Genomic DNA, 49316 nt, shown 5'->3' on the forward strand with positions numbered 1-49316 from the left:
AGTTTCCCCCGTTCCGGTCCCCGGTCTTCTTTCCCGCCATCCGTCCTCCCCGCTTTCCTGCGTAACATTCACAATTAAAGTATCTTCCTCAATTAAATTCCAAGTTTTTCAATAACCTTATAACATATCCATAAACTGCTTTGCTGCCTGTGAGATTGGAAGATTTTCATTAAAGGCCACGACCATCTGGCGGCCGGGTAGTTTTTCCTCTAGTTTTACGACAAATAAATCTTTATCATTATCTGGAATACAAAAATCCGGGACAAAGGCAATTCCAAGTCCAATTCGGGCCAGATCGATCAGAAGATCGTTGCTGCTGAGTTCAATCTCAGGAACCAGATCCAATTGATATTTCTGGAACATGTGATGGAGGAATTCGCTGGTTGTGCTTTTCCGGTCCAGCATTAAGATGGGATAAGTCTGAAGTTCCCTTAAACTCACCTTTTTGCCGTGAAGGGGGAAATAATCCTTATGGGCGACAAATACATCGCAGAATTCGTTTATGATCCTCGTATTTAAGTTATTGGAAAGGGCGGAATTGGGAAAATTTGTGATGATGAAATCAACCTGGCCGTTTTCCAATAGTCTTGCACACTCGATTGAAGTCTGGTTCATGACTTTTATATGGACATTGGGGTACATTTTGTGAAATTGATTCAAGTGGGGGATCAGATAATAGCGGCATATGGTGTCGCTGGCACCAATTCTGAGCTGGCCGCCGTTTAAGGTATTGGCTTCCAGAAGCTGATTTTCCCCCTTTTTAATCAGGTTCATGGCAGGCTCAATATGCTTTAAAAGAATTTCCCCTTCCGGTGTCAGCTGAACCCGCTTGGTGCTTCGGATAAACAAGGTTTGATTCAGCTTTTTTTCCAGCACTTTTATGGACTGGCTGACTGCTGATTGGGAAATAAAAAGCTGTTTTGATGCTTCGGAAAAGCTTAAAGTGACGGCAACATGATAGAAAACTTTATATAATTCATAATTAATATCCATTATTAGTCCTCCTTATAAGAACAACGTCATTTTATCAGAAAAATGATGAATTGTAAATACCTAATAAAATAATCAGAAACTCTATGGCTGAATAGTTACAGTTACGGCCCCTGCTGACGTGTCCGGCCAGTCCGCTGTAATCTGGAATATTTTGTAATATTTATTCTTAGGTATTTGTATTTCCTACATTATCGCATAGTTTGCTTAAATTCGGTTCGATCAGTTTACTGCATCCCGGCCACCCGGCAGGAGGTTATCAGTCAAAAGGCAATTGGGATAAACATTAAAAGCTGTATTATCTATGTTTCAGGATAAACAAGGCTGCAGTAGCGGCTCTGCTGATGATAAAGGTATTTACTATTTTATCCCCCATATGATAAAATACTATCTGAATAAAGATGGGATCTATTATATCAGTAACGGCTGATGACAAAAGATGCCTGTCGCGCTCAGGTGAGACTTTGGGCAGGCGGTAAATGGACGGCGTATGGAACTGAGTGAATTATGCTATAAACTGACTGATAAATGACGGATATGAACGAAGAAGTTCTTCCAAGAACACAATTTTGGAGACTGTGCATTGGTTAAGGGCTGCTTTCATGGATTGGCAGTTAAATAATTGGATAGGCATATTGACAGATGGTCAGATTGTCGGGTCAGCAGGTCGTCGGATTGGCAAATCAGAGGATCCGACAATTAAATGTTCAGTGAAAACAGCAGAAAATATAGGTAAAGGTGGAAGATGCCATGGTTAAAACAGTAGTTTCGGTAGGGCTTCCGGTGGATGAAAGGCTGGAAGTCAAAAAGAATTCCCTGATGCCGGATACTTTGACGGGACAGGAAAAGAGGATATGTATTGTAACGGGAATCCATGGTGATGAATTGGAAGGGCAGTATGTGTGCTATGAGCTGATCCGAAGAATTAATGAAAATATAGGCTGCTTAAAGGGTATTGTAGATATATTTCCGGCGCTGAATCCTCTGGGGATTGATTCTGTCACCAGAGGAATTCCTATGTTCGACCTGGATATGAACCGGATTTTTCTGGGCAGTGAAAGCGGATCGGTTCCGGAGCATATAGCCGTGAAAATTGTTGAAGACATTGCGGGGGCGGATCTGTGCATTGACATTCATGCCAGCAATATTTTCCTGAGGGAGATTCCCCAGGTGAGAATGAGCGAAGGAACGGCGGAGAAGCTGCTTCCCTATGCAAAACTGCTGAATATTGATTATGTATGGGTTCATGCGGCGGCAACTGTGTTGGAGGCGACGCTGGCTCACAGCTTAAATACCCTGGGGGTTCCCACCCTGGTGGTGGAAATGGGCGTGGGAATGAGGATTACGGGAGATTACTGCCGCCAATTGACGGATGGAATTTTCTGTGTGATGAAAGAGCTGGGAATCTGGGATGGTGAGGTGATCCGGCCGAAAACGCCCATCATTTCCACTGACGGGCAGGTGGGCTTTGTCAATGCGAATGAACCGGGGATATTCATTCCCCATGTGGAACATTGGGATAACATCAAAGCCGGAGAGGAGATCGGCGTCATTTTAAATCCTCTGCAGGGCACTGTGATGGAAACGCTTTATGCGCCCTTTGACGGGATGGTGTTTACGCTCAGGGAATATCCGGTGGTTAACGCCGGGTCTTTGATCGCCCGTGTTTTAGGAGGTGATTACAGATGAGAAAGGAAATTATTTACAGTTTAAAAGGATCTTATCGTAATGACCTGAATGTTTATGGGTATCATTTTGGTAAGGGAGAGCCGTCCGCCTGTGTGGTGGGGGCAATCCGGGGAAATGAGATACAACAGCTTTATGTCTGTTCCCAGCTTGTTAAGGCGTTAAAAGAGCTGGAGGAAAAGGGGGCGATTGTATCCAATAATGAGATTTTAGTGATTCCTTCGGTAAACCATTCTTCCATGAACATTGGAAAACGGTTCTGGACCGTGGATAATACTGATATCAACCGGATGTTTCCGGGAAATGACCGGGGAGAAACAACTCAGAGAATTGCAGCGGGCGTGTTTGAGGTGGTGCAGAAATACAGTTACGGCATTCAGTTTACCAGTTTTTACATGAAAGGGGATTTTATCCCCCATGTCAGGATGATGGAGACGGGATTTCAGAGCCCCAGCCTGGCAAATCTGTTCGGGCTTCCCTATGTGGTGATCCGGAAACCGAGGCCCTATGATACGGCAACGTTAAATTATAACTGGCAGATTTGGGATACCAGCGCATTTTCCCTCTATACCAGCGCCACGGATTACATTGACGAGACTTCCGCCAGACAGGCTGTGGCCTCTGTGCTGCGTTTTTTGACGCGCATGGGGATTTTGAGGTATACCAGCCACAGCGGATATATCGCCAGCGTGATCCGGGAAGATGATTTGATGAACGTGCAGACAGATATGGCGGGAATATACAAAAGGCTGGCGGAACCGGGACAGGAGGTGCACCGGGGAGATGTGCTGGCGGAAATTTTGGACCCTTATGAGGGGGAGATTCTGAGCAGGATTCTGTCCCCAACGGACGGCATTGTATTTTTCGCCCATAATGCGCCTCTGGTGATGGAGGGCGCAGTGATCTTTAAAATAATCAGACGCCTTCATGAATAGAGGGACCTTCATGAATCGAGGGAGAAAGAGAGGAACAATGGAACACGATTTTTATCAAATGTATCTGGAAGAACTGGAGCAGATTGCTCCCTGCACGAAACAGGAGGAACTGCTCCTTTTAGAACAGCTCAGTCAGGGACGGGAGGATGCAAAGGCCCGTTTGATTGAGGGAAATTTAAAACAGGCTTTGGAATATGCAAAAGAGTATGAAAATAAGGGCTTGTCCATGGGGGATCTGGTTCAGGAGGCCAATATGGCCTTAACTCTGGCGGTTGGCGGCTTTACGGCGGGAGATTTTCAGGATTATCTGGAGAGGGAGATTAAAAAGGCGGTTGAGGCTGCCATAGAAGAACAGCTTGCGGAGGCCCGGACGGAGGAAGAGATTGCGGCCAGGGTCAATGTGCTTCAGAAGGTTTCCCAGGTCATGGCGGAAGAACTGGGACGGGAAGCAACTGTGGAAGAACTGGCGGCCAGGATGAAGATGACTGGGGAGGAGATCAAAGAAATTATGAAGATCACTCTGGATGCGGTCAATGTGATGCAGGCCGGAAGGGAACTGGAGGAGGATCAGGAATAGGATCAGGAATAAGATCAGGAATAGGACCAGAATGCGGACTAGAAATAGGGGATTTTGCCATTTTCATTTCTGGCAAAACTGAATATCAAGTTGCGTTTGCCATGTATCTAAGATATAATAGATGCATGGCAATTTTAGTTACGGAAGAGTAAAAAGGAGATGTAAAAAGAAAAATATGATACGGAGGTAGTGACATGAAGGGGAATGTTATAGTAGGCCAGTCAGGAGGTCCCACAGCGGTAATAAACTCCAGTCTGGCCGGTGTTTATAAGACAGCCATAGACCGGGGCGCGCCAAAAGTATATGGGATGCTGTTTGGAATCCAGGGGTTTTTAGATGAGCAGTATATTGATTTATCCGAACATATTAAGAATGAACTGGATATTGAGATATTGAAGCGCACACCGTCGGCATTTCTTGGAACATGCCGTTTCAAGCTTCCGGCAATTCATGAAAATCAGGAGATTTACGTGAAGATTTTTGAAATATTGAACCGGCTGGATGTGGAATGCTTCATTTATATCGGCGGCAATGATTCCATGGATACGATTAAAAAACTGTCCGATTACGCAATTTTAACCGGACAAACCCAGAAGTTTGTAGGCGTGCCTAAGACCATAGACAATGACCTGGCCCTTACCGATCATACGCCGGGATATGGAAGCGCGGCTAAGTATATCGCCACCTCGACGAAAGAAGTGATTCGTGACGGTCTGGGATTTTCTTATAAGAAAAAACTGGTGACCATTATTGAGATCATGGGCCGGAATGCCGGCTGGCTTACAGGCGCTTCCGCCCTTTCAGCAGGAGAAGACTGCGACGGGCCGGATCTGATCTACCTGCCGGAAATTCCATTTGATATGGATAAGTTTATGGATAAAGTGAAGGGGCTTTTGGAACAGCAGGATACCGTTGTTGTGGCTGTATCCGAGGGGATACGGCTGGCGGACGGCCGTTATGTCAGCGAACTTTCGGGAAATGCGGACTATGTGGACGCTTTCGGCCACAAACAGCTCACCGGTTCCGCCCATTATCTGGCTAATGTAATCAGCGCTGAGATCGGCTGCAAAACCAGGGCCGTGGAATTCAGCACTCTGCAGAGAAGCGCTTCTCATCTGGCATCCCGGGTGGATATCAATGAAGCTTATATGGTAGGCGGCGCAGCCGTTAAGGCAGCGGATGAAGGGGATACGGGACGCATGGTGGTAATCGACCGCGTTTCGGATGATCCGTACCAGAGCGCCACCGGAGTCTATGATGTACATAAGATCGCAAACGGGGAAAAACTGGTCCCCAGATCCTGGATCAATGAAGAAGGAACCTACGTGACGGAAGAATTTATCGACTATGTAAGGCCTCTGATCCAGGGGGATTACCCGTCGGTTATGGTTGGCGGCATACCGCGCCACCTTTATCATACAAAAAAGAAATAACAGAACAATAACTGCTGAAAACCTCCAGGGAATGCTGGCAAAGGCATGGTTCGGGGAAGAATAAAATTCAGGAGGTAGTAGTTATGAACGAAATCAGAGGAAATGTAATTGTAGGACAATCAGGCGGGCCCACGGCGGTGATCAATTCCAGCCTTGCAGGCGTTTATAAGACGGCCAGGGACAGGGGGGCGAAAAAGGTCTTCGGCATGCTTCACGGAATCCAGGGGCTTTTAGAGGAACGGGTGATCGATCTGTCTGCCCATATCACCAGCGATCTGGATATTGACCTGCTGAAACGGACGCCTTCCGCCTATCTTGGCTCCTGCCGGTATAAACTGCCGGAGATCAAGGATGATACGGCGATTTATGATAAGATTTTTGCTATTTTAGATAAACTGGAGATCGAATATTTCTTCTATATCGGAGGGAATGACTCCATGGACACGATTAAAAAGCTGTCCGATTATTCCATTTTAAATGGGAGCAGAATCCGTTTTATGGGCGTGCCCAAGACCATTGACAATGATTTGGCGGCAACCGACCATACGCCGGGATTCGGAAGCGCGGCTAAGTATATCGCTTCCATCACCAAAGAGGTGATTCGCGACGGGCTTGTATATGACCAGCAGAATGTAACCCTGCTGGAGATTATGGGGAGAAATGCCGGCTGGCTCACAGGAGCGGCGGCTTTGGCTAAGGGAGAAGACTGTGAAGGGCCTGATCTGATTTTCCTCCCTGAAGTGGTGTTTGACGTGGATCAGTTCATGAAGAAGATTTCCGATCTGCATAAGGTGAAAAAATCCGTTGTAGTGGCCATTTCAGAAGGCGTGAAACTGGCGGACGGCCGATATGTCTGTGAAATGAGAGAAGGGATCGACTATGTGGACGCTTTTGGACACAGGCAGCTTACGGGAACAGCCAGGTATCTGTCCGAGAAGATTTCCCGGGAAGTGGGCTGCAAAACCAGGGCCATTGAATTTAACTCCCTTCAGAGATGTGCGTCCCATATCGTTTCCAGAGTGGATATCACAGAAGCGTTCCAGGTGGGCGGAGCTGCTGTAAAGGCGGCATTTGAGGGGGAAACCGGAAAGATGATCATTCTCAAGAGAGTTTCCGATGATCCGTATATCTGTGTGACGGATATTTATGATGTTCACAAGGTGGCCAATGTGGAGAAGAAGGTACCGGATGAGTGGATCAATGAAACAGGCGATTATGTGACGCCGGAATTTGTCAATTATGTGCGTCCCCTGATCCAGGCGGAGCTGACGCCGATGATGGTGGATGGGCTGCCGAGACATTTGTATTATACGGATAAAGAAAAATAGAATATATTAATCAAACTAATCAATGCCATAAGATATATTAATTTCTCTTATTTATATATCTTATGGTATTATTATATTCAGGTAAATTTGTTAAAGCGTCATAGACGAAGGAGGATACAATGAGCGTTAAACGAGTGTATGTGGAGAAAAAACAGGATTTTGCCGTTAAAGCAGGAGAACTGAGAGAAGAGATAGGCAGCTATCTCGGCATTGATACAGTGACCGGCGTGCGTGTGTTAATCCGTTATGATATTGAGAATTTATCGGAAGAGATCTATAAGCAGTCACTGGTGACGGTTTTTTCAGAGCCTCCGGTGGACTTTGTATACGAGGAGGAGTTTCCAAAAGAGGAAGGGGATCTGGTATTCTCCGTGGAATATCTTCCGGGACAGTTTGACCAGAGAGCAGATTCAGCCGAACAGTGTGTAAAACTGTTAAAAGAGGATGAAGAGCCGGTGATCCGCTCCGCGTCCACCTATGTGATTTCAGGCGTTTTATCAGAAGATCAGATTCAGGCGATTAAATCCTTCTGCATCAACCCTGTGGATTCCAGGGAAACCGATGAACAGAAGCCGGAGACCCTGGTAACTGTATTCGAGACACCGGAAGATGTGATCATCTTTGACGGTTTTTCAGATTTTGCAGAGGACCGGTTAAAGGAACTCTATGATTCTCTGAACCTGGCAATGACATTTAAGGATTTCCTCCATATTCAGAATTATTATAAAACAGAAGAGAAGAGGGATCCGTCCATGACGGAAATCCGTGTGCTGGATACCTATTGGTCCGACCATTGCCGCCATACCACCTTCCAGACCGAATTAAAGGATGTGACATTTACGGACGGCGATTATAGAAAACCCATCGAGGATACCTATAATCAGTATTTGGCAGACCGTGAAGTTGTGCTGAAAGGCAAGAGCGGCAAATTTGTCTGCCTGATGGATCTGGCTCTTATGGCTATGAAAAAACTCCGCATGGAAGGGAAATTAGAGGATTTGGAAGTTTCTGATGAAATCAATGCCTGCAGCATCGTGGTGCCGGTAGAGATTGACGGTGTGGAGGAAGAGTGGCTGGTTAACTTTAAAAATGAAACTCACAACCATCCTACGGAAATTGAACCTTTCGGCGGCGCGGCCACCTGCCTTGGAGGCGCAATCCGCGATCCCCTTTCCGGGCGTACCTACGTCTATCAGGCAATGCGTGTGACCGGTGCGGCAGATCCGACCAAATCCCTGGCTGAGACCCTTCACGGCAAGCTGCCTCAGAGAAAGATCGTTACAGGAGCGGCCAGCGGTTACAGCTCCTACGGCAATCAGATCGGCCTTGCTACCGGCTATGTGAAGGAAATCTATCATCCCAACTATGTGGCTAAGAGAATGGAGATCGGCGCAGTGATGGGCGCGGCTCCCAGAAAAAATGTTATCCGTGAAACATCCGATCCGGGCGATATCATCATCCTGCTGGGCGGACGCACAGGGCGGGACGGCTGCGGCGGCGCCACAGGATCTTCCAAAGTCCATACGGAGGCGTCCATTGAAACCTGCGGCGCGGAGGTTCAGAAAGGTAATGCTCCTACGGAACGCAAGATCCAGAGATTATTCCGCCGGGCGGAAGTGAGCAGGATCATTAAAAAATGCAACGATTTCGGAGCGGGCGGCGTTTCCGTAGCCATCGGAGAGCTGGCGGACGGGCTTCAGATCGATCTGGACAAGGTTCCGAAAAAATATGCGGGACTGGACGGTACGGAAATCGCCATTTCCGAATCCCAGGAGAGAATGGCAGTTGTCATCGATCCAAAAGATGTGGATCAGTTCCTGGACTATGCAAAAGAGGAAAATCTGGAAGCAATTCCGGTTGCTGTTGTGACGGAGGAACCAAGGCTTGTGATGAACTGGAGAGGCCGGACAATCGTGGATATCAGCCGCGCATTTCTGGATACCAACGGAGCTCATCAGGAGGCCAAAGTGGTGCTGGAAGTTCCGTCGAAAGAGGGCAGCCTGTTTGAACGTAAAGAAACCGGGGATGTGAAGGAAACCTGGTTAAACCTGTTAAAGGGGTTAAATGTCTGCTCTCAAAAAGGGCTTGTGGAGATGTTTGACGGTTCCATCGGCGCCGGCAGCGTATTCATGCCTTATGGAGGCAGATACCAGCTCACGGAAACACAGTCCATGGTGGCAAAGCTTCCGGTACTGGAAGGCAAAACGGACACGGTGACCATGATGAGCTATGGGTTCGATCCTTACCTGTCCAGCTGGAGCCCCTATCACGGCGCTATCTATGCTGTGGTTTCTTCTGTTGCCAAGATTGTGGCGGCAGGCGGAGATTATAAAAAGATCCGCTTCACATTCCAGGAATATTTCCGCAGGATGACAGAAGATCCGGCCCGCTGGAGCCAGCCGTTTGCGGCGCTTTTAGGCGCTTATAATGCGCAGATCGGATTTGGCCTTCCGTCTATCGGAGGCAAGGACAGCATGTCGGGTACATTTAATGATATCGACGTTCCGCCTACACTGGTATCTTTCGCGGTGGATATTGCCAGCCATAAACATATCATCACCCCGGAATTTAAGAAGGCCGGAAGCAAAATCGTGGTATTTAGCATTGAAAAAGACCAGTATGACCTGCCGGTATACGGACAGATCATGGACGGATACGAGAAGCTGTTTGAAGATATTAAGGCAGGCAGGATCATTTCCGCTTATGCTGTGGAAGGGCACGGCATGGCAGAGGCTGTCAGCAAGATGGCATTCGGCAACAAGATGGGCGTTAAGATTGAGCACAATGTGGATCCGAGGGATTTCTTCGCAGCAGGATGGGGCAATATCGTATGTGAAGTTCCGGACGGCAAAGTGGGAGAACTGTCCATTTCCTATACTGTGATCGGTGAAGTGACCGATAAGGGCGTATTTGAATACGGCAGCACAGCGATCACCATGGACGAGGCGCTGAAGGCATGGACGGAGACGCTGGAGGATGTATTCCCAACAGAATCAGGCGTTAAGCAGACGCCGGTTTCAGAAGGCCTGTACGATGCAAAAGAGATCTATGTGTGCAAAAATAAGACCGCCAAGCCTAACGTATTCATACCGGTATTCCCGGGAACCAACTGTGAATATGACAGCGCCAGGGCATTTGAGCGGGCAGGGGCCAATGTGGCGGCAAAAGTGTTTAAAAACCTGAGCGCCCAGGATATCCGCGATTCCGTCGAAGTTTACAGGAAAGAGATCGCAAAAGCCCAGATCGTCATGTTCCCGGGCGGATTTTCCGCTGGTGACGAGCCGGAAGGTTCCGCGAAATTCTTTGCCGCAGTATTCCGCAACGCTGTGATCAAAGAGGAAATTGAAAAGCTGTTAAATGACAGGGACGGCCTGATGCTGGGCATTTGCAACGGATTCCAGGCGCTGATCAAACTGGGTCTGGTTCCAGAAGGAAAGATTGTGGAACAGCATAAGGATTCACCTACGCTGGCTATGAACACCATTGGCCGCCATATTTCCAAGATGGTATATACAAAAGTGGTTTCCAACCGATCTCCATGGCTTTCCGGAGCGGAGCTGGGCGGAGTGTACTGCAATCCGGCTTCCCACGGAGAGGGACGGTTTGTCGCCAATGAACAATGGCTGAAAACACTGTTTGAAAACGGCCAGGTAGCCACCCAGTATGTGGATGATTTGGGAAATGCCACCATGGACGAGTTCTGGAATCCAAACGGTTCCTATATGGCCATCGAAGGCATTACCAGCCCGGACGGCCGCATTCTCGGCAAGATGGCCCACTCAGAGAGAAGAGGGGAAGCGGTCGCCATGAATATATACGGGGAGCAGGATATGAAGATCTTTGAATCAGGTGTGAAGTATTTTAAATAATTGACGCCAAAAGCTTCAGACAGCTCTGGCGTTTCAGATGACCACACCATCCTTAACTGTGATGATCCGGCTGCAGCCTCCGGCCGCTTCAGGCGAATGGGTTACCATGATGATGGTCTGGCCGCAGCTTTGGTTGATTTCATGCAGCAGGTTCATGATTTCAGCTCCGGTGCTGCTGTCCAGATTTCCGGTAGGTTCGTCGGCAAAGAGGATTTCAGGGCTGCCAAACAGGGCGCGGGCGATCGCTACGCGCTGCTGCTGGCCGCCGGATAATTCCCGGGGCGTATGCCTGCGCCGGTCCCACAGGCCGGTGATCTCTAAAATGTGATCGAGCCGGCCTTTGCAGTCTGCAGCCTTTTTCCCATCCAGAAGCAGAGGGAGCATGATGTTTTCCTCTGCATTCAGGTTGGGAATGAGATTGTAAAACTGAAACACAAATCCGATTTTCTGCCGCCTGATGCGGCTTATTTTTTCATCCTTAAATCCGGAGATATCGGCGCCGTCCATAAGAACCCGTCCGCTGGTGGGAGCGTCCAGACCGCCCAGGATATAGAGCAGAGTGCTTTTTCCGGAGCCGGACGGCCCCATGACGGATACGAATTCCCCCTGAAAAACCTGCAATGATATGTCTTTGAGCACATTTACGGTTGTGCCTCCAATGCTGAAATCTTTTACAATATGTTGTCCCTCAACGGCAATTCTGCCGGCCGGCTGTTTCATCGGACAGACCTCCTTTTTCCTTATTCAAATTTGATTTCTTCCACCAGCTTCATACGGCGGCTTTTTATGACCGGAACGACAGATCCGGCCAAGGTTATGAGTATGCCCATCCCTCCGGCAGACCAGAATACAGCGGTATCCAGTTCCGGAACAATGGAGATTTTCGGCCCCGCCACAAGGAAAATCGTCCTGATTTCAAGATAGGATACGATGACTGCTATTGCGGCTCCGGCCAGGCCGGATGAAAAAACTTCGATCAGTGTGATTTTCACGTGCTGGCGGTTGGAAAGGCCGAAGGTTTTATACATGGCGGTGGTGCGCCGTTTTTGGATATAGCTGACCAGCAGGTTGTTGACCGTACCGGCTGCCGCCAAAAGGAGAATGAAATAGGTCATGCTGTGCATGGGCTGTAAAAAAGCTTCAACGACAGACAGGGCGTCTGTATTAAACTCCTCAACGGTCCGGCTCCAGTTGGGTGTCCGGCCAAACAGGCTGCGGATCTGAACCATGACGGCTTCGGGATCATCGGCGGTATAGGCGAGAAATTGGTAGTCCGAAGCGTTGAAGTCAGATACGGCAAAAGTGGAAGAGATCACTGCCTCCACATCGTCAGCACGGGATTTGAAGCTGCCGGCTACCAGATAATCATTTCCTGTGACGCCGTTTGAAAGGAACAGGGTATCTCCGGCAGAAAATCCTGTCCGTTCCATACAGCTTTCGCTTAACAAGAGGGTTCTCTGCCTGTCAAAGACAGCGACAATTTCTTCTTTCTTATCATTTTCCGTATAATGAAGGGCCATCATGGAGCTGAACCAGTCCAAACTGCCGGTTGCTTCCAAGCGGCTGAATACCGCTCCTTCTGCCTGGATTTGATTTTCATAAACATGGAGAGGGAGCACTTTGTTTACGCCCTCCATCCTTTTTACCTGTTCCACAAATTCCGGTTCCATGGGGCCGTCTGCGAATCCTTCCAGTTCTGCGCCCTTAAACACATCCCCCACATATGAGGTCACAAAGTCACTTGTCACAGTAATTGCGATTACGGCGGAAATGCTGATGAAGAGAAGGGTGATATTCTGCTGCACCGTTTTATTGTTTCTCATATTCCGGGCCGCAAGCCGCCCTTCATTGCCAAAAATGATCCCATAAATATGTTCCAGGCCGATGGAAAGCAGATCGGTTAGCAGGGGTACGGCCAGGACGGCAGCGGTAATCAGCCCTAACAGGGAAAATCCCCCTGCCGGATAGAGCATATTTTTGGAAACGGCCTTTGGAAGTATGGCCGCTGCAATAAACAGGGCGGCGCCGCATCCTGACAGGAAGGGGCGGGGAACCTGTTTTTCTTCCACAGTGCCGAGAACCACTTCTTTGACCGGAAGACGGCTGGCACGGTATATGGGAAACCATGCGGAGAAGAGAGAAACGGCTATTGCGGAGGTGATTGAAAAAATGATGATGAAGGGGGAAATGACAACCGGAATTTCAATCCCTTGTGACAGGGAATTCCCCATATCCTTTAATACCAGGTTTAAAATCAAAGAACCTGCCGGAATGCCGGACAGCCCGCCTGTAATGCCGTAAACCAGGCTCTCCAGCAGAAGAATGCGCGTCACGGTCTTCTGTGTGGCTCCGATACTCCGAAATGTGCCGATTGCCGGCAGACGTTCCAGGGTGATCACTTTATAACTGCTGTAGATGATGAAGACGCTCATGGTGAGGGCAAAAAAGCTGATCAGGAAAAAGGGCATGGATTTCTGCCGGGCATCTGCGGCGATCTTTTTTTCATCCGCAACCGGGGTTATTTTGAACGTTTCAGAGGACAGAGCGGCGGACAGTTCGCTTTTTAATTGTTCAGCGGATATGCCTGGGGCCGGCTTCACTAAAAGTTTGCTGTATCCTTCTTTTCCGCCTAAAACCGCTGACAGGGTGGGGAAAGGGAGAAGGGCGGTTGCGCCGCGTGTATGACGGAGGAAAACCGTGTCGTAAGCGGCGATTCCGGCCACCTCTAAAGAAACGGGGGTACCGCCAATCGTCAGAGTGACCGTATCGCCCTGATTAATGCCGTATTTTGAGGTAAAACGGTCCGGAAGAATCACCTGGCTGCCGGAAAAATCAGCGATTGGGTCTCCATCTGCCAGGCGGGGAGGATTGATCTGGTTGAGCTGGTCTAAGGGGGAGGCAATCAAATCAATGGTTTCGTAATAACCGTTTTCGTGGTAGAGGGCGGAGCCCTCCAGGATACCGGCTGCGAAGCAGGAAGAGGGCAGGTCTGTGAGAATGCCGGCATCGATTCTGCCGTCCGCAGCGGTTATGGAAAGGGCAGCAGTGCCCGCCATTCCCCGCGCCATTTTCCGCTGCGCGCTTTCATAGGATGCGCCGATGGATAAGGAGACGAAAATAAGGGTTGAAGAGAGCAGGACGGACAAGAACATGACGGCAGTCCGTGTTTTCCGCTCTATGATGGTTGTAAAAATGTATTTGAGTATTATTTTCAAACGTACACCTGCTTTCTGGCCTGGATTGAGCGCCGGAATTGGAATAAAAAAAGGCTGCCGGCTGTCACTATGGTCATGATAGCCGGTCAACCTTAATCTGATTTTCAGATAACCTTAATTAACCTTAATTTGTGGTAATTCCACCAGAAATTCGGTTCCAACTGAGAGGGCGCTGGAAACGGAGATTGAGCCGTGGTGGAGTTCCACGATATTTTTTGCGATTGCCAGACCTAATCCGGTGCCTTTTGGCATTTGTCCGGAGCAGGTTCCACGGTAGTAGCGGTCGAAGAGATGTTTTACTGTTTCCTCCGTCATGCCTTTTCCATCGTCAGACACGCAGATTTTTAAAGAGGCGCCGGACGATATGATCCGCAGAGTGACCTCTGTATTTTCCCCGCCGTGTACGAAAGAATTGAAGATCAGGTTTCGAAATGCACGGGTCATCAGGGTTCGGTCAAATACATATGAAATTGTATCCGCTGCGCAGTTAAAATGAATGGTGCGGCCCTCATATTCGGGAGTGTTCAGGATATCGATTACCAGTTCTTTCAGGAAACGGACCATGTTCTGTTCCTCCAGGTTTAAAGGCAGGATCCCGTTTTTTAATTGATAGACCAGCTTCAGGTCGTCAATGAGCGATTCCATATACAAGGCATTTTTCAGTATGATATTGGCATAACGCCGGGATTGTTCCTCCTCTTTCACATCGGAGACTGAAAGGAGTTCCGCATAACCTTTGATTGGGGAAAGAGGGGTTTTCAGATCATGGGTCATGTTGGCAATCCATTCCTCCCTCAGCCTTTCCGTCTGGGCTTTCAACTGGTCCCCGGCCCTGATTTCCTCATCCAGCGTGTTCAGGCTGTCATACAGGTCGTGAAACGGCCCGTGATCTTCAACGGGATAATAAGAGCGCAGCGGGATTTCCTGGATTGAAGCGGAAATACGCTTTATGGCCCCTGCCGTCCAGAAACCGTAAACAACACCTGAGATCAGTACGGTTGTGAATAAGACGGCCAAAACCGGCAGGATGAGATTCTTTCCGCCTGTGAACCTTTGGCCATTGAGATACATGGTGACTTTCGTGACATTTACAGGGAAATATAAAAGAACGGCATAATCCTTTCCGCTGTCGGAAATAATTTCCGCCAGGGCCGTTGTACTGCCGTATTTAGCGCTGCCTGTCTGCAGGAGCTGGATTAATTCCACGGCAGAGTATTCCGCTGGAACCTGTTCCGGCTTTTGGTAACTGAAAACTTCATGGCCGGAAGCGGTTAAAATCTGTATGCCAACCTTATTTTCTTTTAATAAATCCAATCCCTTCTGTTTGACCTGAGGCGAAGAGCCTGAAAAAGTGATCTGTTTTTTAAAATCTTCTGCAAATACTTTGGGCCAGTCGCTCCGCGCGGTTGAGCCATCCGGTTTTTGCACGGTAATCGACAAAAAGAACAGGGCGGCTGCCAGTAAAATGGTGCCGAGAAGGGAGAGGAAGAATATCAGGTAAATATGAAAGATGGCGCGGTATCCTGAATGTTTCATTTAATCAGCCCTCTTTTTAAGCTTGTAGCCCAATCCTTTCACCGTGATAAGCTGCCGGGGAGTGGACGGGTCATCTTCGATTTTTTCCCGCAGATGCCGGATATGAACCATGATGGTGTTGTCGCAGATGCCGCTGTATTCCCCCCATACCTGTTCGTAGATCCGCTCTTTGCTGATGATTTTATCTGCGTTTACCATGAGGTAGGTGAGCAGAAGATATTCCCGTCCGGTCAGGCTGAGTTCCTGTCCGTTTTTATAAGCGCGGCAGCTCTCTTTATCGATTGACAGAGGGCCGGCGGTTAAACGGGTTTCCGCATTGGGTGACCGGGATGTTTGATATTGCTGGCGGCGGAGCTGGGCCTTTACGCGGAATACTACTTCACGGGGGCTGAATGGTTTGCTAATGTAATCGTCACCGCCGCAGGATAGGCCGAGGATCTTATCTATATCATCATTTTTGGATGACAGGAAGAGGATGGAGCAGTAAGAAAACTCACGGATCTGCCTGCAGACCTCTAATCCGTCCATATCAGGCAGCATGATGTCCAAAATGATGACATCGGGGCTAAATTCCCTGCAGATGTTTACCGCGTCCATTCCAGTTAAGGCTTTTTGTATGGATCGGAAGCCCTCCTTTTGAAGTATCTCCTGCATCAGGTCCAGGATATCTGTTTCGTCGTCCACCAATAGGATTTTATATTCTGAGTTCATCATATAAGTTCTTTCTTCCGGCCGTTTCAATGGGGCTGCCCGGTTTGGCATGGCCGGATCACATTCTGTTTACAATGCCGGAAATTGAACCGGCAGCATGGTTTCCGTCAGTTTGTAAAAATTCTGACAGATAAATTATAATTCGGCGGTTAGGACAATACAAGAGGAAATCAAAATTTAAGGAGAGACACAAATCATTACTTTAATGGTAATTTTTTGAAAAATAGCATAATTTCACAAAATAGTACTATAAACGCTTTGAAAAAGCTTGTAATTTCAGCCTTAAAAAAAGTAACATTTCACAAAATGTTCCTAATTGCTAACTCAAAATCAATATGATACCATGAGTTCAGGATAATCAACTGCGTGATAAGGCAGGGGAAGGCGCCAACAGCCTTAACAGCGGGATGGTTATCAGACTTATTAGCTGTTATGTGGCAGAAGGAGAAGAAAGTATGAGAAAGTCAATTAAGCAGATTATAGCTGGCGTCATGGTATCGGCAGTGGCAGTTACATCATTGGCAGGATGCGGATCCTCTGAGAAGGAAGCGGCATCGACTACAGCGAAACAAACAGCAGCAGAGGCGAAAGAAGAACCGGTTCAGATGGAATGGCTGGTTGGTGAGACTTCAGCGGAGGTTGATGACAATGCGGAAGTTGTTAAAATGATAGAAGAGCGTTTCAATATTGATCTGAAGACATGGTATGTGGATTCCAACAAGTTCCAGGAAAACCTGAATGTGCGCTTTGCAGGCGGCGAGATGCCGGATGTGCTGGTGGTAAATGATTTATCCCTGCTTCCTACCTATGTAGACGGCGGCATACTGGGTGAACTTCCAATCGAATTAATCCGCGAAAAGGCGCCCCATTATGCGGCAGTGGCGGATGAACACGATGACGGGACTTTATGGAGCACCATGATTTATAAGGGAAAAAACTATGGAGTAACGAACCCGATGGATGCGGTTCCGATGGCCATGTTCTGGAGAAAGGACTGGCTGGACCATTTGGGGCTTCAAGTCCCAGAAACGCTGGATGACTATGAGAAAGTTCTGACCGCTTTTGTAGAGGAAGACCCGGATGGAAATGGAAAGAAAGATACGGCGGGAATGGCAGAACGGGCCTTCGGCGCAGTATTCGGCGCCTATGGGCTTCGCTGTGTAACCGGAGGCAGCCCCGGCTTCAAAGTGGAGGAGATGCAGTTGGGAGAGGACAATGTTCCGTTCTTCCCATATATTCATCCGGATGCGAAAAAAGCGCTGGCTAAATTACATGAATGGTATGAAAAAGGCATTTTGGACAAAGAATTTATAACAGGTGAAAATCATGGCGGTTATACATGGCTGTCCCATTCCTTTATGAACGGAAAGATCGGTTTGACTTCCGCCCAGCCTTCTCATTATCTGCAGGCCAGCACGGATACATCCGATGAAAGCAACTGGAGCGTGTGTATGAAGGAATTAAAAAGCCTGAATCCTGACGCCGATATCGTGATCGGCCCGGCGCCTGTGGGACCGGATGGAAAATCAGGTACGGAGGGATGGAATCTGACAGGGCGCTTAACCTGCTTAACCACAAAGGGCGCGTCCGACCCTCGTAAAGTGGATGCGTTTTTAGCTATGCTGGACGCTTATTATGCGGATATGGATTATGTCATGTTGGTGAACTACGGACTGGAAGGAAAGCATTATGAGATGTCTGACCACGGCCCGATCCGTCTGATGAACGGCACGGAACTGAGAAAAGAAGGGGTTTTACAGGTTGGGTTCGGCAGTACGGTGACTGTGGCGGAGAACATTACGCCTCAGAAAACAAAATTCGGTCATGATGTAACCGGAAACGGATACTATCGGTTCAATGCTCCGCCGGTAGAGGAATTTTCAAATGTGATCGCAACGCTGGATACCTTGACGGAACAGGCTTATTTTGAGATAATTACCGGCGTAAAGCCGATTGACTACTTTGAAACGTTTGTAGAAGAGTTTAAGGCCGCCGGCGGAGAGGCTGCCGAGAAGGCTGTGCAGAAGGCTTATGCTGAGAAAGTTGCGGCCGTTAAAAAATAAATATGAATGCAGATTTTTATTTAGGTGAGGAAGTTACGCCGTGAATCCTGAGAATGGAGACGGACGGGGGCGGAGGCCTGCTTGGATGGCTGGCACCGGACCAAGCGGAATCCGTTGGCGGTGAAAACCGGCTTCCAACCGTAAGTGAAACTAAGGCTCCAGGGACGGAAAAAGACGGTCCGATGCCCATTCACGGTAAACTCTTTATGGGACTTTACCGTTCAGTGGGCATCTCAGAAACTGATTTGGTTTTCAGTTTCTGCCCGTCTTTTTCCATCCCTGGAGCCTAAGTTTTACTAACGGTTTCCAGACGGCTTTCACCGCCAACGGATTCCGCTTGGTCCGGTGCCAGCCATCCAAGAAGGCCTCCGCCCCCGTCCGTCCCCATTCCCAGGATTCACAGCTGGTGTTCTCTAGCTCAAGTAATTAAAAACAATTTAACATCAACCCTCAAGGCATTTTCGAAAATGCCCTGACGCTTGATGTTAAATTTTCTTATAATTTGCAAAATTGTTCTAATTACCAGAGCCAGCAAAAACCAGCATGGAAGCGGAGCGGACGGATGGCGGAGAGCCTGGGCGGGGGCCGGAACGGTGGTGCCAAACGATACAGGGTTCGTGTGGAAACCGTTTAGTGGAACTTAGGCTCCCAGCATGGCAAAAGGCGGGCAGAAACTGAAAACCGAATCAGTTTCTGAGATGCCCCTGAACGGTAAAGTCATGAGGAGTTTACCGTGAATGGGCATCGGACCGCCTTTTGCCATGCTGGGAGCCTTAGTTCCACTTAACGGTTGGAATCAGATCCCTGTATCGTTTGGCACCACCGTTCCGGCCCCCGCCCAGGCTCTCCGCCATCCGTCCGCTCCGCTTCCATGCGTAACGTTCACCAATCCCCTCCCACAATTAACCCCCAATTTTCTCCACAAATTGTAGTTGCATGACACTATATCTTGTGGTATTATTTAATAACAATAACTAATATTGATATAAAAGATGCAGGATGGTAATGGAAAAATGGAAATTGTTAAGAGAAATGGCCAGACAGAACCTTACATGCCGGAAAAGATCCGGCGCGTGATCTGTCTGGCATTTGCCAGCGTGAAGCAGGAATATACAGAGGAAGAACTGGAGCGGATTACATCTGCGGCTGAGGCAAAAGTCGAGGCTCTGACGGAAAAAGGGGTTCCTCTCCAAGTGGAGACAATTCAGGACCAGGTGGAGAAAACCCTGATCGAGATGAACTATTATGAAGCTGTGAAAAGTTTTATCTTATACCGCAATGAGCGGAACAAAGAGAGGGAAGTCCGTCAGAAGCTGATGGGCTATTTTCCGGACATGGAAGAGCTCAATACGATTTTTAAGGAGATTCAGAAAGAATTTTCAGATCTCACCTATCATCTGGAGCATCTTTTGACCAAGCTCTGCGCCTTCCATAAAGAGGGGATGACCAGCAGAGAAAATCTGGAAATTTTAATACAGGCGTCTGTGGAACTGACCACTCAGGAAGCTCCGGCCTGGGAGATGATCGCCGCCAGATTTTTGATGTTTCAATTCAATATGAATCTGAAACCTCATCTGGAACGCTGGCAGATCAGGAGTCTGTATGATAAAATCGCCTATCTAACAGGGGAAGGCCTTTATGGAAGCTATATCCTGGAGAACTATACAAAACAGGAAATCGATGTATATGAAGGATATTTAAATGAAGAGAATAATAAACTGTTCAACTATTCAGGCCTGGAACTGCTGCTGGGCAGATATGTGATCCGGGATCATGCCAATGTGCCGTTGGAAACGCCTCAGGAGATGTTTTTGGGAATCGCCATGCATCTGGCTATGAAGGAAAAGACGGGAAGGGATCAATGGGTACGGCGTTTTTACCACATGCTGGCCTCTTTGAAGGTGACCATGGCGACTCCCACCCTTTCCAATGCCAGAAAGCCCTACCATCAGCTTTCCTCCTGTTTTATCGATACGGTGCCGGACAGCCTGGACGGAATTTACCGCAGCATTGATAACTTTGCCAAAGTCAGCAAGTTCGGCGGAGGAATGGGGCTGTATTTCGGCAAAGTCAGGGCTGCGGGAAGCGCGATCCGGGGCTTTAAAGGGGCGGCCGGCGGGGTGATCCGCTGGATTAAACTGGCGAATGACACGGCTGTGGCCGTAGACCAGCTGGGCGTGCGCCAGGGGGCCGTGGCCGTTTATCTGGATGTCTGGCATAAAGACCTGCCTGAATTTCTGGCCCTCAGAACCAATAACGGAGATGACAGGATGAAGGCCCACGATGTGTTTCCGGCGGTCTGCTATCCGGATTATTTTTGGAAACAGGCCAGGGATCATATCGAGGAAAACTGGTATCTGATGTGCCCCCATGAGATTGAAAGCGTGAAAGGATATGCGCTGGAGGAATGTTACGGGGAAGAGTGGGAGCGGAAATACCTGGATTGTGTGGCGGATCACAGGATTCACAAACGGGTGATTCCCATCAAAGATATCATCCGGCTGGTCATAAAAAGCGCGGTGGAAACGGGAACTCCTTTTACATTTAACAGGGACCTTGTAAACCGGGCGAATCCCAATAAACATATGGGGATGATATACTGCAGCAATCTCTGCACGGAAATTGCCCAGAATATGAGCCCCATCAGCTCTGTGGAGCAGCGTGTGGAAGAGATAGAGGGTGAAAAGGTGGTGGTAACCGTCACAAAGCCCGGAGATTTTGTGGTCTGCAATCTGGCCAGCCTGTCTCTGGGAAGAATCGATGTGACGGATGAATGGGAGATATCAGAGATCACCCACAGCGCGGTGCGGGCGCTTGACAATGTAATCGACCTGAATTTCTTCCCGGTTCCTTATGCAGAAGTGACCAACAGAAAATACCGTCCAATCGGCCTGGGAGTCAGCGGATACCATCACATGCTGGCTAAAAACCGCATATCCTGGGAATCGGACGAACATTTGAAATTTGTGGATAAGGTATTTGAAACCATCAGCTATTCCGCCATATCGGCCAGTTGTGAAATTGCCAGAGAAAAGGGCAGATACGACCTGTTTGAGGGAAGCGCCTGGCAGACCGGAGCGTATTTTGAAGACCGGGGATATACGGATGAGAAATGGGGAGTTTTGCGAAAACAGATTCTTCAATGGGGAATGAGAAACGGATATCTGATGGCAGTCGCTCCTACCAGCAGTACCAGCATCATTGCCGGGACCACTGCCGGCCTGGATCCTATCATGAAACGTTATTTCCTGGAAGAAAAGAAAAATGGCCTCATGCCCAGAGTGGCTCCGGACTTGTCTCCATCCACATTCTGGAAATACAAAAATGCCCATTATATCAATCAGGAATGGTCCGTCCGCGCAGGAGGCGTCCGCCAGCGCCATATTGACCAGGCCCAGAGTATGAACTTATATATTACCAATGAATACACATTCCGTCAGGTGTTGAACCTCTATATTCTGGCCTGGGAATGCGGGGTGAAAACCATCTATTATATCAGGTCCAAGAGCCTGGAAGTGGAGGAATGCGAAGTATGCTCGAGTTAAAGAAAAAGCCGCTGTTTAATCCCGACGGGGACATCGACGTGCGCAGCAGGAGGATGATCAACGGCAATACCACCAACTTAAATGATTTTAACAATATGAAATACGGCTGGGTCAGCGACTGGTACCGCCAGGCCATGAACAATTTCTGGGTGCCGGAAGAGATCAATCTGGGAACGGATGTAAAAGATTATCCCGGGCTCAGGGACGAGGAACGGCGGGCATTTGATAAAATCCTGTCCTTTCTGGTCTTCTTAGACAGCATTCAGACGGCCAATCTGCCTGCCATCGGGGAATATGTGACCGCTAATGAGATCAACCTCTGCCTGTCCATCCAGACCTTCCAGGAGGCGGTTCACAGCCAGAGCTACAGTTATATGCTGGATACCATCTGTGAGCCGCAGAAGAGGATGGAAGTGCTGTATCAGTGGAAAAATGATCCCTATCTGCTGGAACGGAATACATTTATCGGAAATCTGTATAATGAATTCCAAAAGGATAAAAGCCCTGTTTCCTTTATGAAGACCGTGGTGGCAAACTACATTCTGGAAGGCATTTATTTCTACAGCGGGTTTATGTTCTTCTATAATCTGGGGCGGAATCATAAGATGCCGGGGTCGGCACAGGAAATCCGGTATATCAACCGGGACGAGAATACCCATTTGTGGCTGTTTCGCAGCATGATCCTGGAACTGAAAAATGAGGAGCCGGAGCTGTTTACAAAAGAGTTGACGGATAGTTACCGCGGGATGATAAAGCAGGGATGCGAGCAGGAGATAAGCTGGGGCCATTATGCCATCGGGGACGGTGTCCCAGGGCTCAACAAGCAGATGATTACGGACTATATTCAGTATTTGGGCAATTTGAGGTGCCAAAACCTTGGATTTGATCCGATTTATGAAGGGCATGAAGAAGAACCTGCCTCCATGAGCTGGGTGAGCCAATACAGCAATGCCAATATGATAAAAACAGATTTTTTTGAGGCCAGAAGTACGGCTTATGCCAAAAGCAGCGCTCTGGTGGATGATCTGTAAGAACGTGTATAAGAGGAAAGCGTTCCTGACGGATAAATAACTCCTGTGCCAGATTTGACGGCTATGAAAATGCAATGTATATTTCATATAATGCGGCGGTAAGGAATAGTGCCGTTTCAGCGGCCCGCCGCAGGCGGAGAATCCCGCGAGCGGGATTCTTTCTTTGAGAGGGTACCATTTTATAAATGATTTTTTGATGGGGCAGATGATAAGGCTTTATAAAAAGGTGAAATAAAACAGGACGATTATGCCCAGTAAGATGCGGTACCAGCCGAAGACTTTGAAGTTGTGTTTTTGGATGTATGCCATCAGGAATTTTATGACCAGGATGGATACTGCATAGGCGACCGCCATGCCCAGGGCCAGGGTCAGGAGTTCGGCGCTGGTAAAGGCGAGGCCGAATTTGACCAGTTTGATGAAGCTCAGTCCGAACATGACCGGTACGGCCAGGAAAAAGGTGAACTCCGCGGCTGCGGTTCTGGAAACCCCGATTAAAAGGGCGCCGATAATTGTAGCTCCCGACCGGGAAGTCCCCGGAATGATGGACAGCACCTGAAACAGGCCGATCAGCAGGGCGGTCCGGTAAGTGATGCCGGACAGGGAGTTTACAGAGGCAGTCCGGTTTTGATTCCAGTTCTCGATCAGGATGAAGGCAGCGCCGTAAAAAATCAGGGCGGCCGAAATGACGGCCGGGGTATGAAGATGGGCTTCGATATAACTGTCAAATAGAATGGTAACGGCGGCTCCCGGGATACAGGCAGCGGCGACTTTAAACCAAAGGGAAAAAATCTCCTCATTTATGATGGGCTGGTTTTTATCCCGGAATTGAAAGGGAAACATTTTATCCCAAAACAGCGCCACAACTGCCAGAATCGCACCCAACTGGATGAATACGAAAAACATTTCCTTGAAGGAGGCGCTCATGTTTAAGTGAATGAATTCGTCCACTAAAAGCATGTGTCCGGTACTGCTGATGGGCAGCCATTCGGTAACTCCTTCTACAATTCCAAGAAATATCACTTTCAGTGCTTCTGCAAAATCTAATGTCATAATGAAATCCCCCTTTTAGCTATCAGTTTATGCGGCGTCCGGGGGGATTATTTACCTGAAATCCTAATATTTCACATCAATCTTATATTCTTTCAGCCAGTAATTCACCTGGAGTATATAGGCAAGCATCTGCGGGCCTGCCATCAACTGGCCATACCAGGGTTTTCCGTAATCCGACGGGGAATTTAAAAATTCCTGGATTTTCCGTTTGCTTAAAAACTGCATGACAGGTGAAGTTCCATCGTGCATCATTTCTTTTATTCTGCGTACCAGAAGGGCTTCGTAATTGCGGTCGTAGGTTTTCGGATAAGGCGATTTTTTGCGGAACAGGATTTCGTCCGGCAGAAGGCCCCTTCCCGATTCCCGGAGCAGATATTTGACTACGCCGTCCCTGGTCTTCATATCCCACGGCACATTCCAGATATATTCGATGATCCGGTGGTCTGCAAATGGCACTCTGGCTTCCAGGCCGGAGTACATGCTGGCGCGGTCCATGCGGGTGAGCAGAGTCTGCATGAACCATTTCAGATTCAGATAGGAAATCTCACGCCTCCGGGCCTCTTCTGGGGTGTCATCCGCGCATAAAGGCGTTTCAGCTTTGGATTTGGCATAGGCGGCCGCCACGTAATCATCCATCCGGAGATAATCGAGAAAATCGTCATTTAACAGGGCTTTTCGGGCATTTAAATCCATGGTCCATGGAAATGTATCCGCTTCAAAACATTCCTTTTTATGGAACCAGGGATAGCCGCCGAAGATTTCGTCCGCGCATTCTCCGGTCAGAGCTACTTTGTTGTAGTTTTTTACGAGAGAGCAGAAGTAGAGCATGGAGGAATCCACATCGGCCATGGAAGGCAGGTCATGGGCTTTCACGGAATCATATAAGAGATCGGCCTGGGTTTCGCTTTGGCATTCCAGGTATTTGTGATTGGAGCCCAGAAATGCCACCATTTTATCCACGTAGGGCCGGTCCTGGGACGGCTGGAAGGAGCTGGCTTTGAAATTCTTGTCATTATCTGTAAAATCAAAGGAAAAGGTGTTAAGCTGTCTGCCCTGCTTTTTCAGCTCTTTGGCGCAGATGGCGGATACCAGGCTGGAATCCACGCCGCCGGACAGGAACGTACAGATGGGCACATCAGAAACCATCTGCCTCTTTACTGCGTCATAAACCAGGGAACCGGTTTTTTCGATTGTGGTATCAAGGCTGTCTTCGTGGGGATGGCTGCTTAACTGCCAATAGCGGGTCAGATGGCTGCCCTCAGGGGTGCAGAGAAGATAATATCCGGGCAGCAGCTCATCAATGCCTTGAAAGACGCCGCAGCCATAGGTTTTGGCAGGCCCGATGCTGAATATCTCATTGAGCCCGTTTGAATCAATGACAGGCTTTATGTCAGGGTGGGCGAACAGCCCTTTCAGCTCCGAAGCGAATATGGTTTCCTCACCTCTTTGGGCATAGAAAAGCGGTTTTACGCCGCTCCGGTCCCTGAACAGATACAAGGACTGGTGAACCGGATCTGTGACCGCAAATGCGAATATGCCGTTCATCCGTTTCACAAAGTTAGGCCCGTATTCGATGAAACCGGTTATGACCACTTCCGTATCGCTGGAAGTGGTGAAATGCCATCCTTTTTCCATGAGATCGTGTTTCAGTTCCGCCATATTATACAATTCACCGTTGTATACAATGCCGTAGAGATAGTCCCCGGCCCGCTTAAATATGGGCTGGTGGCCAGTGGTAAGGTCAATGACGGAAAGCCTGGCGTGGCTCAGGCCGAAGTGGGAAGTCAGGCTGGTCCCGCTGTCGTCCGGCCCTCTGTGCCTCTGGACCTTGTTCATATTTTCGAGTATCGTCCTGTAGTATTCCGGGTGTTTATCATAATCGGTATGTGGGTGGTAAAAACCTCCGATTCCACACATATAATACCTCCGTTCCCGCCGTGATGCGGCGTCGTGCTTCCCGTAAGCTTATAAGCCGCGGGAATTTTTATAATAAGAAACAGGCAGTTAAAAACGTACAGGCAAAGCCAATCATGACCGGCAGCAGGTTTTTCCGCGCCAGATCCAGAGGATTGACATTACAAATGGCAGCTACCGGGATCAGGCCCCATGGAACGATGGTCCCGCCGCCCACGAAGATGGCCGTAATCTGTCCGAGGGCCGCTAAAACAGGAACGGATACGTTCATGGCAGAACCAAAGGTATGGGCCAGGGCGCCGGTAAGAGGCAGGCCGGAAAAGCCGGAGCCGTCAAGTCCTGTAAGACCGCCTACAATCATTTGTATGAAGGCAGTCATATATTTATTTAACGGAGCGTTGTTGGCAAGCCATATGGCCCAGTCGTTCATGATTCCGCTTTTGAACTCTCCGCCCATAATCGTGGTGATCCCTTCTCCGCCCAGGAAGAAAAAGGCTCCGATGATGATGACAGGCGCAAAGATGCGGATTGCGAAGAGGAAACCGTCCGTAACATAGCCGGTAACTTTTTCCAGTGCCTGTTTCCGGAATGCTAAAATGGCTCCGGCGCACATCAGGAGAACAGCGGTTCCCGACACGATGCTGGTTGCGTCTCCCCCCTTTAAGTCCAGGATCAGCATGAAAATGATATCGGCAATAAATGCGGCGGGCGTGAGGACCGCTAAAATAACAGCCGCTTTTGTGGGAGCCGTATCCCGTTTTACTTCATTTTCCGACAGGGCCATCACATCAGGGCGCTGGCTCATGGAATTTCTGTTGAGAAAAAAAGCAGAAGCCACAGTAGCGGCTCCCATAACCAGAAAAAGCGGCCTTCCTTCAGAAAGGATGCTGCCGGTGGTGATGCCTGCGGCGCCGGCGGAAATGGCCGGAGCCCCTTGTATAACAAAATCATAGCTGAGGGCGATTCCGTGTCCGAACAGATTCATGGCCATAGCTGCGGCCAGCGGTTTCAACCCGGCTTTTACAGCGAAGGGCAGCATGATTGCCCCTACCAGCGCAACGGATGGGGAAGGCCATAAAAACAGGGAAAACAAAAGCATGGTGATTCCCAGAATCCACCAGGTGACAGAGGGCGAACTCATGATTTTAGACATGGGCCGCATCAGGAGATAGTCGCTCCCTAAATCGGCCAGGCATTTGGACAGGGCGGTAACCAGCGCGATGGTGGCGATGATTTCCATGAATTGAATCGCTGCATAGAGAATAGAATTGAATATCACCTGAATGGCTCCTGTAATGGTTCCAAGACCTGTGAGCCCTAATAAAAATAAAAACGCGATACAGACTAACGGGGTATCTTTACGGCAGATCATAACTGCTAATATGACAATAACGCCAATGAGATAAATATAGTGCAGCGGGGTAAGCACAGTTGCGGTTTCAAGCATGGCGGTCACTCCTGTATTGGAAAGAATATAGTTTATATATATGACATGGTTTGGATTTTGTTTGTAAAAATAATGGTATTTTTTGTGGAAAATGGCTATAATGTTGCATATATCACAGAAAAAAAGCCGCGGTTATGGTAGAATTCTATTAAGAAAATGGGAAGCAAAAGAAAGGGGAATGCAGAATGTATGCGAGTTTTGATGATTCATTAATTACGGGGAATGATATGATAGATTCCCAGCATAAAGAGCTGATCGGAAGGATCAACAACCTGCTGGTTAAGGCGGAGAATAAGCCGGATAAGGTGGATTCCGTTAAGATGCTGGATCATCTGGCGGAGTACACGGAATTTCATTTTGGAGAAGAGGAGAAGCTTCAAAAGGAAATCGGCTATCCGGGTATGGCGGAGCACTTAAAAAAGCATGAAGAGCTGCGCCGTTCAGTACAGGAACTCTATGAGATGCTGGAAGAACAGGAGGGCCCTACGGACGCGTTTGTAGAGCAGGTGAATAAGAAGGTCTTGGAGTGGCTGTACAGCCATATCCAGGGATTTGACCGTTCCGTAGCGGAGTATAAATATATGCGGGACAATAATGACCGGTTATAAGGAAGAGGGGGGAGTGCCGACGGTGTCGGCGCTCCTTTTTACGGTCTGAAAATCCGCATTTTCAAACGATGGAAGGGCTTATTTTCAGAAAAATAAAATCAGTTAATTTATTAGTTTTATTGAAAATGACTATACAAAGGAATATAATATAATTAGAAGTAAAAATATTCTCATTTTAATGGTAGTAAGAGGAGGGGGATTCCATGAATGTTATGTATGTTGTAGCAACTGGTTCATTTGCCGCTCTGATCTACGCTGCCTGCATGTTCATCCGGGTGAAACATCAGCCGGAAGGCAACGCTGAGATGATTAAAATCTCCACTGCGGTGAGAAAGGGGGCCGGCGCCTATTTAAGACGGCAGTATCTGGGAGTGGGCATATTCTTTGCCGTCGTGTTTGTGATACTGCTCTGCATGGCTGCCGGCGGTTTTTTAAGCTTTTTTACACCCTTTGCCTTTCTGACAGGAGGTTTTTTCTCAGGCCTGTCTGGCTTTATCGGAATGAAAACCGCGACTATGGCTAACTGCCGGACGGCTGAAGGCGCCTCTCACAGCTTGAACCAAGGGCTTAAAGCGGCATTTTCAGCCGGTTCTGTTATGGGGTTTACCGTGGTTGGTTTGGGGCTTTTGGATCTGACCATCTGGTATTTTATATTGGATACGGTTTTCCGCTCACTGCCGGAGGCGGAGCGGATCGGGCAGATTACGGCGAATATGCTTACCTTTGGTATGGGAGCCTCCAGCATGGCATTGTTTGCCCGTGTGGGAGGCGGTATTTTTACCAAGGCGGCGGATGTGGGCGCCGACCTGGTTGGAAAAGTGGAAGCCGGCATTCCGGAAGACGATCCGCGGAACCCGGCAGTGATCGCGGATAACGTGGGAGACAACGTCGGGGATGTGGCTGGAATGGGGGCCGATCTTTACGAATCTTATGTGGGCTCCATCGTTTCCACCTCCGCTCTTGCGGTGGCGGCCGGATTTGGAATGAAAGGGGTTGCGGTTCCCATGCTTTTGGCTGCCTTTGGCGTAGCCGCCTCCATGGCCGGAACTCTGTTTGTTAAGACAGATGAGAATGGGACCCAGAAAAGCCTTTTAAAAACCCTGCGCCTTGGAACCCATATCAGCGCGGTCCTGATTGTGATCGGCGCTTATGCCATCATCCATTACCTTCTTCCCGGATACCGGGGAATTTATATCGCGGTGCTGTCGGGGCTGGCAGCAGGAGTTGCAATCGGGGAAGTGACGGAATATTTCACATCCGCTTCTTATAAACCTACAAAGAAATTGGCCGCCTCCAGTGAAACCGGGGCGGGCACTGTGATCATCAGCGGACTGTCCCTGGGAATGCTTTCTACCGTAATCCCTGTCATCATCGTGAGCGCGTCGGTGCTGGTCAGCTATTATTGTTCAGGCGGGGCGGAGAATTTCAACATCGGCCTTTACGGCGTGGGCGTGTCGGCGGTAGGCATGCTGTCCACTCTGGGAATCACCCTGGCCACCGACGCATATGGTCCGGTTGCGGACAATGCCGGAGGGATAGCGGAGATGGCCCATATGCCGCCGGAGGTGAGAAACAGAACGGATGCCCTCGATTCCCTGGGCAATACGACAGCGGCTACGGGGAAGGGGTTTGCCATCGGTTCGGCGGCTCTGACCGCCCTGGCATTAATCGCATCCTACATCGATAAAGTAAAACAGCTCAGTCCGGGAATTGACCTGGATCTGTCCATAACCAATCCCACTGTGTTAATCGGCCTGTTCATCGGCGGCATGCTGCCGTTTTTGTTTGCCTCCCTCACCATGGAGGCGGTGGGAAAAGCGGCCCAGTCCATTGTTCTGGAAGTGCGCCGCCAGTTTAAGGAGATCACAGGGCTGCTGGAAGGAAAGGCGGAACCTGATTATGCCTCCTGTGTGGATATGTGTACCAAATCGGCCCAGAAACTGATGCTGGCCCCGGCGCTGGTGGCGGTGATTGTGCCGGTTGCCGTTGGACTGCTTTTGGGAGTCAATGGCGTGGCCGGGCTTCTGGCCGGCAATACGGTGACCGGATTTGTGCTGGCTGTCATGATGGCCAACGCAGGCGGGGCCTGGGATAACGCGAAGAAATACATTGAGAGCGGAGAATATGGAGGAAAGGGCAGTGAAGAGCATAAAGCGGCGGTAGTGGGAGATACGGTAGGGGATCCGTTTAAGGATACGTCAGGACCGTCCATTAATATACTGATAAAGCTGACTTCTATGGTATCCATTGTGTTTGCGGGGCTGGTTGTGGCGGTGCACCTGCTGTAAAGCCAAGCGTGTAAAGTCAAGCGTGAAGGCATTTTCGAAAATGCCTTCACGCTTGATGTAAAATTAACTGAATATAAGGACAAATGCGAGGACAACATGTACAAAATTAAATTAAATGACCTGAATTTAAACCAAATAATGAATTCCGGCCAATGCTTTCGAATGAAAATAAAAACAGACCAGAAATCAGAAACAGACCAGAAAACAGAAACACCGGTTAAATCCATTTACACCATCACAGCCGCCAACCATTATGTAGAGATTACGCAAAATGAAGACCATTTTACTTTCTCCTGCCGCCGTGATGAATTTGAAACCATCTGGCATCCGTATCTGGATCTGCAGACTGACTATGGTAAAATAAAAGCCGGAATAGATAAAAAGGATGAATATCTCCTGAGAGCCGTGGAATATGGCTGGGGAATCCGTATTCTGCGGCAGGATCTGTGGGAGATGATCATCACTTTTTTAATTTCCCAGAATAACAACGTCTCCAGGATCAGAAACAGCGTGGAAATCCTGAGCAGCCAACTGGGGAAACGCTGTAGTACAGACAGCGGCGGCGTATATAATGCATTCCCCCGGCCAGAGGAGATTTTGGAAGCGGGAATGGAACGCTTGGGGAATATGGGCCTTGGATACCGGGATAAATACATCCTGAAAATGGCGGAGAGCGTGGTAAAAGGGGATTTAAATCTGGATGCCCTCAAGGCGGCGGGGTATGAAGACGCCCATCAGATGCTGACCGCCCAATATGGAATCGGGAAGAAGGTGGCCGACTGCATCTGCCTGTTCGGCCTGCACCATGTGGATGCATTTCCGGTAGATACCCACATAAAAAAGATTCTGAACCGTTTTTATCCCGGCGGATTTCCGTATGAGAATTACCGGGGCGTTTTAGGCATAATTCAGCAGTATATGTTTTATTATGATTTAGAAGGGAAAATGTGATATACTGGTAGCTGAAAGGAGTTGCCTATGCGCCTGGCGGATTTACATATTAAGAATTTTAACACCATACGGGATATGAAGATAACGGAAATTGAAGACGCGCTGATTCTGGTAGGCAAGAACAATACCGGAAAGACGGCAGTGTTAAATGCGGTGCGCGCTTTGTCCGGAGATTATGAGATCACCATTGATGATTTTAATGAAAAACTGCAGAATATAGAGATTAAAGCCCGTCTGGAGATCCTGGAAGAGGATCTTATGATGCTTCATAAAAATGGAGTGGTGAGCCAATATAAGCGTTATGACGCCTGGAAAAGGGATTTTCAGAAGAAACTGCCCTCTTTCCACGATCATATGCTGGAGTTTAAATATGTGGTGAACCAACAGGGCACCATTCGGTACTACGATGGGTTTGAAAAGAATAACCGCTATGTGGCGGAGGTATTTCCAAAGATCTATTTTATCGACACCCAGAGAGAGGTGAGCCAGCTTCAGGAAGCTCTTTTGATGTTCCAGGAAGATGAGCTTTTAAAGCAGATGCGTTCCAACCGCTGCATGTTTACGCCTAATAAAAAATGCAGCCATTGTTTCCAATGCATTGGTCTGATCAACCAGAAAAAGCCGGAAGAGCTCAATGCCTTTGAGACGGCCAGGCTTTTGGAATATAAATTATATCAGCTCAACCTGGACGATTTTGCCCGGCGGGTCAACAGAAATTTCCATAAAAACGGGGGATTTGAAGAAATCCAGTATCTGATTGACTGCGATATTGACCGTTTTTTCAAGGTACAGGCGATTTCATTCAACCGGGAACGGATATCGGCCGGGACGGTGGATAATATGAGCAAGGGCATGAAAAGCATCTATATGCTGTCCCTGTTGGAGACTTATATTGAAGAAGGCAACCGGACGCCCAGCATCATCATGGTGGAAGATCCGGAGATTTTCCTCCACCCCCAGCTTCAGAAGATTTCCGGAGAGGTTTTGTACCGGTTATCCAAGTTAAACCAGGTGATATTCACCACCTATTCCCCCAATTTCCTGTTTAATTTCAACAGCAGGCAGATCAGGCAGGTGGTTTTGGATCAGGAGTACTATGCGGTTGTGAAGGAAAAAAGCAGTATTGACGCCATATTGGATGACTTGGGCTATGCGGCCAATGATTTTATGAACGTCAGCTTTGTATTTATTGTGGAGGGGAAACAGGATAAAAGCCGCCTTCCTCTCTTGCTGGAAAAATATTATTCCGAACTCTATGATGAAGAGGGGCATTTGGCCCGGGTATCCATCATAACCACCAACAGCTGTACCAATATAAAAACCTATGCCAATTTGAAATACATGAACCAGGTGTCTTTCCGGGACCAGTTTTTGATGATACGGGACGGAGACGGCCAGGACCCGGAGGTATTGGCAAAACAGCTTTGCAAATATTACGACGACCGCAGTTTGGAGGATGTGGATAAACTTCCGAAAGTGACCAGAAGAAATGTTTTAATACTGAAATACTACTCATTTGAAAACTATTTCCTGAACCCTGCTGTTATGGCAAAACTTGGGATTGTAAAGGATGAGGAGGAATTCTACCGGATTTTATTCGATAAATGGAAGGAATATCTGCACCGGATGAAAAGCGGCCGGCATCTGATCCAGGTTTTGGGGAAAGACCTGGAGAATCCGGATGATCTGAAAAATCATATGGAGGAGTTTTTGATCTATATGCGGGGCCATAATCTGTATGACATTTTTTACGGCCCCTATAAGGACAGAGAAAATGAAATCCTGAAGCAGTATATCGATCTGGCTCCCCGGGAAGATTTTGCGGATATTCTGGACGCGGTTGACCGCTTTGTATATTTTGATAACAGGAAGAAGAACCAGGCCATATGAACATAACGCAGGAGGACAGGGATTTATTTCATAATTCCTGTGATAAAATTATAGAGAAAGAACGGGAACGGCATGGAATCGGCACATTGGGGGAAAAGACGGTCCATGCAGTGCTCAAACATTACCTGGATCCCCGGGAAGAGTACCATGAGCAGAGGTGCTGCGGGTTCGTTGCTGATATTCTGGCTGAAGGGGAGATCACTGAGATTCAGACCAGAAGTTTTGACCGGCTGAGAAGAAAGCTGGACGCGTTTTTAGATACGTATGAAGTGACCATAGTCTATCCGATCCCATCCCTTAAATGGGTGATCTGGATTGATGAAGAGACTGGGGAGGTGACGGACCGGAGGAAGTCCCCAAAAAAGGGCTCTTATTACCATGTTTTTTACGAATTATATAAGATCAAACAGTATTTAAGCCATCCACGCCTCCATCTGAGGCTGATGCTGATCAGCATGGAGGAATACCGTCTGTTAAATGGCTGGAGCAGGGATAAAAAGCGGGGATCCAGCCGGTATGACCGGATTCCCGTGGACTTGGAAGATGAGCTGTATATCGCCTCTGTGCCGGATTACCGCTATTTTCTGCCGGAATCCCTGCCGCATGAGTTTACGTCCGCTGAATATGCCAAATCGGCAAAACTGACCCTGCGCCAGGCCCAGACGGCCTTAAATGTGCTGACCTGCTTAGAGACTGTGGAAAGGGCCGGGAAGAGGGGGCGCAGCATCCTGTACCGGGCCAATGACAGGGCCGTGTGACGGCCCGGCCGCGGCGAAAAGCCGGTTTTGGCAGGCGCGGGCATCCAGCCCCTTGACGCAGGCAAATTTAATGGGCTGGATCCATAACAGTTCAGAACTGTCTGAACTGCTGCAGTATGAAAAAGCGGTATAGAAGAATCTTCTGAGAGGTATTGACATTATTTGATTCTTACAGTATTATTTTCGATAAAACGGTTCTTTATTAGCCGGAACGCTTACTGTGAGGAGAAAGAAGCCATGAAAAAAGTTGTGAAATTCGGCGGCAGTTCATTAGCCAGTGCAAGACAGTTTAAAAAAGTAGGGGATATTATCCGTTCTGATAAAAGCAGAAGATATGTGATTCCATCCGCACCGGGGAAGAGGAATGATAAGGACGAGAAGGTAACAGATATGCTTTACCGCTGTTACGATGCGGCGGCTTCAGGCGGAAGTTATAAGAAAATATTGGAAAAAATCAAATCCCGCTATCAGGAGATCATTGACGGGCTGGATCTGAATTTGAATCTGGATCATGAATTTGAAACGATTGAGGAGAATTTTATCGCGAAAGCAGGCAGGGATTACGCGGCTTCACGAGGCGAATATTTAAACGGCATCGTTATGGCAAACTACCTCGGATACGAGTTTGTGGATGCGGCAGAAGTTGTTTTCTTCGACGAACACGGAAACTTCCTGGCAGATGAAACCAATAAGGAGCTGTCGGAGAGGCTGGAACACATGGATCATGCGGTCATTCCTGGATTTTACGGTTCTGTTTTCCATGACGGAACGGTTAAAACCTTTTCAAGAGGCGGCTCCGACGTGACCGGCTCCATTGTGGCAAAGGCCATCCATGCGGATATGTATGAAAACTGGACGGATGTGTCCGGTTTCCTGGTAGCCGATCCGAGGATCATTAAAGATCCTGAGGTGATCGAAACGATTACATACAGAGAACTGCGGGAGCTTGCATATATGGGCGCCAGCGTTCTGCATGAAGACGCCATTTTCCCGGTGAGAAAAGAGGGCATTCCGATCAACATCCGCAATACCAATAAGCCGGAAGATAAGGGAACCCTGATTGTGGAAAGCACCTGCCGGAAACCGCGTTATACCATAACGGGAATCGCGGGCAAGAAGGGATTTTGTTCCATTAATATTGAAAAAGCGATGATGAATGCGGAAGTGGGATTTGGAAGGAAGGTGCTGGAGGTATTTGAACGGTACGGCATCTCCTTTGAGCACATGCCGTCAGGCATTGACACCATGACAATTTTCGTTCATCAGGATGAATTTGTAGAATTTGAGCAGTCTGTGATCGCGGGAATCCACCGGGCGGTAGAACCGGATTTTGTGGATCTGGAATCGGATCTGGCCCTGATCGCTGTCGTAGGGCGCGGCATGAGGGCGACGAGAGGCACGGCCGGACGCATTTTTTCAGCGCTCGCCCATGCAAGGGTTAATGTTAAGATGATCGATCAGGGGTCAAGTGAACTGAACATCATCATCGGTGTGAAAAATTCTGATTTCGAGGATGCGATTAAAGCCATTTATGATATCTTCATTACGGCTGAGATTTAATTGACAAGGAGAATATGGCTGCCCTGAAGGCAGCCTTTTCGTGTTTGTGTACGCCTGGTCCGCGGGGGCGGGTTTTGGCAGCGCAGGCAAATAAACAAAATACAGGAGGTAGGAAAGTATGCAATATCGCACGTTTGGCAGCACTGGGGTTAAGGTTTCCGCATTGGGGTTTGGGGCAATGCGCCTGCCGGTTCAATCCGACGGGACGGCAGATGAACAGGAATCCATACGCATGATCCGTCATGCAATTGATAACGGGGTTAATTATGTGGATACCGCATATCCATATATGAATGGAACCAGCGAAATCATTGTCGGTAAAGCGTTAAAGGACGGATACCGGGAGAAAACATACTTAGCCGATAAGCTTCCGGTCTGGAAAGTGGAAGAGGAAGGGGATTTCGAAAAGGTTTTAGAAGAACAGTTACAGAAACTGGATGTGGAATCCATAGACTTTTACCTGCTCCATGCTTTGAGCAGAGACCGGTTTGAGGAAAAGGTGAAAAAGTTCCATTTGGTTGATCATATGATTGAGGCCAAAAAGGCAGGAAAAATTAAATATATGGGATTTTCTTTCCATGATGAATATGATCTGTTCAAAGAGATTATCGATTATACGGATGCCTGGGATTTCTGCCAGATCCAGTATAATTATATCAATACCGATTACCAGGCGGGGCAGGCCGGACTGGAGTATGCGGCTTCAAAGGGGCTGGGTGTGATTGTGATGGAACCTCTTTTAGGGGGACGCCTTGCCCAGCTTTCGGATCATGTGGCGGAAACATTTTCTGCGGACAAGACCGCAGTGGAACACGCGCTGGATTTTGTGTGGGATCAGGAGCCGGTCAGCCTGCTGTTAAGCGGCATGAGCACCTTTGGACAGGTGGAAGAAAACCTGAAATATGCGGATGCAAGCCGGGTGGGAATGCTTTCGGATGAAGAGAGGGCCTGCTATGTAAGAGCGAAAGAGGTCTTTGACAAAATGGCCCTTGTGCGCTGTACGGCATGTGAATACTGTATGCCGTGCCCCTTTGGCCTCAATATACCGGAAATTTTCAAGATTTATAATAACTTCGGCGTCCGGGGGAAAGATAAAGCGAAAAAGGAATATGATGAGCTGGAAGTGAAAGCGGATGCCTGCCGCACCTGCCGCCGCTGTGAAAATGAGTGCCCGCAGCATATTGAGGTGAGCCGGGTGATGAAGGATATTGCAGAGCTGTTTGGGTGATCTGCCGAGGTACTTTACCGTTGTGTTTTTTGACGAAATGGTGTAAATTAGATAAAAAGCCGTCAGAGTGCATTTGAAAATTTGAGCGCACTTTGGGGCGGGAGAGGAGAGATTTTATGAACGAAAATCCAATGGAATTATTTGATATGAAGGTTGCCCATGTGGGAATCAATGCGGCAGGCCCGGAGGAAGGAAACGGCTGGGCGGATGAATTCGCGGCCCTGATGGGACTTCCTAAGAGAGAAACGCCGGTTTCCTATTTTTCGGGTGATCTGGTGGAGATCATGAAACAAAACGGACGCGGAACAAAAGGACATATCGGCTTTTCTGTTAATAACTGCGAAAAGGCGATGGAGTTTTTCGCGGCCCGGGGTGTGAAATTCATTGAAGCGTCCAAGAAATTCGATGGAAACGGCGCCTGTACGTTCGCTTATTTTGACGGAGAGATCGGTGGATTTGCAATTCATCTGATTCAGGCCCAGTAATATGGGCAAAGTTGTAATTATAGGCGGCGGGGCGGCAGGTATGGCGGCCGGCATCGCAGCCGCCGGTCATGGCCATGAAGTGCATATCTATGAGAAAAACGAAAAATTGGGAAAAAAGATTTATATCACAGGAAAGGGACGCTGTAATGTGACCAATGCCTGCGATATGGAAACCTTGTTTCAAAGCGTGGTGACTAATTCCAAATTCCTTTACAGCAGTTTTTATGGGTTTAATAACTATGATGTGATGGATTTGGTGGAGGCGGCTGGATGTCCTCTAAAGACCGAACGGGGCGGCAGGGTTTTTCCGGTTTCGGACAAGTCGTCGGATATTATAAGCGCTTTTTCCGGAAAACTCAGGGATTTGGACGTACAGGTCCACCTTCATGAAGAAGTCAGGGAATTGACGGTGGAGGATGGGATCTGCCGTGGGATTGTACTGAAAAAGAACCGGGAAAAAGTCAGGGCGGACGCTGTTATCGTATGTACAGGCGGATTATCCTATCCAACGACCGGCTCCACCGGCGACGGATACCGGTTTGCCAAGTCTGCGGGCCATACCGTCACGGATTTATCCCCGGCCCTGGTGCCATTTGAAACCAGGGAGCAGGTGGTGAAGGACTTACAGGGGCTTGCGCTGAAGAATGTGGAAGCGGCCATTTTTAAGGGGAATAGGGAACTGTACCGGGAGTTCGGAGAGATGCTGTTCACCCATTTCGGAGTGAGCGGGCCGGTTTTGCTGAGCGCCAGCAGCTATGTGGCAAAAGAGCTGAAAAAGGAGCCGCTGGTTTTATCCATTGACTTAAAACCGGCTCTTACGGAAGAACAGCTGGATGCCAGAATCCTGAGGGAGTTTGAAGGCGCCATCAACAAACGGTTTAAGAATGCCCTGGCCCACCTCTATCCGGCCAAAATGATTCCGGTTATGATTGAACGGAGCGGCATACCGCCTGAGAAAAAGGTGAATGAGGTTACAAGGCAGGAGCGCCAGGATTTGATTGACGTGACAAAACATTTCCGTCTGACCCTCACCGGCCTCAGAGACTATAAGGAGGCCATTATCACCCAGGGAGGGGTTGCAGTTAAGGAGATTAATCCGAAAACCCTGGAGTCCAGGCTGGTAAAACACCTTTATTTTGCGGGCGAGGTGCTGGATGTGGACGCTGTAACGGGCGGATTTAATCTGCAGGCTGCGTGGTCAACCGGCTGGGCTGCGGGCACCTATGCCTGTCAATAGACTTGGCCCGGGAAGTTTAAGGAGGATGCATTGGTATGCAGATGAAAAATAATTTTAATATAGCCATTGACGGCCCGGCTGGAGCCGGAAAAAGCACAATTGCCAAGGCGGTTGCCGGGAAACTGGGTTTTATCTATGTGGACACAGGGGCCATGTACCGTGCCCTGGCCCTGCATTTTTTAAGGCTGGAAATTGATCCGGCGGACGAAGGGCAGATTGCCCGGGCCTGTGAAGATGTGGATGTGACCATCCGTTACCAGGACGGAGTCCAGCAGGTGATTTTAAACGGTGAAGATGTATCCGGCCTGATCCGGACGGAAGAGGTGGGCAATATGGCTTCATCCACCAGCATTTACCGGCCGGTAAGGGAAAAACTGCTGGATCTGCAGAGAAATCTGGCGGCTTCGTCCAATGTGATTATGGACGGCCGCGATATCGGCACCTGTGTGCTCCCTGACGCGGACGCCAAGATTTATCTGACGGCCAGCAGCAGCGTCCGGGCACAGCGACGGTATAAAGAGCTGGCAGAAAAAGGTGTTGTGTGTAATTTGGAAGAAATTGAGCAAGATATAATAGAAAGGGACCAGCGTGACATGAACCGGGAGATCGCGCCGCTCAAACAGGCGCCTGACGCGATTCTGGTGGATGGATCGGATATGAGCATTGACCAGGTGATCGACGCCATCATCCAGGTGGCCGTGTCACGGGGGCTTAGGGTGGCCGGATGGAAGTAACCGTCGCAAAGACAGCCGGTTTCTGTTTTGGTGTAAAACGCGCTGTGGATAAGGTTTATGAGCAGATCCGGACAGCGGATAAGCCCATCTATACCTTTGGTCCTATTATACACAACGAAGAAGTTGTAAAAGATTTAGAAGAAAAAGGAGTTCAGGTTTTAAACTCGGAAGAAGAGCTTGAAAAACTGGAATCCTGTATCGTTGTAATCCGTTCGCATGGAGTTGGAAAACATATTTATGATCTTTTGAAATCAAAAAATATTGATATTGTAGATGCAACCTGCCCGTTCGTGACGAAAATCCACAAGATAGTCCAGGAACAAAAGGCGGCGGGGCGCAGGGTTATCATTATTGGAAATGAGCATCATCCGGAAGTGGAGGGGATCAGAGGCTGGGCGGAATCGTCCGCCATTGTGCTGGAAACACCCGAACAAGTTGATAATTTAGGCTTTCCGGAGGGTGAAAAACTGTGTATCGTGTCACAGACGACATTTAATTACAATAAATTTCAAGAATTAGTTGAAAAAATTTCAAAAAAGGGTTATGATATACTTGTTTTAAATACGATTTGCAATGCAACACAGGAAAGACAAGTGGAGGCAAAACGTATAGCATCAGAAGTGGACGCCATGATTGTAATTGGCGGCAGGAACAGTTCAAACACTCAGAAGCTGTACGACATCTGTAAAAAAGAATGTAAAAACACTTGCTACATCCAGACACTAAGCGATTTAAATCCTGAAAGTGTAACTTCTGTGCGCAGCGTAGGTATTACAGCAGGGGCTTCAACCCCCAATTATATTATTGAGGAGGTTCATACTAATGTCAGAGTTAAGTTTTGAACAAATGTTAGAAGAATCATTAAAAACAATACGTACAGGAGAGGTTGTCACTGGTAAGGTCATCGATGTTAAAGAAGATGAAATCGTCTTGAATATAGGCTACAAATCCGATGGTATTATCACTCGTAACGAGTATACCAATGAGCCCAATGTTGATTTGACAACTCTTGTACAGGTTGGCGAAGAGATGGAAGCAAAAGTCGTTAAAGTGAACGACGGCGAAGGCCAGGTAGCATTATCTTATAAGAGACTGGCAGCAGACAGAGGCAACAAGAAATTGGAAGAAGCTTTCAACAACCAGGAAGTTCTTACCGCTAAAGTTGCTCAGGTGCTTGACGGAGGTTTAAGCGTTGTAATCGATGAAGCGAGAATCTTCATCCCGGCAAGCCTTGTATCCGATACTTATGAAAAGGATCTGTCCAAGTATGCAGGAAAAGACATTGAATTCGTAATTACGGAATTCAATCCTAAGAGAAGAAGAGTGATCGGCGACCGCAAACAGCTTATGGTAGCTAAGAAGGCTGCTCTTCAGAAAGAATTATTCGAAAGAATCCACATTGGCGACGCTGTTGAAGGCGTTGTTAAGAACGTTACCGATTTCGGAGCATTTATCGATCTGGGCGGAGCGGACGGACTTCTTCACATCTCTGAGATGTCCTGGGGCCGTGTAGAAAGCCCTAAGAAAGTTTTCAAAGCCGGAGATAAAGTTAAGACTTTAATCAAAGATATTACCGGTGAAAAGATCGCGTTGAGCCTGAAGTTCCCTGAACTGAATCCATGGGCTAATGCTGCTGAGAAATATGCGGTAGGCAACATCGTTGTGGGAAGAGTTGCGCGTATGACCGATTTCGGCGCATTCGTGGAATTAGAGCCTGGCGTGGATGCCCTGCTTCATGTATCCCAGATTTCCAGAGAGCATGTAGAGAAACCTTCCGATGTTTTAAATGTTGGACAGGAGATCGAAGCACAGGTTGTTGACTTCAATGAAGAAGACAGAAAAATCAGCCTGAGCATGAAAGTTTTACAGGCGGCTGCTGAAGCTCCTGTAGTTGATGACGGCGATGTTGCTGATGTTGACATCGATGCAGTTGCCGCTTCTGAAGAAGAATAAGATGAATGAATGAACCCTGCCGGTTTGCGGCGGGGTTCTTTTTACTTCCGGTGTAAAACGTTGGAAGGCCCAGACTAAACTACAGCGATATAAAGAAGATGGGAAACGGTTACCGGAATCCCTGTTATACAACCTTTCACGTCCAGTGTACATGCCGCATATAATGTAAGACAGAAAGGATGTGAATTTTTTTATGATTCAAGTATCGACCCAGGCGGAGCTTCAGGCTGCAATCGCGGCGCAGGAAACCGATATTGAAGTAACCGCCGATATTAAGACAGATGCCTCGCAGAGGATCAACTATGCCGCCATGATTTCAAGTGGAGCGGGCGGCCCTTATACACTGACCAGGGCCGGCGGCCATAATGGTTCATTGTTTTTTATCGGGGATCACGGCTCGCTAACCCTGACAAATATCATATTGGACGGGGATAAGGTGACCGAAATGCCTTTGGGCAGCACGGGAGACAGGACACTGTTTGAACCGCGGCAGGAGGTGGGATTCGTGGTGACCTACACCGGCAACGACGAGGGTGGGCCACCGGCTGAAAATGTCCCACCGCCTCAACAAGTGCGGGTGGGGGAAAGGGAAACCCTGTCCGAACAACGGCCCACCCGTGAGGGATATGTGTTTGCCGGATGGAATACCGACCCCTTCGGCGGCGGCACGGCGTATCAACCCGGAGATGATATCTACGTTACGTCGGACTTAACTTTGTATGCCCAGTGGGAGGCAGCGCCGCCCGCGGTCCACCTCATCACCTACGAACCAAACGGTCCGTCCGTGGAAGGGCTTCCGGACCAGCAGGAGGTCTCAGAGGGTGAGACGGTCTCCCTGTCCGCTGCGGTCCCCACACGGACTGGCTACCGCTTCCTGAATTGGAACAGCCAGCCGGACGGCTCCGGCACGGCCTACCAGCCGGGCCAGACGGCTGGCCCACTCTATGCAGACCTCACACTTTATGCCCAGTGGGAGGCAATACCGCCCACATTCCATCTCCTGACCTACGAGGCCAACGATGCCGGAGGCCCGCCCGCCCAGTGGATTCCATTTCCACAGCAGGTGCCGGAAGGCCAGATCATCTCACTGTCTGACGCGGTCCCCACCCGAGAGGGCTATCTCTTTACCGGCTGGAACACCCTGCCCGACGGGAGCGGAACGTCCTATCAGCCCGGCGGGGCGTTTGGTCCTATTTTTTCTGACGCCAGCCTCTACGCCCAGTGGATCGCCCAGCCACAGCCCTGCTATACGCTGACATACTGTGGCAACGACGCCGGAGGCCCGCCTGCCCGCTGCATTCCATCTCCCGAGCGGATCCTGGCAGGTCAGTGTACCCGGATTTCCTGCAGTTCTCCCTGCCGGGCCTGCAGCGCTTTTACCGGTTGGAATACCGATCCATGCGGAAGGGGACAAATGTTTTGTCCGGGGCAGACCATTGGCCCGGTGACCGGGGATATCTGCCTCTACGCCCAGTGGAGACGGCTGCCGCCGCCTAAGCCCGTTATATCTGCCGCAGAGGATCTGACCGACAAATGATAACGAGTAAGTGGCGTTAATACTGAGTTTTTTGGTATTTGTTCAGACTGCACTATCTGACGGTAGAGAAGGCATAAGGAGGATGGAGCGATCCATATCCCATAACCCTTCGACAGCGTTCAAATGGTGCAGTTTTTTTGTATTAAACTTCTAAAATCAACATAGAAGCGCTACACCAGCGTGTTTCTGGTTATACAGATTGCCAGAAACGCCGTTTACAGGGAATGGGGCAAATTTAAGGTTATTGCAAAGAGGACTGCCAGAGAAAGCACCCCCTCATGAACGAGGGCTGTGAATAGAAATATTTTTTTATAAATTTTATAATATTGCATTGACATATAATATTATATGTCGTATAGTATAAACATACTATATGATATATAATATAGTGTGGACGATAATATTATATAAGAATAGGAGCATGAATATGGTATTCAATACAGGAGCGGCCCTTCTGGATGCGATTGTACTGGCAGTGGTATCGAAGGATGGGGAAGGAACGTATGGGTATAAGATCACCCAGGATGTCCGCAGTGCGATTGAGTTGTCGGAATCGACTTTGTATCCCGTGCTCAGGCGTCTGCAGAAGGAAGAATGTCTGGAAGTTTACGATTTGGCAATTGATGGGAGAAACCGCAGATATTATAAGATCACCGAAAAGGGAAGAGTCCAGTTGAATCTCTATAAGGGAGAATGGGGAAGCTATTCCCAGAAGATATCCAAAATATTCGAGGAGGCAGTATGATGAACAGAGAGATATTTATGAAGGAATTAGAATATCTGCTTCAGGATATCCCAGAGGAAGATAAGGCGGATGCTTTAGACTATTACAGAGATTATTTGGAAGAGGCTGGGGAAGAGAATGAAGAGGCAGTGATTAAGGAGTTCGGCAGTCCGGAGCGAATCGCGGCGATCATCCGTTCGGATTTGACCGGAAACCTGGAGGAAGGCGGAGAATTTACAGAGAATGGGTATCAGGATGAGCGGTTTAGGGATCCTAACTACCAAATGACTCAACGGTATGACCTGCCGGAAGTCCAGAGCAGTACGCAGGATTACAGTACGAAACCGGAGAGGAACAGCCATTCAGGCATGAACCAGGTGCTGAAGGTCATTTTGTGGATTGTGCTGATCTGTGTGGCGGCTCCCGCGGCGCTGGGGATTGGAGGCGGAATATTGGGAGTGGTATCAGGGCTGGCCGCCGCCTTCCTGACGATTATCGTTTTAGTGGGCGTAATCACCCTGGTGCTGTTTATAGGGGCAATTGCCTGTGGCGTTGGAGCGGTTATCTTGTTGTTTTCCAACCCGGCTGCGGCATTTTTGTTTTTAGGTATTGCGGTTCTGCTGGCCGGCCTCACACTTTTAAGCGTGGTGGTATGTATCCTGTTTTATGGAAAGTTTCTTCCTTTCCTGTTCAGAAGCGTAACGGACGGCATCAGCAGACTGGTTCACAGAGGGATCAAACGGTAGAGAAGGAGGGCAGTTATGAAGAAATTGATTAAAGTTTGTCTGATCACCGGTATTATCTGTGTTTTTATCGGAGGCGGTATTACGGCAGCAGCGGCAGTGATGGGCGGCGCCATGGCGATGGGGAATTATGAAAAGTCTTACTGGTGGAGTGACCATTGGCTGGATGCGGTGGATCACGGGCTGGACGGTTTGGATGAGAAGATGGATGAACTGGGCATACGGCATGAAGAGGTTACCCGTGTGGCTGTTGAGGACGTCAGGATGACATTTTCAGATGTAAGGAATCTCGATCTGGAAGCGGGAGCGGGGAATATCAAAATTGTGGAAGATGACACGGGCGGAGAGGTTTACGTTGATTTGGAAGATGATACATTTTACCAATGTTACCTGGAGCATGACACATTGAAACTTAAAATGGATAAGAGCCGCAGATGGGTCAATCTTAAAAACGATGACCTGAGAGGGAATGTGACCATTACCATACCGGCGGACTATACATTTCATGAAGTGGATTTGGAGATCAAAGGTGGGAATTTTGAGGCCGAAAGGATAAATGCGGATTCTCTTGAGATCGAGGTTAAGGCAGGGGAACTGGTGATTTCAGATGGGAAACTGGGCACGCTGTCGGCTGAAACCAGCGCAGGCTCTGTTTACTGCCGGGCGGAGGTGTCAGGAAATGTTGATGCAGAGTGCAAAGCGGGATCGATTGAATTTCTTCTGTCCGGTAAAGAAGAGGATTATAATTATGATCTGGAGTGCCGCGCAGGCAGTATGAAGGTTGGAGATGCGGTTTATGAAGGTATGAAGTTTGAAAAAACAGTTGATAACGGCGCAGGCAAACGGGCAGAACTGGAATGCTCGGCCGGAGAGATTATTATAGGCTTTGAATCATAGAATCAATGCCTGGAAGCCTTTACTATTATAGAATAACAAGCCGTTTGCGGCGGAAGGAGAAAAGATATGGAACCTAAGAAATTATATCGTTCAACGAGAGATAAGATGTTATGCGGAGTTTGCGGAGGAATTGGAGAGTATTTTAACATAGATGCTACCATTATCCGTCTGGTGTGGGCGATTCTGGCCTGTTCGGGGACCGGGATCCTGGTTTATTTCATAGCCGCCATCATTATCCCTGTTGAACCGGATTACAAGTAAGGATATGGTTCCTTTTATCGATCAGGTGTGAAATCCATTGCAGTGGAAATCCCCTGTTAAAATTGAATAGGCGGATCAAAAACGGGTATACTCCATTCGAAGCGTATTATAAACAGCGCTTAATGAAAGGAGTATACCCGTTTATTATGACTAAAAAGAAAAATGAGGAGCCATTTGACCCGAAAAATATGAAACCGGAAGATAAATTGAAGTTTGAGATCGCAACAGAGCTGGGGCTTGATGATAAGGTGATTAAAGAGGGCTGGAGAAGCCTGACTGCAAAGGAAAGCGGCAGAATCGGCGGTCTTATGACGAAAAGAAAGCGTGAAATGAAAAAAGAGGCACTGGAAAAATCGGTTTAATTGATTACAAGTTGCATGTACATGAAAAATCTCATATAATTGAGAGGAGCGCCGGCCGGAATGCTGTTGTCAGCCATTTGGCCGGCTGCAAAAGTCTGCAAGACGGCATGGAGGATTAGGATGAAGCTGGAAATCATTAGCTTTACGGAACAAGGAGCCGGGTTATGTGCCAAACTGCTGACGGCGTTTCGCAGTCGTGGGGAAGAATGCCGGGGATTTATTCTTGGAAGATATATGAAGCAGGAGTATGAGGATGCCGGTCTGGAAAAGGTTTCCGCCACGCTGACGGAATGGACAAAAGAAGCATTTCTTTCAGCGGACGGGGTGATTTTTATAGGCGCGGCAGGGATTGCGGTGCGTGCCGCTGCGCCTTACATAAAGAGCAAGGCTGAAGATCCGGCTGTGGTGGTCATAGACGCGGGAGCTTCCTTTGCAATATCGCTGTTATCCGGCCATTTGGGCGGAGCCAATGATTTGGCGAGGACGGCCGCCAAAATTACAGGGGCTGTCCCGGTTATTACGACGGCCACAGATGTAAACGGCCGCTTTGCGGTGGATGAATTTGCCAGGAAAAATGGTCTGCTGCTGACGGATCTCTACAAGGCCAAACGGATTTCCGCTGATATTCTGGATGGCAGGCCAGTTGGTTTTTTTAGTGATTTTCAAACCGTGGGCCAGCTTCCCGATGGGCTGGAAGCGGATCAATGGACGGAGAACCGGATTCTCGTTACATATAAGGACCAAAAAGAGGAAGGCGGTCTTTTGCTGGTTCCCAAATCCGTGGTTATCGGCATCGGGTGCAGGAGAGGAACCGGAGAAGCGGAAATCGCAGAGCGGGCTAAATGCCTGCTTGAGGAAATGAACATCTCTAAGTCTGCGGTTGCTGCTGTGGCGAGTATCGATTTAAAACGGGATGAGGCCGGTCTGCTGGCATTTGCAGAGCAGATGGGGGTTCCAGCGGTTTTTTTTACGGCGGAAGAACTGAGCGCTGCCCAAGGCAGTTTTGAGGAGTCTGAGTTTGTGAAAAAGACAACGGGAGTCGGCAATGTGTGTGAACGGGCTGCTGCGCTGGCTTTGGCGGAAGACGGACAGAATGAACTGCTGGCGGGAAAGCGGTCAGGCGGAGGGATTACGATGGCTCTTGGCCTGATCAGGCGGAAGATCAGATTTGAAGGAGGAACCAGTGAAGGAGTTTAAAAGTTATCCCAGGATTATGCTGGCGGCAGTGTCGAGCGGGAGCGGTAAAACAACAATTACCTGCGGACTTTTGCAGGCGATGATAAACAGGCGCATAAAATGCGTGTCATTTAAATGCGGGCCGGACTATATTGATCCGATGTTTCATAAATATGTTCTTGGGGTGCCGGGCGCCAATCTGGACAGTTATTTTTTGACGAAAGAGCAGATAAGAGATCATTTTACCGATACGGCGGCAGATGCGGATTTATCTGTGATCGAAGGCGTGATGGGATATTATGACGGGTTGGCAGGAACCAGCGTCAGCGCCAGCTCCTATGATATAGCTGGAATCACCGATACCCCGGTCATTTTAATCGTGAACGGGAAAGGGGCCAGCCTGTCCCTAATACCGGTAATCAAAGGCTTTTTGGAGTATGTGCCGGATTCCAGGATCAAAGGAGTTATTCTGAACCGGACCACGAAGGAGATGGCAGCCAGGCTGACGCCCCTGATAGAAAAACTGGGGGTTTCTGTAATCGGATACATCAGAAACAATGAGGAAATGAACCTGGACAGCCGCCATCTGGGGCTTGTTATGCCTCAGGAATATGAGGATTTAAGGGACAGGATTGACAGGATTGCAAAGGAACTGGAAGAGACGCTGGATCTGGATATGTTATTAAAGACTGCATCGGAAGCGCCGCCTCTTCCAAAAGATAACACAAGCGGAAAACGCGCGGCCATGGCTGAGGTGAAAATCGGCGTGGCCCGGGATGAGGCCTTCTGTTTTTATTACCAGGAAAATTTAAAGCTTTTACAGGAACTTGGGGCGGAGCTGATTGAATTCAGCCCCCTGAGGGATCATGCGCTCCCCAATGGCCTGGATGCTGTTTTGCTGGGGGGAGGGTATCCGGAACTCTATGCGAAACAATTGTCGGAGAATCAGGGGATGCTGGAAAGTATGCGTGCTTCTGTTGAAAACGGAATATTTCTGCTGGCAGAGTGCGGAGGCTTTTTATACCTTCATGATACTCTGGAAGGGAGCGACGGGGCCTGTTACCCCATGCTTGGCATCATCCATGGAGACGCATACAGGACAAAGCGGCTGTCGCGTTTCGGATACATTGAACTGTCTGATAATACAGGCAGGATAAAGGCGCATGAATTTCATTATTGGGACAGCACTTCGCCGGGGGATGGCATGACGGCGGTCAAGCCGCTGAACGGCAGAACGTGGCATTGCATCCATAAAGGTGAACATATGATAGCGGGATTTCCGCATCTTTATTACTCGTCAAACCGGGAAATGGTTAAAAAATGGATCGATCAATTGAGAAAGGGGACATCATAATATGGCAGTTACTTGTAAAGAAGCGAGGGAACGGCTGGGCAGACGGCCAAAAGCAAAATTGGGCTTTTTTCCAACTCCGTTTTATAAACTGGAGAACCTGTCTGAAAAGCTGGGAGTGAATTTATACATAAAGAGGGATGATTTTACGGGAATGAGCCTGTTCGGGGGGAATAAAATCCGCAAACTGGAGTATTTGATAGGAGAAGCGGTGGAACAGGGCTGTGATTATGTATTCACTTACGGTGCGACCCAGTCCAACCATGCGATGCAGACTGTGACGGCCTGCCGCAGGTACGGCCTTCATCCGGTCATATATCTGGTTGCCATTGTAAAGCCGGATGAAGAGGATATCCGTTCCAACCTTCTGCTGGACAGGATTATGGGGGCGGAAATCCACATTGTTGAAATGCTGGAGGGAGAAACAGAGGCGGATGCGGAGGAGCGTTCTTTTGTTATGGCCAGGGAGCACATAGCCAGACTGGAAAAAGAAGGCCATAAATGCTATGACGTGCCCATGGGTGGTGCCAGCCCTGCGGGTTCTCTGGGATTTGTGGAAGGGTTTGTGGAGCTGGAAGAACAACTGGAACAGATGAACCTGAAAATGGATTACATTTTCCATGCGACCGGAACAGGCGGGACCATGGCGGGATTGGCGGCAGGTAAAAAACTTGTGGGATCCGCAGCAAAAATCATCTCAGTCAACGTGAGTGAAAAAAACAGCGGATATCCGGCCAAATGCGCGGAATTGGCAAATGATAGCCTGAAACTGATTGGAACGGAACGTCTGGTTGATGAAAAGGAAGATATTCATACGGACCTGAATTATTACCTTCCAGGTTATGAAATCCCCAACCAAGGCGCAACGGAAGCCATCCGCATGCTGGCCCGGGAAGAAGGCCTGTTTTTAGACCCGGTATATACAGGAAAAGCCTTTGCCGGTTTAATTGATTATATCCGCACCGGAAAGGTGGAACAGGGAAGTAATGTGATGTTCTGGCATACGGGAGGAGCTACGGCTTTGTTTGCGGAGAAGGAGATTTTGGGGGAAGTGGCTGGGGAGGAATAAAATTGGGGGTTAATTAGTGAACGTTACGCAGAAAAGCGGGACGAGGGGACGGAGGGGATGGTTGGATGGGGCGGGCCAAGGGGCATCCTTCGGGGATGAAAACCAGCTTCCAACCGTAAGTGAAACTAAGGCTCCAGGGATGGAAAAAGACGGTCCGATGCCCATTCACGGTAA

Annotated in this window: 39 protein-coding genes; 31 read left to right on the forward strand and 8 right to left on the reverse strand. The window is 48.6% G+C overall.

All coding sequences use genetic code 11. From position 1 onward, the window contains the following. Positions 1-117: 117 nt before the first annotated feature. Positions 118-993, reverse strand: coding sequence for a LysR family transcriptional regulator (locus tag GPL15_RS26145; RefSeq protein ID WP_215701610.1), 876 nt, complete (start codon positions 991-993; stop codon positions 118-120). A 747-nt stretch (positions 994-1740) separates the two neighbouring features. On the opposite strand from GPL15_RS26145, the gene GPL15_RS26155 reads away from it, so the two are divergent. The 6 genes from GPL15_RS26155 (at position 1741) to GPL15_RS26180 (ending at position 10818) form a co-directional block, all read left to right on the forward strand. Beyond that, positions 1741-2679, forward strand: a complete 939-nt coding sequence (locus tag GPL15_RS26155; RefSeq protein WP_215701612.1) for a M14 family metallopeptidase — start codon at positions 1741-1743, stop codon at positions 2677-2679. Beyond that, positions 2676-3611: a M14 family metallopeptidase gene (locus GPL15_RS26160; protein WP_215701613.1), complete on the forward strand. Its 936-nt coding sequence runs from the start codon at positions 2676-2678 to the stop codon at positions 3609-3611. Before GPL15_RS26155 ends, GPL15_RS26160 begins: the two co-directional genes overlap by 4 nt. A gap of 10 nt (positions 3612-3621) precedes the next feature. Further along, a complete protein-coding gene (locus tag GPL15_RS26165; RefSeq protein ID WP_252198643.1) occupies positions 3622-4188 on the forward strand; it encodes a sigma-70 domain-containing protein in 567 nt (188 codons plus the stop codon). A 194-nt stretch (positions 4189-4382) separates the two neighbouring features. Further along, entirely contained in the window at positions 4383-5621 is a 1239-nt protein-coding gene (locus GPL15_RS26170) for a 6-phosphofructokinase (RefSeq protein ID WP_215701614.1), read from the forward strand. A gap of 83 nt (positions 5622-5704) precedes the next feature. Next, a complete protein-coding gene (locus tag GPL15_RS26175; RefSeq protein WP_215701615.1) occupies positions 5705-6949 on the forward strand; it encodes a 6-phosphofructokinase in 1245 nt (414 codons plus the stop codon). Between the two features lie 119 nt (positions 6950-7068). Further along, complete coding sequence (locus GPL15_RS26180) at positions 7069-10818, forward strand: phosphoribosylformylglycinamidine synthase (protein WP_215701616.1); 3750 nt, start codon at positions 7069-7071, stop codon at positions 10816-10818. A gap of 33 nt (positions 10819-10851) precedes the next feature. Here GPL15_RS26180 and GPL15_RS26185 read toward each other — a convergent pair whose 3' ends face one another. The 4 genes from GPL15_RS26185 to GPL15_RS26200 all read right to left on the reverse strand — a co-directional run bounded on the left by GPL15_RS26185 (position 10852) and on the right by GPL15_RS26200 (position 16280). After that, positions 10852-11538, reverse strand: coding sequence for an ABC transporter ATP-binding protein (locus GPL15_RS26185; protein WP_215701617.1), 687 nt, complete (start codon positions 11536-11538; stop codon positions 10852-10854). A 20-nt stretch (positions 11539-11558) separates the two neighbouring features. Beyond that, positions 11559-14033, reverse strand: a complete 2475-nt coding sequence (locus GPL15_RS26190; RefSeq protein ID WP_215701618.1) for an ABC transporter permease — start codon at positions 14031-14033, stop codon at positions 11559-11561. A 114-nt stretch (positions 14034-14147) separates the two neighbouring features. Further along, on the reverse strand, positions 14148-15569 hold the full coding sequence (locus GPL15_RS26195) for a HAMP domain-containing sensor histidine kinase (RefSeq protein ID WP_215701619.1): 1422 nt from the start codon (positions 15567-15569) through the stop codon (positions 14148-14150). Continuing rightward, a complete protein-coding gene (locus GPL15_RS26200; protein WP_215701676.1) occupies positions 15570-16280 on the reverse strand; it encodes a response regulator transcription factor in 711 nt (236 codons plus the stop codon). It abuts the gene before it with no gap. 455 nt (positions 16281-16735) lie between these two features. Here GPL15_RS26200 and GPL15_RS26205 point away from each other — a divergent pair, with 455 nt between their 5' ends. The 4 genes from GPL15_RS26205 (at position 16736) to GPL15_RS26220 (ending at position 22919) form a co-directional block, all read left to right on the forward strand. Beyond that, positions 16736-18343 (forward strand): extracellular solute-binding protein, encoded by a 1608-nt coding sequence (locus GPL15_RS26205; protein WP_215701620.1) that lies wholly within the window; start codon positions 16736-16738, stop codon positions 18341-18343. Between the two features lie 53 nt (positions 18344-18396). Further along, a complete protein-coding gene (locus GPL15_RS26210; RefSeq protein WP_215701621.1) occupies positions 18397-18633 on the forward strand; it encodes a hypothetical protein in 237 nt (78 codons plus the stop codon). Positions 18634-19356: 723 nt separating this feature from the next. After that, entirely contained in the window at positions 19357-21888 is a 2532-nt protein-coding gene (locus GPL15_RS26215) for a ribonucleoside-diphosphate reductase subunit alpha (protein ID WP_215701622.1), read from the forward strand. After that, the gene (locus GPL15_RS26220; protein WP_215701623.1) at positions 21876-22919 is read left to right on the forward strand and encodes a ribonucleotide-diphosphate reductase subunit beta; all 1044 of its coding nucleotides are present in this window, start codon (positions 21876-21878) and stop codon (positions 22917-22919) included. Before GPL15_RS26215 ends, GPL15_RS26220 begins: the two co-directional genes overlap by 13 nt. 216 nt (positions 22920-23135) lie before the next feature. Here the strand turns inward: GPL15_RS26220 and GPL15_RS26225 are convergent, their stop codons facing one another. The 3 genes from GPL15_RS26225 to GPL15_RS26235 form a co-directional block, all read right to left on the reverse strand. After that, complete coding sequence (locus GPL15_RS26225) at positions 23136-23969, reverse strand: undecaprenyl-diphosphate phosphatase (RefSeq protein WP_215701624.1); 834 nt, start codon at positions 23967-23969, stop codon at positions 23136-23138. 63 nt (positions 23970-24032) lie between these two features. Beyond that, positions 24033-25886: an asparagine synthase (glutamine-hydrolyzing) gene (gene asnB, locus GPL15_RS26230; protein WP_215701625.1), complete on the reverse strand. Its 1854-nt coding sequence runs from the start codon at positions 25884-25886 to the stop codon at positions 24033-24035. A gap of 67 nt (positions 25887-25953) precedes the next feature. After that, positions 25954-27330: a citrate transporter gene (locus tag GPL15_RS26235; RefSeq protein ID WP_215701626.1), complete on the reverse strand. Its 1377-nt coding sequence runs from the start codon at positions 27328-27330 to the stop codon at positions 25954-25956. A 185-nt stretch (positions 27331-27515) separates the two neighbouring features. On the opposite strand from GPL15_RS26235, the gene GPL15_RS26240 reads away from it, so the two are divergent. The 21 genes from GPL15_RS26240 to GPL15_RS26340 all read left to right on the forward strand — a co-directional run bounded on the left by GPL15_RS26240 (position 27516) and on the right by GPL15_RS26340 (position 49142). Further along, complete coding sequence (locus GPL15_RS26240; protein WP_215701627.1) at positions 27516-27938, forward strand: hemerythrin family protein; 423 nt, start codon at positions 27516-27518, stop codon at positions 27936-27938. Between the two features lie 203 nt (positions 27939-28141). Then, positions 28142-30226 carry a sodium-translocating pyrophosphatase gene (locus tag GPL15_RS26245; protein WP_215701628.1) on the forward strand — a complete coding sequence of 695 codons (2085 nt, stop codon included), beginning with the start codon at positions 28142-28144 and terminating at the stop codon, positions 30224-30226. Between the two features lie 96 nt (positions 30227-30322). Continuing rightward, positions 30323-31177: a DNA glycosylase gene (locus GPL15_RS26250; RefSeq protein ID WP_215701629.1), complete on the forward strand. Its 855-nt coding sequence runs from the start codon at positions 30323-30325 to the stop codon at positions 31175-31177. 27 nt (positions 31178-31204) lie between these two features. Beyond that, a complete protein-coding gene (locus tag GPL15_RS26255; RefSeq protein WP_215701630.1) occupies positions 31205-33067 on the forward strand; it encodes an AAA family ATPase in 1863 nt (620 codons plus the stop codon). After that, positions 33064-33825, forward strand: coding sequence for a hypothetical protein (locus GPL15_RS26260; protein WP_215701631.1), 762 nt, complete (start codon positions 33064-33066; stop codon positions 33823-33825). Before GPL15_RS26255 ends, GPL15_RS26260 begins: the two co-directional genes overlap by 4 nt. A 237-nt stretch (positions 33826-34062) precedes the next feature. Continuing rightward, positions 34063-35385, forward strand: a complete 1323-nt coding sequence (locus GPL15_RS26265) for an aspartate kinase (protein ID WP_215701632.1) — start codon at positions 34063-34065, stop codon at positions 35383-35385. A 118-nt stretch (positions 35386-35503) separates the two neighbouring features. Beyond that, positions 35504-36613, forward strand: coding sequence for an aldo/keto reductase (locus GPL15_RS26270; RefSeq protein ID WP_215701633.1), 1110 nt, complete (start codon positions 35504-35506; stop codon positions 36611-36613). A 116-nt stretch (positions 36614-36729) separates the two neighbouring features. Next, a complete protein-coding gene (locus tag GPL15_RS26275) occupies positions 36730-37098 on the forward strand; it encodes a VOC family protein (RefSeq protein WP_215701634.1) in 369 nt (122 codons plus the stop codon). A gap of 1 nt (position 37099) precedes the next feature. Continuing rightward, a complete protein-coding gene (locus GPL15_RS26280; RefSeq protein WP_215701635.1) occupies positions 37100-38335 on the forward strand; it encodes an NAD(P)/FAD-dependent oxidoreductase in 1236 nt (411 codons plus the stop codon). 41 nt (positions 38336-38376) lie between these two features. Continuing rightward, positions 38377-39069 carry a (d)CMP kinase gene (gene cmk / locus GPL15_RS26285; RefSeq protein ID WP_215701677.1) on the forward strand — a complete coding sequence of 231 codons (693 nt, stop codon included), beginning with the start codon at positions 38377-38379 and terminating at the stop codon, positions 39067-39069. Beyond that, on the forward strand, positions 39060-39911 hold the full coding sequence (gene ispH, locus GPL15_RS26290) for a 4-hydroxy-3-methylbut-2-enyl diphosphate reductase (RefSeq protein WP_215701636.1): 852 nt from the start codon (positions 39060-39062) through the stop codon (positions 39909-39911). The genes cmk and ispH overlap by 10 nt, the downstream gene beginning before the upstream one ends. Next, complete coding sequence (gene rpsA / locus GPL15_RS26295; RefSeq protein WP_215701637.1) at positions 39892-41022, forward strand: 30S ribosomal protein S1; 1131 nt, start codon at positions 39892-39894, stop codon at positions 41020-41022. Before ispH ends, rpsA begins: the two co-directional genes overlap by 20 nt. A 445-nt stretch (positions 41023-41467) precedes the next feature. After that, entirely contained in the window at positions 41468-42559 is a 1092-nt protein-coding gene (locus GPL15_RS26300) for an InlB B-repeat-containing protein (RefSeq protein ID WP_252198647.1), read from the forward strand. A 427-nt stretch (positions 42560-42986) separates the two neighbouring features. Continuing rightward, a complete protein-coding gene (locus GPL15_RS26305; protein WP_215701639.1) occupies positions 42987-43304 on the forward strand; it encodes a PadR family transcriptional regulator in 318 nt (105 codons plus the stop codon). After that, entirely contained in the window at positions 43301-44029 is a 729-nt protein-coding gene (locus GPL15_RS26310) for a DUF1700 domain-containing protein (protein ID WP_346345049.1), read from the forward strand. The genes GPL15_RS26305 and GPL15_RS26310 overlap by 4 nt, the downstream gene beginning before the upstream one ends. Positions 44030-44044: 15 nt before the next feature. Continuing rightward, a complete protein-coding gene (locus GPL15_RS26315; protein ID WP_215701640.1) occupies positions 44045-44923 on the forward strand; it encodes a DUF4097 family beta strand repeat-containing protein in 879 nt (292 codons plus the stop codon). A 66-nt stretch (positions 44924-44989) separates the two neighbouring features. Further along, positions 44990-45184: a PspC domain-containing protein gene (locus tag GPL15_RS26320; protein WP_215701641.1), complete on the forward strand. Its 195-nt coding sequence runs from the start codon at positions 44990-44992 to the stop codon at positions 45182-45184. 146 nt (positions 45185-45330) lie between these two features. After that, positions 45331-45546: a small, acid-soluble spore protein, alpha/beta type gene (locus GPL15_RS26325; RefSeq protein ID WP_215701642.1), complete on the forward strand. Its 216-nt coding sequence runs from the start codon at positions 45331-45333 to the stop codon at positions 45544-45546. A gap of 120 nt (positions 45547-45666) precedes the next feature. Continuing rightward, positions 45667-46743 carry a cobalamin biosynthesis protein gene (locus tag GPL15_RS26330; protein ID WP_215701643.1) on the forward strand — a complete coding sequence of 359 codons (1077 nt, stop codon included), beginning with the start codon at positions 45667-45669 and terminating at the stop codon, positions 46741-46743. Further along, entirely contained in the window at positions 46730-48076 is a 1347-nt protein-coding gene (locus GPL15_RS26335; protein ID WP_346345050.1) for a cobyrinate a,c-diamide synthase, read from the forward strand. The genes GPL15_RS26330 and GPL15_RS26335 overlap by 14 nt, the downstream gene beginning before the upstream one ends. Before the next feature lies 1 nt (position 48077). Beyond that, the gene (locus tag GPL15_RS26340) at positions 48078-49142 is read left to right on the forward strand and encodes a D-cysteine desulfhydrase family protein (protein WP_215701644.1); all 1065 of its coding nucleotides are present in this window, start codon (positions 48078-48080) and stop codon (positions 49140-49142) included. Positions 49143-49316 lie beyond the last annotated feature (174 nt).

It is taken from the genome of Clostridium sp. MCC353, from assembly GCF_018785315.1.
Classification (GTDB): domain Bacteria; phylum Bacillota; class Clostridia; order Lachnospirales; family Lachnospiraceae; genus CHH4-2.

Excerpts from the sequence above, each read along its gene's own strand:
- GPL15_RS26145 (WP_215701610.1), bottom strand. The coding sequence starts at position 993 with ATGGATATTAATTATGAATTATATAAAGTTTTCTATCATGTTGCCGTC.
- GPL15_RS26155 (WP_215701612.1), top strand. The coding sequence starts at position 1,741 with ATGGTTAAAACAGTAGTTTCGGTAGGGCTTCCGGTGGATGAAAGGCTG.
- GPL15_RS26160 (WP_215701613.1), top strand. The coding sequence starts at position 2,676 with ATGAGAAAGGAAATTATTTACAGTTTAAAAGGATCTTATCGTAATGAC.
- GPL15_RS26165 (WP_252198643.1), top strand. The coding sequence starts at position 3,622 with ATGAATCGAGGGAGAAAGAGAGGAACAATGGAACACGATTTTTATCAA.
- GPL15_RS26170 (WP_215701614.1), top strand. The coding sequence starts at position 4,383 with ATGAAGGGGAATGTTATAGTAGGCCAGTCAGGAGGTCCCACAGCGGTA.
- GPL15_RS26175 (WP_215701615.1), top strand. The coding sequence starts at position 5,705 with ATGAACGAAATCAGAGGAAATGTAATTGTAGGACAATCAGGCGGGCCC.
- GPL15_RS26180 (WP_215701616.1), top strand. The coding sequence starts at position 7,069 with ATGAGCGTTAAACGAGTGTATGTGGAGAAAAAACAGGATTTTGCCGTT.
- GPL15_RS26185 (WP_215701617.1), bottom strand. The coding sequence starts at position 11,538 with ATGAAACAGCCGGCCGGCAGAATTGCCGTTGAGGGACAACATATTGTA.
- GPL15_RS26195 (WP_215701619.1), bottom strand. The coding sequence starts at position 15,569 with ATGAAACATTCAGGATACCGCGCCATCTTTCATATTTACCTGATATTC.
- GPL15_RS26200 (WP_215701676.1), bottom strand. The coding sequence starts at position 16,280 with ATGAACTCAGAATATAAAATCCTATTGGTGGACGACGAAACAGATATC.
- GPL15_RS26205 (WP_215701620.1), top strand. The coding sequence starts at position 16,736 with ATGAGAAAGTCAATTAAGCAGATTATAGCTGGCGTCATGGTATCGGCA.
- GPL15_RS26210 (WP_215701621.1), top strand. The coding sequence starts at position 18,397 with ATGGAGACGGACGGGGGCGGAGGCCTGCTTGGATGGCTGGCACCGGAC.
- GPL15_RS26215 (WP_215701622.1), top strand. The coding sequence starts at position 19,357 with ATGGAAATTGTTAAGAGAAATGGCCAGACAGAACCTTACATGCCGGAA.
- GPL15_RS26220 (WP_215701623.1), top strand. The coding sequence starts at position 21,876 with ATGCTCGAGTTAAAGAAAAAGCCGCTGTTTAATCCCGACGGGGACATC.
- GPL15_RS26225 (WP_215701624.1), bottom strand. The coding sequence starts at position 23,969 with ATGACATTAGATTTTGCAGAAGCACTGAAAGTGATATTTCTTGGAATT.
- asnB (WP_215701625.1), bottom strand. The coding sequence starts at position 25,886 with ATGTGTGGAATCGGAGGTTTTTACCACCCACATACCGATTATGATAAA.
- GPL15_RS26235 (WP_215701626.1), bottom strand. The coding sequence starts at position 27,330 with ATGCTTGAAACCGCAACTGTGCTTACCCCGCTGCACTATATTTATCTC.
- GPL15_RS26240 (WP_215701627.1), top strand. The coding sequence starts at position 27,516 with ATGTATGCGAGTTTTGATGATTCATTAATTACGGGGAATGATATGATA.
- GPL15_RS26245 (WP_215701628.1), top strand. The coding sequence starts at position 28,142 with ATGAATGTTATGTATGTTGTAGCAACTGGTTCATTTGCCGCTCTGATC.
- GPL15_RS26250 (WP_215701629.1), top strand. The coding sequence starts at position 30,323 with ATGTACAAAATTAAATTAAATGACCTGAATTTAAACCAAATAATGAAT.
- GPL15_RS26255 (WP_215701630.1), top strand. The coding sequence starts at position 31,205 with ATGCGCCTGGCGGATTTACATATTAAGAATTTTAACACCATACGGGAT.
- GPL15_RS26260 (WP_215701631.1), top strand. The coding sequence starts at position 33,064 with ATGAACATAACGCAGGAGGACAGGGATTTATTTCATAATTCCTGTGAT.
- GPL15_RS26265 (WP_215701632.1), top strand. The coding sequence starts at position 34,063 with ATGAAAAAAGTTGTGAAATTCGGCGGCAGTTCATTAGCCAGTGCAAGA.
- GPL15_RS26270 (WP_215701633.1), top strand. The coding sequence starts at position 35,504 with ATGCAATATCGCACGTTTGGCAGCACTGGGGTTAAGGTTTCCGCATTG.
- GPL15_RS26275 (WP_215701634.1), top strand. The coding sequence starts at position 36,730 with ATGAACGAAAATCCAATGGAATTATTTGATATGAAGGTTGCCCATGTG.
- GPL15_RS26280 (WP_215701635.1), top strand. The coding sequence starts at position 37,100 with ATGGGCAAAGTTGTAATTATAGGCGGCGGGGCGGCAGGTATGGCGGCC.
- cmk (WP_215701677.1), top strand. The coding sequence starts at position 38,377 with ATGAAAAATAATTTTAATATAGCCATTGACGGCCCGGCTGGAGCCGGA.
- ispH (WP_215701636.1), top strand. The coding sequence starts at position 39,060 with ATGGAAGTAACCGTCGCAAAGACAGCCGGTTTCTGTTTTGGTGTAAAA.
- rpsA (WP_215701637.1), top strand. The coding sequence starts at position 39,892 with ATGTCAGAGTTAAGTTTTGAACAAATGTTAGAAGAATCATTAAAAACA.
- GPL15_RS26300 (WP_252198647.1), top strand. The coding sequence starts at position 41,468 with ATGCCTTTGGGCAGCACGGGAGACAGGACACTGTTTGAACCGCGGCAG.
- GPL15_RS26305 (WP_215701639.1), top strand. The coding sequence starts at position 42,987 with ATGGTATTCAATACAGGAGCGGCCCTTCTGGATGCGATTGTACTGGCA.
- GPL15_RS26310 (WP_346345049.1), top strand. The coding sequence starts at position 43,301 with ATGATGAACAGAGAGATATTTATGAAGGAATTAGAATATCTGCTTCAG.
- GPL15_RS26315 (WP_215701640.1), top strand. The coding sequence starts at position 44,045 with ATGAAGAAATTGATTAAAGTTTGTCTGATCACCGGTATTATCTGTGTT.
- GPL15_RS26320 (WP_215701641.1), top strand. The coding sequence starts at position 44,990 with ATGGAACCTAAGAAATTATATCGTTCAACGAGAGATAAGATGTTATGC.
- GPL15_RS26325 (WP_215701642.1), top strand. The coding sequence starts at position 45,331 with ATGACTAAAAAGAAAAATGAGGAGCCATTTGACCCGAAAAATATGAAA.
- GPL15_RS26330 (WP_215701643.1), top strand. The coding sequence starts at position 45,667 with ATGAAGCTGGAAATCATTAGCTTTACGGAACAAGGAGCCGGGTTATGT.
- GPL15_RS26340 (WP_215701644.1), top strand. The coding sequence starts at position 48,078 with ATGGCAGTTACTTGTAAAGAAGCGAGGGAACGGCTGGGCAGACGGCCA.